The following is a 57311-nucleotide window of genomic DNA, read 5'->3' as shown; positions in this document are numbered from 1 at the left end:
GTCAGCACTCCGACCCGCATCGTTTCTTCCCTTCTCCCGTGGAATCCCGTGATTGGGCCCGGTACGGAGAGCCACGCTAACGGTGATCCAGGTCACACGGGATGGGGCGTCGGACGATTCCCGTGCGAATCAAGGGAGTTGGTTTTGAACTTCACCCGTACGAGGGGGTGACGCACTGTCACCGGCCTCGGCCGGACGGCGTCAGGCGTCGTCCAGGCCGCGCTCGATGGCGTAGCGGACCAGCTCCACGCGATTGTGCAGCTGGAGCTTGCCGAGGGTGTTCTGGACGTGGTTCTGCACCGTGCGGTGCGAGATGACCAGCCGCTCGGCGATCTGCTTGTACGAAAGCCCCTTGGCCACCAGCCGCAGCACCTCCGTCTCACGCTCGGTGAGCTGCGGGGCGGCGGGCTGGTCGGCGGCGGTGGGGGCGGGCTCGCCCGCGAGCCGCCGGTACTCGCCGAGCACCAGGCCCGCGAGGCCGGGGGTGAACACCGGGTCACCGGCCGCCGTACGGCGCACCGCGTCCAGCAGCTCCTCGGTGCTGGCCGACTTCAGCAGATAGCCGGTGGCCCCGGACTTGACCGCCTCCAGGACGTCCGCGTGCTCACCGCTCGCGGAGAGCACCAGCACCCGCAGCTCGGGGCGGTCGGCGAGGACGTCCTTGCACACCTCGACCCCCGGCAGCCCGGGCAGGTTGAGGTCGAGCACCAGGACGTCGGGCCCCACGGCCTTGGCCCGGCGGACCGCCTGCGGGCCGTCCCCGGCCGTGGCCACCACGTCGAACCCGGCCTCGGACAGGTCCCGGGCCACCGCGTCGCGCCACATCGGATGGTCGTCGACCACCATCACCGTCACCGGGCGGCCGTCGTGCTGAGCGGTCATCGTGCCGCTTCCCCCTTCTGCTTCGCCTTCTTCGCCGACGCCTTCGGAACCGTCAACTCCACCTCGGTGCCCTGCCCCGGTGCCGAGATCCACTCCGCGGTGCCGCCGAGGTCGCGCAGCCGTCCCCGGATCGACAGGGCCACCCCCAGGCGGCCCTCCGCCTCCGCGTCCGCCAGCCGCCCCTCGGGGATGCCGGGGCCGTCGTCCCGTACGGTCACCATCACCGCGTCCGGCTCGTCCTCCAGCAGGATCCAGGTGTGGGCGTCCTCCCCGGCGTGGACCCGGACGTTGTCCAGGGCGGCGCCGACGGCGGCGGCCAACTCCCCGGCGACGCCCGCCGGGAGGAGCACCGGGGCGCCCGGTTCGGAGAAGGTGACCCGGGAGCCCGCGTGCGGGGCCAGCAGGGCCCGCAGATCGCAGGGGCCGCCGTCGGAGTGCTCGGGGCCGGGCGGGGAGGGCGGGACCGGCGGGCCGTCCGGGTCCGGGAGACCGCCCACGTCGGCCGTGGCCTCCGGCCCGTCCCCCGTACCCGGCGGAGTGCGCGGCCGGGTCACCAGACCGGTGGAGACCAGGGTCCGCAGCGCGATCTCCTGTTCCCCGGCCATCCGGCCGAGTTCGGCCGCCTCGCCGCCGATCGCGGCGCCGCGCCGCTGCACCATGGCGAGCACCTGGAGCACGCTGTCGTGGATGTCGCGGGCCAGCCGCTCCCGCTCCCGGGTGGCCGCCTCGATGCGCAGCGCTCGGGCGAGGGTGCGCTCACTGGCGCGGGCCACCTCGACCACATAGCCGATGCCCACGCTCGCCACCCACACCAGCGACAGCATGTGGACGGTGTCCTGGGCGAATCCGCCGCGCTCGATCACATTGGCGGCGCAGACCACGGTGGAGGCCGAGGCGCCCCAGCGCCAGCCGCCCTTGATGGCGAAGCCGAGGACCGCGCCCATCGTCCATATGGAAGGCAGCGTGGGCGTGCCCTCGGCGATCCGGTCGTGGCTGTCCACGAGCGGGGTGAGCAGAATGCCGGTCACCGCGATGCCGAGGTCGCCGACGAGAAACCGCCGGGTGCAGCGCTCGGCCGAGGCGACCATCCGGAAGGTGAGCGCCGTCCACAGCGTCAGCACCGCCATGTAGACGACGGCGCCGATCGGATGGTCGTAGTCGTCGAAGGAGTAGACGCACAGGCCGAGCGCGTAGAGCAGGGTGAGCACCCGGTAGGCGGTCAGCGCCTGCCACAGCGGCTGCTCGACGGACATCCGCACCACGCGCTCGCCCCCGGCGCGTTCTCGTCTGGACCGCTCCGTCACGTCCCCCACCCCCGGTGCCGGCGCGGCTAGGCGCCGGACTTGTGTTTGTCCTTCTCCTTCTCGGCCTGCTTCTTCTCGGCCTGCTTCCGGGCCGCCTCCGCCTCCGCGATCTGCCGCTTGGCGGCGGTGGCGTAGATGTCCACGTACTCCTGGCCGGAGAGCTTCATGATCTCGTACATGACCTCGTCGGTCACCGAGCGCAGGATGAAGCGGTCGCCGTCCATGCCGTGGTAGCGGCTGAAGTCCAGCGGCTTGCCGATCCGGATGCCGGGCCGCATCAGCTTCGGCATGACCTTGCCGGGGGGCTGGATCTTCTCGGTGTCGATCATCGCCACGGGGATCACCGGGGCGCCGGTCGCGAGCGCGACCCTCGCCAGACCGCCCGGCTTGCCCCGGTAGAGCCGTCCGTCGGGCGAGCGGGTGCCCTCGGGGTAGATGCCGAAGAGCTCACCGCGCTTGATCACCTCGATGCCCGCCTTGATGGCGGCCTCGCCGGCGCCGCGCGAGCCCGAGCGGTCCACCGGGAGTTGCCCGACGCCCTTGAAGAAGGCCGCCGTGAGCCGCCCCTTGACCCCGGGGGTGGTGAAGTACTCCTGCTTGGCGATGAAGGTGACCTTGCGGTCGAGCACCGCGGGCAGGAAGAAGGAGTCGGAGAAGGAGAGGTGGTTGCTCGCGAGGATGGCCGGACCCTCGGCGGGGATGTGCTCCAACCCCTCCACCCAGGGCCGGAAGGTGAGCTTCAACGCACCACCCACCGACAGCTTCATAGCGCTGTAGAACAACCGGGACCTCCTGTATCCGACGAGGAGACCTTAACCTGCCTACCCGGTATGCGGCGCGCCGCGTACGCTGAGGACCTCGAGCCCGCTTCCCCAGCGATCGGAGATCCGTGGTGCCGCTCCTGCCCGGAGCCGAGCCGTTCCGCCACGACGGCGGAGAGATCGGCGTCCTCGTCTGTCACGGATTCACCGGCTCCCCGCAGTCCGTGCGGCCCTGGGCCGACCATCTCGCGGCCCGTGGTCTGACCGTTTCACTCCCGCTGCTTCCCGGCCATGGCACGCGCTGGCAGGATCTCGCCGTCACCGGCTGGCAGGACTGGTACGCGGAGGTGGACCGCGAGCTGGGCAGGCTCTCCCGGGCCTGCGAGCGGGTGTTCGTCTGCGGTCTGTCGATGGGCGGGGCGCTCGCGCTGCGGCTGGCCGCCCAGCACGGCGCGGCGATCAGCGGCGTGGCCGTCGTGAATCCGGCCAACCGCATCCACGATCCGCTGGCCGTGGCCCTTCCGGTGCTGCGCCATCTGGTGCCGTCGGTGAAGGGCATCGTGAGCGACATCGCCAAGCCGGGGGCGCGGGAGTCGGGCTACGACCGGATGCCGCTGCACGCCGTGCACTCGATGCGCCGCTTCTACCGGGTGGTGGACGCCGAACTGCCGCAGGTGACCCAGCCGCTGCTGGTACTGCACAGCCCCCAGGACCATGTGGTGCCGCCGGCCGACTCCGAGCGCATCCTGAGTCAGGTGTCCTCGCGGGACGTCACCGAGCGGCTGCTGGAGCGCAGCTACCACGTGGCGACGCTGGACCACGACGCCGAGTTCATCTTCGAGGAGACGGACACGTTCATCACCCGGCTGACGGCGGGTATGGGTGAAGACACCACCCGGACCGGCCTCGGGAAGGGCAGCGGAAAGGAGGGGGCGGCGGCCAGTGGCTGAGCACGACTCGAATGGACACGAGGCGGATGCGCGGCGGGACGACGACGCCGCCTTCGCCGCGATCGTCGCCGCGTACGGGGAGGAACCGCAGGACCCGCCCGGCGCCGAGCGATGGCCCGCCGCCGAGAACCTCGACGAGGAGCGGGACCGGGACCGCCGGTCCTCGGCGGACGGCGACACCGACGCCGACACCGACACCGACGGGTCCGGTGACGGCGAGGCGGCCACGGGCGGGCCGACCAAGCCCGACAAGACCGGGAAGCCGGGCGGCTTCATCGTCTACGCCCCGGGCGTGGGCCCCCGCGACTGGGAGCCCGACGAGCCGTCCGAGGACGACTTCGACGAGACCGACGAGGGCCATTTCGTCCCGCCCGAGCCGCCTCCGCTGCCCGAGTCCGACACCACCTCCCGCTTCGCCTGGCTCGGTGTGCTGGGCGGGCCGCTGCTCCTGCTCGGAGTGGTGCTGTTCCAGGTGGAGATGGTCTGGTGGATCGCCACGCTGGGCGTCGGCGGTTTCCTCGGCGGCTTCGTCACGCTGGTGCTGCGGATGAAGGACGACGACGAGGACGAGGACGACGACCCGGGGCGCGGCGCCGTCGTCTGACCTCGGGGCTCCGGATGACCCCCGGGCTCCGGATGACCCCCGGGCTCCGGATGACCCCGGGGCTCCGGAGCCGGGCGCGCCCCGGCTCCGGCTCATGCCCGGCCGATCAGACCGGGGACACCCGGGGCAGCCTGAGCGCGGCCAGCACCGGAAGGTGGTCCGTGGCCGCGCGGAGGTCCGCGTCGGTGACGCCCGGCAGCCCGGCCGGGACCCCACAGCCGATGATCTCGATGCCCTCGGAGGCGAAGACGGCGTCGATGCGCTGATGCGGGTCCTCGGGGGAGAAGGTGGCCTCGCTCCCCCAGGGCTCGGTGGCCCAGCCGTCCCGCAGCTTCCCCGCGATCCGGCGGAAGGCGCGGCCGTCCGGCCGGTCGTTGATGTCACCGGCCGCGATGGCGTACGGGACGTCCAGCGCGGCCAGGTGGTCGAGCAGCATCCCGGCCTGGTCGTAGCGCTCGGCCGCGGCGAGGCTCAGATGGCAGCTGACCACGCCCAGCCGGACGCCGTTGCCATTGCCGTCGCCGTTCTCCGGGCCGCCGGTGTCGCGGTGGCCGCCGCCGAAGCGCAGCACGGCGGTGGCGAAACCGCGCCGGTGCAGCCCGGGGACGCGGGGCAGCAGAGTGTCCTCGGCGCGCTCCACATGGGCGCGCAGCGAGGTGAGGATCATTGGGCCCGCGGCGGTGGCCCCGCCCGTGGTGTAGACGAGGCCGGTCTCCCGGGCCAGCCAGGCGGCGGCCTTGCGCCAGCGGAAGAAGCGCGGCGCCTCCTGGACGCAGACGACATCGGGGGCACAGGCCCGGATCACCCGGGCCAGCGCCTCACGGTCGTCCCGCATCGAGCGGATGTTGTAGCTGAGCACCCGCACCACCGCCGCGTCCGGGCCGGTGCTGGATGCGGGCAGGTCCGTGAGCGGCACGTTCCCCCTCGTGTCTCAGCCCTGGCGGGCCAGGTCCGCGGCGCCGACGAGCCCGGCCTTTCCGCCGAGCTGGGCGGCGAGCACCTGGGCGTGCGGACGCCACTGATTGCCCACCAGCCAGCGCCGGAAGGACTTGCGGATCGGCTCCAGGACGAGGTCGCCCTCGTCGGAGACCCCGCCGCCGACGATGAACGCCGAGGGGTCGAAGAGCGAGGCGAGGTCGGCGAGCCCGGCCCCGGCCCAGCGGGCCAGCTCACGGAAGGAGTCGATGGCGACGGGGTCGCCCTGGCGGGCGGCGTCGCTGATGTGCTTGCCCTCGATGCCCTCGGAGGTGCCGTCGCCGAGGCCGAGCAGGACCGTGGCGTTCTCCGGGGTGGCGGCGGCGCGCTGCCTGGCGTAGCGGACCAGGGCACGGCCGGAGGCGTACTGCTCCCAGCAGCCCTGGCTGCCGCAGCCGCACAGCAGCCCGTCCGGGACGACCCTTATGTGGCCGAACTCGGCCGCGACGCCGAACCGGCCGCGGTGCAGCTTGCCGCCGATGATGATGCCCCCGCCGAGGCCGGTGCCGAGGGTGATGCAGACGACGTCGTCATGGCCGACCCCGGCGCCGAAGCGGTACTCGCCCCAGGCCGCGGCGTTCGCGTCGTTCTCCACCACGACGGGCAGGCCGACGCGCTGCTCGACCTTGTCCTTGAGCGCCTCGTGCCGCCAGTTGATGTTGGGCGCGAAGAGCACCGTGGCGCGCTTGTCGTCCACGTAGCCGGCCGCGCCGATGCCCACGGCCTCGATGTCATGACCCTCGCTGACGATGCGCACCGCGTCCGCGATGGCGTCGACGACTCCCTCGGGAGTGTGCGGGGTCGAAACCTGGCTCGTCTCGAGAATCGAGCCCTCTTCGTCGACCACGCCGGCCGCGATCTTCGTGCCGCCGATGTCGACGCCGATGGTGAGTCCCATGAGTCCCTCAGTTATTTGGTCGAACCCCGCCGAGGCTAACGGTACCGGAGGTGGCGCTCAGTCGAGGTCGATGTGTTCACTACTCGAACTCTCGGATTGCTCCCCACTGCCCTTGGAGTCGCCCTCGGCGCCCTGGGTCCAGCGCCGCTCCTGGCCGGTCACGGCGGCGCGATAGGCGGCGAGCAGTTCGGATCCGGCGCTGGCGAGGTGTTCGAAAACCTCTGGATTGCGCTCTATGACCGGTTCTACGCTGGCCTTCGCCTGTGCGATCAATTGTTGTACGGCACCCTGAACCGCCGCTCCGGCGATCGGCGCCTGGGCGACCTTCTCGGCGAGCGCGTCGGCCAGCTTGAGGAACTCCTCGGCCACGCTCCCCGGCTCCTCGGTGGTCTGCCGGGCCCGCTGCCTGGCCCGCTCGGCGGCCAGGTCCTCCTCACAGGCCCGCTCCCAGGCGTCGGGGTCGATCTCGGTGACCGGCACATCGGTGACCGGGGGCTCCGGGGGGCGCTCGGTGGCATCGCTCATGGCGAACTCCTGCGGCGGGGATGCTGGCTGCCCGGTGACGTTCATCCGGGCTTGTGACCGACGTTACCCGAAGGAGGGGGCGGGGTCAGAGCCGGAGACCGGCCGTCGTGGACGCGGGCGTCAGAGCCGGAGACGGGCGGTCGGGGACGCGGGCGTCAGAGCCGGAGACGGGCCGTCGGGGACGCGGGCGTCAGAGTCGGAGACGGGCCGTCGGGGACGTGGGCGTCAGACCCGCTTCGGCCACAGGTCCGGGTCGGGCGTGAAGCGCACCTGGAGCCATCCGTCCCGCAGCCCGGCGCCGGAGACGGTGCAGCGGCGCAGGGCGGACGGCAGCGGCAGCACCCGGTGGAACGGCGCGACGGTGACGATCAGTTCGTCGCCCCGGCGCACCAGGGAGAGCCCGTCGCGGGCGGCGCCGGGCAGCGGCAGCCGCCACAGCAGCACCCCGTCCTCGGCCAGCCGGTCCTCGACGGTCCAGGGGTCGGGGGCGGGCCGGTCGGGCCGCGCCCCGGGCGCCCCGACGGCCCCGGCGAGATCGGCGAGCCCGGCCGGGGCGCGCCGGGCGCCGTCGCCGGGGTGCGGCTCGGCCCGTTGAGCGTCGCCGGGGTGCGGCTCGGCGGGCCGCGGGTCGCCGAGGCCGTGCGGATCGCGGCCCAGATGCGGCAGCTCACGGACCGGGACGGCGGGGGCCCACTGCTCGTACAACTCCTTGAGCGCGTCCTGCTGCTGGCCCGACAGCGCGGCGAGCCACGGGTCGGAGGTGCCGGTGGGCAGCAGCCGGTTGGCGATCACCGCCTCCACCCGGCAGCCGTGCAGCGCGAGACCGGCGCGGGCGGTGCGCAGCGCCCGGTCGGCGAGCGGTCCGGGCTCCACGACCAGCCGTACCGTGGTGGCCTCGGACTCGATCACCCCCTGGACGGCGGCCAGCTCCCGCTCCCAGCGCTCGGCCGTCTCGTACAGCTTCTGCGCGGGCATCGGCACCCCCGCCAGCTGGGCGAGCATCGGCCGCAGCGCGCGGGCCGCCTGCCGCTCGGCGGGCAGCAGCCGCCGCAGATAGCGCCGCAGCTGCTCGGGCAGCGCGAGCACCGCGACGGTGTCCGGCGCGGGCGGCATGTCGACGACGAGGACGTCCCAGCCGGTGCCGGGCGGGGCGGTCTGGGCGGCGCGCAGGGCGCGCAGCAGCGCGATGGCCTCCACCCCGGGCAGGGCGGTGAGCTCCTCGCCGTCCAGTGGGGTGGCGCCGAGCAGGTCGAGCAGGCCGTGGCCGCGATCCTGGAGGGCGGTCAGCTCACCGCGGAACCACTCGTCCGTGACGATCCGCGCGGCCCACAGCCCCGGCGCGAGCTCGGCGGGTACGGACCACGGCAGCCGGTCCGCCGAGCGACCGGGTACGGACCGCGGCGCGCCGATGCCGAGCAGCGCCTCGGGGGTGCCGTCGGAGTCGGCGGTGAGCAGCAGGGTCCGCTGTCCCTCGCGGGCGGCGGCGAGGGCGGTCGCGGCGGCCACGGTGGTGCGGCCCGCGCCGCCGGTACCGGTGACGAGGACCGTACGCATGAAGGGAGCCTCCGGCAGGGGGTTACGTCGGTGTGCGCGGCGCGGGTCCGGTGCTCCGCACCCGCCGGAGCGTACCCCGCGCCGTGGATCACCCCGGGCACCGTCGGGGCCCGGGGTGGTCCGGGATGGTCGGAGGTGGTCCGGGGTGATCGGAGGTGGTCCGGGGTGGTCGGAGGTGGTCCGGGGTGGTCCGGGTGGGTCAGGCGCCCTCGACGCGCTTCTTCAGGCCCGCGAGCGCGCGGTCGATGATGACCTTCTCGGCCTTGCGCTTGATCATGCCCAGCATGGGGATCTTGACGTCGACCGTGAGCTGGTACGTCACCTCGGTGCTCTTGCCGCCGTCGAGCGCCGAGAGCCGGTAGGAGCCGTCAAGGGTGCGCAGCATCTGGGACTTGACCAGGGACCAGTTGACCTGGTCGTCGCCGGTCCAGCTGTACTGGAGGGTGTAGTCGTCCTTGATCGCGCCGGCGTCGAGCAGCATCCGCACCTGCTCGGCGCGCCCCTGGGCGTCCTTGGTGAGGATGTCGGCCTCCTTCACCTCACCGGACCACTCCGGGTAACGGTCGAAGTCGGCGATCACCTCCATCACGTCGGCCGGGGCCGCCTCGATCGTGATGCTCGAGCTGGTGTGTTCCGCCATCGCCGTGGCTCCTCCGTACCGGTCCGCCGCATGGGATCTCTGCGGCTGAAGGCTACCGCGCGCGGGTCACCACTCCAGGGTCCAGGGGGTGCCGGAGGAGGCGAAGTGTCCGACATTGACGCACTCGGTGGCCCCGATCCGCATACGGCGGGCGAGCGGCTGATGGACGTGGCCGAAGAGGGAGTACTTGGGGCGGACGGTGTGGATCGCCTCCAGCAGGGCGGCGCTGCCCCGCTCGAAGCGGCGGGCGACGGTGTCGTAGCAGAGGTCGGGCACCTCCGGTGGAATGTGGGTGCAGAGCACGTCCACCTCGCCGAGGGCCGCGATCTTCGCAGCGTAGGTCTCGTCGTCGATCTCATAGGGGGTGCGCATCGGCGTGCGCAGCCCGCCGCCCACGAAACCGAAGACCAGCCCGCCTATCTCGACGCGCTCGCCGTCGAGGACGGTGGTGCCGGACTGGGCGTACTCCGGCCACAGCGACGGCATGTCGACATTTCCGTAGGTGGCGTACGTCGGGGTGGGGAACGCGGCGAAGAGTTCGGCGTACTGGCGGCGGACGGCGGCCTCTATGGCCGCGTTGCGGTCCAGCCCCTCCCACAGCCGGTTGCCGAGCACCCGGGCCTCCTCGAAGCGGCGGGCGGTGCGCAGTTCGACCAGCCGGTCGGCGTTCTCGACCCCGAAGAGATCGGGGAAGATGCCACGTGAGTGATCGGCGTAGTCGAGGAAGAGGACGAGGTCACCGAGACAGATCAGGGCGTCCGCCCCGTCGCCGGCCTTCTCGAGGTCCTCACTGTTGCCATGCACGTCACTCACCACGTGGACTCGCATGCGTGTCACCCTAAGACGTAAGGGCCCGCGCCCGTAAGGTGTTCCGCCCGCACCGCCCCGCGTCTACCTGCGGTTCCTTAGCGGACGCGGCGCCCGTCGACTAGTCTGCGGGCAGCAGGAAGGCGGTGTGTGACGCATCGAACATCTGGGCAGGAACCCCTATCCCGGAAGCGTACCGATGGGTAACGTCCGGGCCGTCCACCACCCCCCATGCCCTGCAGCGGCGCCGGCGCCCCACGAGGAGCAGCAGTCTTGCGCGAGTTCAGCCTTCCGGCCCTGTACGAGGTCCCGGCCGACGGCAATCTGACGGATCTCATCCGCCGCAATGCCGCACAGCATCCCGATGTCGCCGTGGTCGGCCGCAAGGTCGACGACCGATGGGAGGACGTGACCGCGACCGCGTTCCTGGCGGAGGTGCGCGCCGCCGCCAAGGGCCTGATCGCGGCCGGTGTGGAGCCGGGCGACCGGGTCGGCCTGATGTCCCGGACCCGCTACGAGTGGACGCTGCTGGACTTCGCCATCTGGAGCGCGGGCGGGGTCACCGTTCCGGTGTACGAGACGAGTTCGCCGGAGCAGGTCCAGTGGATCCTCAGCGATTCGGGCGCGGTGGCCGCGCTGGTCGAGACCGGCGTCCACGAGGCCGCCGTCGAGGCCGTCCGGGACACCCTGCCCGCCCTGAAGCACGTCTGGCGGATCGAGGGCGACGCCGTCGGGACGCTGCGGAAGCTGGGCGAGGACGTGCCCGAGGAGAAGGTGGACGAACGCTCCTCGATCGCCAACGCCGACTCCCCCGCCACCATCGTCTACACCTCGGGCACCACCGGCCGCCCCAAGGGCTGTGTCCTCTCCCACCGCAGCTTCTTCGCCGAGTGCGGCAACGCGGTGGCCCGGCTCAAGCCGATCTTCAACACCGGTGAGTCGTCGGTGCTGCTGTTCCTCCCCGAGGCCCATGTCTTCGGGCGGCTGGTGGAGATCGCGGCGGTGCTGGCGCCGATCAAGCTCGGCCATGTGCCGGACGTGAAGTCCCTGACCGATGAACTCGCCGCGTTCCGGCCCACGTTGGTGCTGGGCGTGCCGCGCGTCTTCGAGAAGGTCTACAACTCGGCGCGGGCGAAGGCCCAGTCCGAGGGCAAGGGCAAGATCTTCGACAAGGCGGCCGACACCGCCATCGAGTACAGCAAGGCGCTGGACACCCCGGGCGGGCCGTCCTTCGGGCTCCGCTTCAAGCACAAGGTCTTCGACCGGCTGGTCTACAGCAAGCTGCGGGCCGTGCTGGGCGGCCGGGCCACCCACGCCATCTCCGGCGGGGCGCCGCTGGGCGAGCGGCTGGGCCACTTCTACCGGGGCATCGGCTTCACGGTCCTGGAGGGGTACGGCCTGACGGAGTCCTGCGCGGCGACCACCTTCAACCCCTGGGACCGGCAGAAGATCGGCTCGGTCGGGCAGCCGATGCCGGGCACGGTGGTGCGCATCGCCGACGACGGCGAGGTGCTGCTGCACGGTGAGCACCTCTTCACCGAGTACTGGAACAACGAGACGGCCACGGCGGATGCGCTGTCGGACGGCTGGTTCCACACCGGGGACGTGGGCACGCTCGACGAGGACGGCTACCTCACCATCACCGGCCGGAAGAAGGAGATCATCATCACCGCGGGCGGCAAGAACGTCGCCCCGGCGGTGATAGAGGACCGGATCCGGGCCCATGCCCTGGTGGCCGAGTGCATGGTCGTCGGCGACGGCCGCCCCTTCGTGGGCGCGCTGGTCACGGTGGACGAGGAGTTCCTGCCGCGCTGGGCGGCCGAGCACGGCAAGCCCGAGGGCGTGACGGTGGCGGAGCTCCGCGAGGACCCGGACCTGCTGGCCGAGATCCAGCGGGCGGTGGACGACGGCAACGCGGCGGTGTCCAAGGCGGAGTCGATCCGGAAGTTCCGGGTCCTGGCGACGCAGTTCACCGAGGACTCCGGGCATGTGACGCCCTCGCTGAAGCTGAAGCGGAACGTGGTGGCGAAGGACTTCGCCTCGGAGATCGAGGCCATCTACCGCGGTTGACGGCGGCCGCCGGGCCGTGGAGGCCCGGGGGCGCGCCCCCGGGCCCCCACGGGGTGTCCTGCGGACTACGCGGCGGAGCCGCATATCGATGCTTCCCCTCCCCCTACGCCTGCGGCGGGCTGCTCCCCTCCCCGCCCCTTCCCACACAGCGTCGATGTGCGGCTCCGCCGCGTGGGGGCTCCGCCCCAGCCCCCGCTCCTCAAACTCCCCCAGCTACCGCTGGGAGGTGCCCCCTGGAGAGGCTGGAAAGCGGGGCTCCGGCCCAGACCCCGGGGTCCAGGGGCGAAGCCCCTGCCACGCGGCGGAGCCGCAGATCGATGCCGCGGGAAGGGGCGGGGAGGGGAGAGCATGGACTTGCGGCTCCGCCGCGCGGCTCGCCGCAGGCGTACGCGTACCGCCGGACACCGCCCAGGCCGTCACAGCAGCGACTTCAGGCGGTCGGCCAGCAGGTCCCAGCGCCAGCGCTCCTCCACCCAGGCGCGGCCCCGCTCGCCCATGCGGCGGCGCAGCTCGGCGTCCTCCAGCAGGGTCACGATCCGCTCGGCGCTCTGCTCGGCGGAGCCGCCCCGTACGACCCATCCGCTCTCCCCGTCCAGCACCGCGTCCGGCGCCCCGCCCGAGTCCCCGGCGACGACCGGCAGACCGGTCGCGGACGCCTCCAGATAGACGATGCCGAGGCCCTCGACGTCGAGCCCGCCGCGGCGGGTGCGGCAGGGCATGGCGAAGACGTCGCCCGCGCCGTAGTGGGCGGGCAGCTCCTCCCAGGGGACGGGGCCGGTGAACCGCACCGACTCGGCCACGCCCGTGGTCTCCGCGAGGCGGCGCAGATCCTTCGCGTACGGCCCGCCGCCGACGATCAGCAGCACCGCGTCCGGCACCCGCCGCAGGATCCGCGGCATGGCCCGGATCAGCGTGTCCTGCCCCTTGCGCGGCACCAACCGGGAGACGCAGACCACGACGGGCCGCTCGGCCAGGCCCAGCCGGGCCCGGATCTCGTCGCCGCCCGAGCCGGGGTGGAAGGTCTTCTCGTCGACGCCGGGCGGGAGTTGGACCATCCGGGCGGCGTCCCGGGGGTCGAGCGCGGCGGCGACGCGGGAGCGGGTGTACTCACCGAGGTAGGTGAGGGTGTCCGTGGCCCCGCCGATCCGCCGCAGCAGCCGCCGGGAGGCGGGCAGCTGCGCCCAGGCCGCCTCGTGGCCGTGCGTCGTGGCCACAAGACGCCGCGCCCCGGCCGCGCGCAGCGCGGGGGCCATCAGCCCGAGCGGTGCGGCGGCGCCGAACCACACCGCGGTGCAGCCGTGCTCGCGCAGCAGCGCGGTCGCCCGGCGGGTGACGCGCGGGGTGGGCAGCAGCATGGTCGTCCGGTCCCGGACGACCGGGTACGGCTGCTCGGCGTCAAAACGGGCGGTGGCCTCGGCGCCCTCCCGGCCGCGCTTCCAGGTGGAGGCGTAGACGACGATCCGGTCCGGGTCCAGGCGCAGCGCGATGTTGTGCAGAAACGCCTGGATGCCGCCGGGACGGGGCGGAAAGTCGTTGGTCACGAGCAGGGTCTTGTCCATCGTGGCCGACAGTACCGGGTACGGCGCCGGGCCCGCTCCGCCGCATCCTGGCCGGGGGCGGGGCCGCGCCCAGCCCGGCTCGGCCGCCAGGTACGCGAGCCGCGCTCAGCCCAGCTCGGTCGCCAGGTACACGGGCCGCGCTCAGCCCAGCCCAGCTCAGTCGCCACGCACAGGAGCAACGCCCAGCCCAGCTCCCTCGCCGGGTACGCGGGCTGTGCCCAGCCCAGCTCGGCCGCCAGGTACGCGGGCCGCGCTCAGCCCAGCCCAGCTCAGTCGCCACGCACAGGAGCAACGCCCAGCCCAGCTCCCTCGCCGGGTACGCGGGCTGTGCCCAGCCCAGCTCGGCCGCCAGGTACGCGGGCCGCGCTCAGCCCAGCTCGGTCGCCACGTACGCGGGCTGCGCCCAGCCCAGCTCGGTCGCCGCGTACGGCAGCAGCGCTCAGCCCAGCCCCACCACCACGCACCGGAACCACGCCCAACCCAGCCCCACCACCACGCACCGGAACCACGCCCAGCCCAGCCCCGCCACCACGTACGCGGGCTGCGCTCAGCCCAGCTCCATCGCCACGTACTTCCGCCACCGCGCCGTGAACTCCCCCAGACTCACCCCGAGCACCCTCCGCAGCGCCGACTCCACCGCTCCCGAGCGCTCGTCCGCCCGGCCCACCGCGCGGTAGAAGTCGACCAGCTTCCTCTCGCCCCACCGGTCGGCGATCAGGCGGCAGGCGAGCCAGCCCTGTTCATAGGCGCGGGAGAGGCGGTCGGGGTCGCTGCCGAAGCGGAAGTCGTCGTCGCGCGGGAGCGCGGTGGGCAGGTGCCCGGCGGCGACGGCGTCGGTGAGCTCGGGGGCGATCTGGCGTGGGGTGCGGCCGGGGGTGCGGTAGCCCACCCAGTCGGCGAAGCCCTCGGAGAGCCAGAGCGGGGTGGAAGCGCTGGTGGCGGTGCGGGTGGCCACATGGGCCGTCTCATGAGTGATGACGACGCGCCGGCCGAAGTCGCCGAGGACCTGGTACGCCTCGGGGTTGACGATCACGCGGTCGGCGGGCGTCTCGTCACCGGCCCCGCCGACCTCGCCGGTGGTGACGGCGGCGATCCCGCGGTAGCCGTCCGCGGAGGCGCCGAGCAGGGCGGCCATCCGGCCCAGGGAGGCGGGGACCTCGACCACGACGCGCCCGGCCCACTCCTGGGGCCAGACCTGGCCCAGGACGGGCACCGCCCGGTCCGCGGTGTCGGCGACCGCGCGCAGCACCCGACGGTCCTGGCCGACGCCGAGGACGAGGCTGTGGGCGCCGCGGACGACGTCGACCGTGCCCTGGTCCCACAGCTGCTCCATACCGCGCTTGCCGTCCACCACACCGTCGTCGGAGGCCACGTACCACTGCCCGCCGCGCCGGGCGAGGGTGAGGTACTGGGCGGAGACGACCGGCGCCGTGTCGTACCCCTTCAGCCGGTACCGGAGTTCGACCTGGGCGGCGAGGCTGCGGCCGCCCACCCGCGCGGGCTCGAAGCCGCCGGTGCGCACCAGGCGGTAGGTCCAGGAGCGCAGCGGTACGGCGGACATCTGCCGGAACACCCGCCGCTGCTCGGCCAGGTAGCCGGCCGAGCCGCGGTCGACGGTGGCGAGGAAGGCGTCCGCGTCCCGCTCCCGGACCGCGGCCGCCCGCTGGTCCAGCATGCGCTGCACGGCCCGGCCGTCGCGCCCCTCGGGGTCGTCGGGCGCGGGGACGGGCCCGCAGCCGCTCAGCGCGGTCACCGAGAACGCGCCCGCCAGGGGCAGGCACAGCAGCGCCCGCCATCCGCCCGATCTCCTCCGACCCGCCACGTCTTAGATCGTACGAGCCCGCGCGCCGGCTTCAGACGCGTGTGATGGAAGAGATCGGCAACATGCCCACGGGGTCGTAGCGGACCCGCGCCCCGGGGTAAGGGGCGTGGATCACCTGCCCGTTGCCCGCGTACATGGCCACATGGCTGGCGTCGGAGCGGTAGACCACCAGATCGCCGGGGCGGGCCTGGGACAGCGGCACCGGCTGCCCGGCGTGCGCCTGGGCCTGGGAGGTGCGCGGAATGGCCACCCCGGCGTGGGCGTAGGCCCACTGCATCAGCCCGGAGCAGTCGAAGGCGGTGGGACCGGCCTGGCCCCACGCGTACGGCAGCCCCAGGGCCGCCCGTGCCGCGCCGAACGCCGCGGCGGCCCGCCCCGAGGACGGCATGCCGTGCGGCCCGCCGGTGAGGGCCCCCGGGAACCCCTGGGAGCCGTAACCGGAATCGGAACCGGAAGGGAAGCGGCCGCCGGGAAGGGCGCCCGGCACCAGCCCGGCGAGGGCGCCCCCGGCGAGGGCGCCGTGCTCCCGTCCGCCCGCCCGCGAGGCGCGGCGTGCGTAGCTCTCCCACTCCCCCGGCGGCAGCGCGTTCACCAGCCGCCGCGCCGTGGCCAGCCGGCGCTGGACCGCCCGCTTGTGGCGGGCCACCTCCTTGCGGCTGTGCTCCAGCTTCACCAGCTTCGCCGCGGCCTCCGCGCGCTCCTGCCGCAGCGTCCGCTGGGCGCTGGTGAGCACCCGCAGCTGGGCGGCCTGGCGGCTGGTGATCCGCTCCAGCGTGGCGGCCCGGTCGAGGTAGTGGGCCGGGTCCCCGGACAGCAGCAGGGCGAGGCCCGGGTCGATCCCGCCGGTGCGGTACTGCCCGCCCGCGAGGGCGCCGAGCGCCGCCCGCATGCGGTTGACCCGCCCCTGGCCGCGGGCGACCCGGTCCTGGATCCGGCCGACCTGGCGGCGCAGGGCCCGGGCGCGCGTCTCGGCCGCGTTGTAGCGCTCGGTGGCCCGCTCGGCCTGGGCGTAGAGCATGGCGATCCGGTCGCCGGCGGACCGGGCGGACGGACGGCCCCCCGGGTCGTGCGGCTCGGCACCGGCCGGCACGGCGGACAGCGCGACGGCGGAGGCCACCGCGGCCGCCGACGCGGCGGCCTTGACGGTGGCCCCGCCGGACCGGGGTTTCGCGACGCGGCGACAGGACGCCATGGGAAGCCGCACTCCCTTCCGCAGTGTCGGGCTGAAGAACTGCGGGCAGACAGTAGCCGTGGCGCTACCCACGGTCCAACGGCCGTGCGGTGCGGGCACACTGACGCCCCGCCGACTGACGCAGGTCACCGGCGGGGCGGGGGATCAGCGGGGGCGCTGGAGATTCGCCCGAAAGGATGGCAGTTGAGGCGGTTTGAAACCTGGTTCGCAGGACTTCCGGTTCAGACCCGGACGCCGAACTGGAACGGCATGTTGTCCATCGACTCGTAGCGCACACCGGCACCGGGCTTGGGCGCGTGCAGCACCTGGCCGTTGCCCGCGTAGAGACCTATGTGGTGCAGGTCGCCGTAGAAGAGCACCAGGTCGCCCGGCTTGAGCTCACCGCGGCTGATGCGGGTGCCGGCGTTCGCCTGGTCCTGGGAGATGCGCGGGAGCTGCACCCCGGCCTGCTGGTAGGCCCAGCCGGTGAGTCCGGAGCAGTCGAAGGAGGACGGACCGGTCGCGCCCCAGACGTACGGGAGGCCGATCTTCGTCTTGGCGGCGGCCAGCGCGGCGGCGGCACGCCCCGACTCCGGCACCTCGTTGCCGAGGTCGACGCGCTCGCTGGAGCGGTTGGCGCGCTCGGCGTCCTGGGCCGCCAGCTTGGCGCGCTCCTTGGCGGTGAGGGTGTTGAGGAGGTTCCGGGCCTTGGACAGCTTGCCCTGGATCTCGTCCTTCTTCTTGCCGAGCGCCTTACGGGTGTCGGCGAGGTCCTGCAGCTTGGTGGACGCCTCCTCGCGCTGCTGCTTGAGGGTGCGCTGCTTGTCGGCGATCTTCCGCAGGGACTCGGCCTGCTTGCCGCTCAGCTGGCTGAGGGTGGACGCCTTCTCGAGGTAGGTGTCCGGGTCGGAGGAGAGGAGCAGCTGCACCGAGGGGTCGATCCCACCGGAGCGGTACTGGGCGGTGGCCATCGAACCCAGGCCGTTGCGCAGCTTGTTCAGGTCCTCCTGGCCGCGCGCCACCTTGTCCTGGAGATCGCCGACCTGCTTCTCCAGCTTCTGCTGCTTCTCCTTGACGCCGTTGTACTTCTCGGTCGCCTGCTCCGCCTCTTCGTAGAGCTTGTCGACCTGCTCCTTGACGTCCTTCTTGTCCTGCTTCGGAGCGGCCTGGGCGGCCTGGGACGTAAGGGCGACGGCGGCGGCCGCGGTCGCGGTGAGGACGGTTACCCGAGTGCGGCTCGGCTGCTTGGGTCGACGGTGGGACGCCACGAAGGCGAGCTCCTTCTTCCTCCAGCCGCCTACCGGGAGTTGGGGGGTTGTGAGGCCCCGGCTCCGCGTCAGGGCGCGGACTCGGCGGTACCTCCGCTGTCACCCCGGATGGGTGATCAACCGCGCGAAGGTTCGAGCTGACCATAGTGACCCCGCCGTGATCCGTTCAAATCCCGACGGCAAAAAAGTCGGTCCGGGAGGGCATCTTTTACAAATATCGTACGGGCAGTGATGGTCGATGACGCTCCGCTGACGTCACAAGTGACCCGGGTCAGACTTGTGACGTCATTCGAAGTGATTCGGGCACTTCGGCCGCGGAAGGGAGAAACGGGCCAACGGGGGCGCGGGAGCGGGCGATTCGGGCCGCGACGGCTCAGGTGCGGGCAAGTCGCTTCAGCAGCAACGCCGATGCCACGGGGCGCGCTCCGGCGCGTGCCACCCCGTCGGCCACCTCGCGGTCGGTGGACACCACGACCACCGGACGGCCCGGCGGCTCGGCCCGCACCAGCTGCCGGATCAACTCGTCGGCCGTCACACCCGGCTTGCTGAACAGCACCCGCACCCCGCGCGGCGGCGCGAGCAGCACCGGAGCGGCCAGCTCCGCCCCGTCGAAGACACAGGTCATCTCCGCGCCCGTCTGGGCCGCGAGCACCGCGAGACCGCCCAGCAGCCGCAGGCGCTGCTTCTCCAACGGCATCGTGGGATAGCCGGTCTTGGTGACGTTGTAGCCGTCCACCACCAGATGCGCCTGCGGCAACGCCAGCAGCTGGTCCAGCAGCGCCGGGTCCATCTCCGACAGCGCCCTGGTCGCTATGTCCTTCGGCGTCATCTTCCCCGGCTCCACGGCGTCCACCGTGTCCGCCGGGCGCATCGACGCGGGCGGCAGAGCCAGTTCGCGCCGCAGCCCCTGCGCCGCGTCCAGCACCGTGTCCAGCAGCAGCCGCAGCCGCATGTCCTCCACGCTGCGCCCCTCGCGCACCGCCCGCCGACTGGCCTCCAGCGCCGACTCCGCCTCCGCGAGCCGGGCCCGCAGCCGCCGCGCCTCGCTGTCCGCGGTGGCCTGCCGGGCCGCCGCCTCCGACCGTACGGACTCCAGCTCGGCCTCGACCTTGCGCAGTGCGGCCGCGCCCCGCTTCACATCGCTCTGCGCGCTGCGCAGCTTGCGCTGGAGCACGTCGTTCTCCTTGCGGGCCGACTCCAGCTCGGCGCGCGTCCGTTCCGTCTCGTGCCGGGTGGCCGCCTTGGCCTCGGCGAGCTCGTCGCGCAGCCGCTGGAGCTCGCGCGCCGCCTCCTCACCGGCCCGCTCGGCGGAGGCCCGCTGGGCCTCCTCGCCCGCCGCCTCGACCAGCTTGACCCAGCCCACCGGGCGCAGCACGTACGCCACCGCCGCGACATCCACCGGATCGGCCGCGGCGGGCGGTGACCCGCCCTCGATCGCCTCGGCCAGCTCCCGCTGGGTCTCCCGCAGCCGTCCCGCGATCCGCTGCCGGAAGACGGGGTCGCTCTCCACCGCGGCGGCCATCGCGTTGCCCGCGAACTTGGCGCGGCGGGTCGGGGTGAAACGGGCGTACTGCCGCAGCTGAGTGGGCAGCTCGGTGACCGTCAGACCGCCGAAGGCATCCGCGACCAGCGCCACCACGCGCCGTCGCACCCCTTCCGGCAGGGGGCGGTCCAGCGCCTCGGGGACGCCCTCGGCGTCACCGGCCGCACCGGGGTCACCGGTCCGCTCCACCACCTGTCACCGCTCCGTTCTCAGGCGCTCTGGCCGGTGCTCGGACGATCCACGAGTTCGACCTGGTCGACCGCGTTGCACCAGCGACAACGCACTGACTCAATGGTCTCACTGAGCACCTCGCGTTCCTCGACTCTGGGTTCCCCCGCCAAGTCGAGATGCACATACTCCACGGCTCTGGTCGAGCGGGTCACATCGAACCGGGTGAGATTGCCGCACAGTGTGCAACGCCAGCGGGTCTGGGCGGTCGGCAGGGGCACGGCCATGGTTGCGGGTCCTCGCTTCTCGGCTCGTCGGCGGCGTCCTGTAACCCTACGGCCTGAGCCCTGACCCGTGCCGGGCCCGTCCAGCCCCCACGACCCGGCGGAGCGCGGCGAGGCGCTCTGTGGAGGTTGCGCCCGGTACGGAATGATCTGCCCATGATCGAGACGTCGTCGGGGCGCCACCGCCCCTGGATGGCGGGGCCCGGCCGCCCCTGGATGACGTACGGCCTGATCGTCAGCTGCTGCCTGATCTTCGTCCTCGGACCGGCCTCGGGGCTCAACCCCGGCTATGGCTCGGGCGGGCGGCTGGTGGAGGCCCAGTCCGCGTACTTCGAGCGCTGGGGGGTGGTGCCCAGCGCCCTGTGGAGCGGCGACCCCGATCAGCCGCTCGCCCCGCTGACCGCGCTGTTCGTGCACGGCAACTGGCTGCATCTGCTCGGCAACATGCTGTTCCTCTACGTCTTCGGGGCGATGACCGAGGAGCGGATGGGCCGTTTCCAGTTCGCCGTCTTCTACCTCGCCACGGGCTATCTGGCGCTGCTCGGTTACGCCGCCGCGCACGCCGACTCGGCCCAGTCCCTGGTGGGCGCCTCCGGGGCCATCTCCGGGGTGCTCGGCGCCTTTCTGTGGCTGTTTCCCCGGGCCCGGGTGACCAGCCTCTTCCCGTTCCTGTTCTTCCTCCCGCTGCGCTTTCCGGCCTGGGCGGTGCTGATCTTCTGGGTGGCCCTCCAGTGGCTGGCCGCCCGGGAGGCCGACGACCGCCCCGGCGTCGCCTATCTCGCCCATCTCGTGGGCTTCACGCTCGGCTTTCTCTATGCGTGGGCCCGGTTCGGGTGGAGGGCTAGAGTGGGCGGCGCAGCCAGGCCCAGTGAGGGAGAAAGCCAGCCGTGATCACTTCGATCGTGCTCATCAAGACCAACGTGGACCAGATCCCGGAGACCGCCGAGAAGATCGCCGCGCTGGAGGGTGTGAGCGAGGTCTACTCGGTCACCGGCGCGCACGATCTGATCGCGATGGTGCGGGTGGCCCGGCACGACGACCTGGCGGACATCATCACCGGCCAGATCAGCAAGCTGCCGGGGGTGGCCTCGACCGAGACCCACATCGCCTTCCGGACGTACTCGCAGCACGACCTGGAGGCGGCGTTCGCGATCGGCCTGGACGGCTAGGGCCGAAAGCGGGGCTCCACCCCAACCCCCCGACCAGACGACCCGGACACACACCCGGCCACCCGCCGGGCCGGCGCGCCGACCGCGATCAGCTCGCCGGTGCAGGTGTTCACGGCGGCGGCGGCCGGCTCGTCGACCTTCCGGGGTCCAGGGGCGGGGCCCCTGGTTGTGGGGAGGGGCGGGGAGGGGAAAGAGCCCCCGCAGGGCCCGGCGCCCCGAACTGCTGGGCCAGGCGCCTCAGCCGCGGGCCGGGACGCAGCGGCCGTCTTCGGTGCGGTAGCTCCAGCGGGCGCCGTCGCGTACCAGCTCCTTCACGGCGCCCACGAACCGCTCCACATGCTCGTCCGGGGTGCCCGCCCCGAAGCTGACCCGGATCGCGTTCAGCGACCGCTCCCCCGGCGCGGCCTCGGGCGCGCCGCACTCGCCCGGCTCGTCGGGCTCGCTGTCCAGCAGGGTGCGGACCAGCGGATGGGCGCAGAACAGCCCGTCGCGTACGCCGATGCCGTACTCCGCGGAGAGCGCGGCCGCGAAGTGGGAGCTGTTCCAGCCCTCCACCACGAACGACAGCACGCCGACCCGGGGCGCGTCGTCGCCGAAGAGCGAGAGCACCCGCACCTCGGGCACCTCGGCCAGCCCCGCCCGCACCTTCTCGATCAGCTGCCGCTCACGGGCGACCAGACCCTCGAAACCGGCCTCGGTCAGCGCCTTGCACGCCGACGCGATCGCGTAGACACCGATGACGTTCGGCGAGCCCGCCTCGTGCCGGGCGGCGGTGGTGTGCCACTCGACGTCGACGCCGCCGTCGTCCCTGCGCGTGACCTTACGGCTGGCGCCGCCGCCCGCCAGATACGGCCGGGCCTCCCGCAGCCAGTCCGCCCGCCCGGCCAGCACCCCGGCCCCGAAGGGCGCGTACAGCTTGTGCCCGGAGAAGGCCACCCAGTCCACGTCCGCCGCCGCGATGTCCACGGGGTGGTGCGGGGCCAGTTGCGCGGCGTCCAGGACGATACGGGCGCCGTGGGCGTGCGCGGCCGCGGCCAGCTCCCGCACCGGCCACAGCTCGCCGGTCACATTGGACGCGCCGGTCACGCAGACCAGCGCCGGGCCCTCAGCGCGCCCCGCGAGCGCCTTCTCCAGCGTCTCCACCGCCTGCCGCGGGGAGCGCGGGGCGCTGAGGTAGCGGACGGTGACGTCCTCCCGCTGCTCCCACGGCAGCAGCGAGGCGTGGTGCTCGGTCTCGAAGACGAAGACCTCGGTGCCGCGGGGCGCCACGGCGGCCAGGAGGTTGAGCGAATCGGTGGTGGAGCGGGTGAAGACGACCTGGTCGTCCTCGCGGCAGCCGAGGAAGGCGGCGACATCCTTACGGCTGTTCTCGAAGAGGTCGGTGGACAGCTGCGAGAGGTAGCCCGCCCCGCGGTGCACGCTGCCGTAGTACGGCGCGTAGGCGGCGATGTCGTCCCAGACCCGCCGCAGCGCGGGGGCGCTGGCGGCGTAGTCGAGCGCCGCGTAGGTCACCTCGCCGCCGGTGACCAGGGGCACCAGGACATCGCTGCCCAGCACGGGCAGCGGTTCACAGGCGGCGACGGAGGAGGCGGTGGAGGCGGAGGCGGCGGTGGAGGCAGAGACGGAAGCGGTGGCGGCAGGGCGCGCGGACATGGCGAAGTCTCCCGAAGGGGTCGAAGGAATGCGTGACGCGCACGGAAACGGCGGCGTCGAGCCAGCCGTCAGGGCGCGGAGAATCGCTCGACGCACGGCCGCACCGCGCGGAGCACATGGAGGAGAGACGGGGCCGCTCGGCCCTAGCGCATTCGCTGCATCACGGAAGAACTCCCTCGACCACCAGGACCCCTAGTGCGAGGGGTCCGCGCTTGCCGCCGGCCTCGCTGCCTGGCGGCCTGGTCATCACCCGGGGCACCCCGCCACGGACGGAGGGTTGCCGGACAGCGGGCCGGGGCCGTAGTCGCTGTCGCTCGTGACCTGGGCAGGAGTATGCCATGTCAGGCGTCGGCGCCCACGCCCTGTCCGCATCCCGGACAGACCATGGGCGCCGTAAGGGGCCCGCGTAGGGATGTCCGGCGGACCACAGGGCGGGGCCCGCACACCAATGCTTTCCCCTCCCCGCCCCTCCCCGATACCAAGGGCTCCGCCCCTGGACCCCGTGGCGGAGCTCCGCCACGCGGCGGAGCCGCATGGCGATGCCGTGGGAAGAGAGGCAGAGCCCCGGTCCGGGGTCTGGCTAGGCGTGGGTGGCCCGGACCCATCGCTCCAGGACGTCCCGCGCCGCGCCCGAGTCGATCGACTCGGCGGCCCGCGCCACCCCCGCCCCGATCCGGTCCGTCAGGGGCTTGTCCCCCGGCTCCCGCTCGAGCGCCACAAGCGCCGCCGCCGAGTTCAGCAGCACCGCGTCCCGGACCGGGCCCCGCTCGCCCGCCAGCAGCCGCCGGGCCACATCCGCGTTGTACGAGGCGTCCGCGCCCCGCAAGGCCTCCACGGGGGCCCGCTCGACGCCCACGTCCCGGGGGTCGAAGGTCTCCTGGCGCACGGCGCCGCCCCGGACCTCCCACACCTGGGAGGTCGTGGTCACGGTGAGCTCGTCCAGCCCGTCGTCGCCCCGGACGACCAGCGCGGAGGAGCCCCGCTCGGCCAGCACCCCGGCGATGATGGGCGCCATACGGGCATCGGCGACCCCGGTCGCCTGGCAGGTGACCTTCGCCGGATTGGTCAGCGGGCCGAGCAGGTTGAACGGGGTGGCGACGCCCAGTTCGCGCCGGGCCGAGGCGACATGCCGCAGCGACGGGTGGAACTTCACCGCGAAGCAGAAGGTGATCCCCGCCTCCTCGGCGACCTCGACCACCCGCTCGGGGGTGATGTCCAGATTGACGCCGAGCTTCTCCAGCACGTCGGAGGCGCCGCTGGCGGAGGACGCGGCGCGGTTGCCGTGCTTGACCACCCGCGCGCCCGTACCGGCGACGACCAGCGCGGACATGGTGGAGATGTTGACCGTCTTGGCGCGGTCGCCGCCGGTGCCCACGATGTCCACGGTCTCCCCGGGCACCTCGATCACCCGAGCGTGCTCGTACATGGCCCGCACCAGACCGGCCACCTCGGAGACCGTCTCGCCCTTGGCGCGCAGCGCGATCGCGAAACCGGCGATCTGCGCGTCGGTGGCCTCGCCCCGCATGATCCGGTCCATGGCCCAGGCGGTGTCGTCGGCATCGAGGTCCCGGCCGGCGATCAGCGAGCTCAGTACGTCCGGCCAGGTGCGGGCCGTCGCGGTGCTGTCGCCTCCGGCGGGGGTCACAACGTCCATGGTCCGCTCCTGGATCCGTGGGGGTGGGCAGGGAAGGGTCCGCGCACTTCAGCGGCCCGTCGCAAGCCTATCGGCAGCACGGCCGGGGCCCCGGCCGGACCGTGCGGTCCGGGCCGGGGCCCTGGTGGCGTGGCGTCGCTGTATGGAGAAACCGGTCACTGAAGAGGTACCGGGAGGTACCGGGAGATCAGTGGTGGCCGTGGCCGCTGGTGATCTCGTGGTACTCCTCGCGGGTCGGCTTCGGAATGACGTTGTTCTCGCCGTAGTAGCCCTTGGAGAGCTTCGAACGGAGCTTCTGAGAACGCTTTATCTTCCGCTTGACCCCGTTCTCGTCGACCTCCGGGCCGATCTCGTAGGGCTCGGGCTGCTCGTGCTGGGTGAGCGTGTGCAGCTGCTCCTGCGCGAGCGGCTCGTGGACCTCGATGAACTCACCGTGCGGCAGCCGCTTGATGATGCCGGTCTCACGGCCGTGCAGCACCTTGTCCCTGTCACGCCGCTGGAGGCCGAGGCAGATCCGCTTGGTGGCGATGAACGCCAGGACCGGGCCGACGAAGAAGGCGATCCGCACGAACCACGTGATCGAGTTGATCGACAGGTGGAAGTGGGTGGCCCACAGGTCGTTACCGCCACCGACCAGCATCACGAAGTACGCGGTCATCCAGGCGACGCCGAAGGCCGTACGGGTCGGGGCGTTGCGCGGGCGGTCCAGGATGTGGTGCTCACGCTTGTCGCCGGTGATCCAGGACTCGATGAACGGGTAGAGCCCGATCGCGAACAGGACCAGCGGGAAGAGCACGATCGGGATGAACACGCCCAGGACGAGCGTGTGGCCCCAGGCGGTGATCTCCCAGCCGGGCATCACCCGGACCAGACCCTCGGCGAAGCCCATGTACCAGTCGGGCTGGGCGCCGGTGGACACCTGGTCGGGCCGGTAGGGGCCGATGGTCCAGATCGGGTTGATGGTCGCGATCGCGGAGAGGGCCGCGATCACACCGAAGACCAGGAAGAAGAAGCCGCCCGCCTTGGCCATGTAGACCGGCAGCAGAGGCATGCCGACGACGTTCTTCTCGGTCTTTCCGGCCCCGGGGTACTGCGTGTGCTTGTGGTAGAAGACCAGGATCAGGTGCGCCACCAGCAGGCCGAGCATGATGCCCGGCAGCAGCAGGACGTGGACCGGGTAGAGCCTCGCGATGAGGTCCGTGCCGGGGAACTCGCCGCCGAAGACGAACATCGAGATGTAGGTGCCGACCACCGGGATCGACAGGAACACACCCTCGATGAACCGCAGACCGGTGCCGGAGAGCAGGTCGTCGGGGAGCGAGTAGCCGGTGAAGCCGGTCAGCATGCCGAGGAAGAACAGCAGGAAGCCGAACAGCCAGTTGATCTCACGCGGCTTGCGGAACGCACCGGTGAAGAACACGCGCATCATGTGCGTGAACATGCCAGCGAGGAAGACCAGCGCGGCCCAGTGGTGGATCTGCCGGATCAGCAGACCGCCCCGCACCTCGAAGCTGATGTCGAGTGTCGACTGGAACGCCTCGGACATCCGCACGCCCTGCATCGGGACGTACGGGCCCTCGTAGGTGACCTCCGCCATGCTGGGGTGGAAGAACAGCGTCAGGTACACACCCGTGAGGATGATGATGATGAAGCTGTAGAGGCAGACCTCGCCCAGCATGAAGGACCAGTGGTCCGGGAAGATCTTGCGCATATTGGCCTTGGCCAGGCTGTAGATGCCCAGCCGGCCGTCGGCCCAGTCCGCGACGCGCTCACCCGCGGGCGCTTTGCCGCGGCGCTGCGCGGCGCCGTCGCTTGTAGTACTCATCCGCGCTCCCAGTAAGCAGGACCGACGGGCTCCGAGAAGTCGCCCATGGCTTCGAGGTACCCCTGGTCGTTGGCCCTGATCCGCAGCTGCGGCAGCGCGTGACCGGCCGGACCGAAGATCACTCGGCCACCGTCGGAGAGGTCGAAGGTCGACTGGTGGCAGGGGCACAGGACGTGGTGCGTCTGCTGCTCATAGAGGTTGATCGGGCAGCCGACGTGGGTGCAGATCTTGGAGAACGCGACGATGCCCTCGTGCGACCAGTCCAGTTCGCGCTTGTCCTTGATGTTCTCCGGCTGGAGCCGGACCAGCATCAGGGCGGCCTTGGCGATCTCCGTCTGGAAGTCGTGCTGCTCCTCGCTCATGCCCTCGGGCATGGCGAAGGTGAGCGAGCCGACGGCGATGTCCTCGGGGCGCAGCGGCTGCATGGTGTTGTAGTTGAGCAGCTTCTTGCCCTTGGCCCACTTGGTGTGCCGGAGCTTGGTGCCGGGCATCGGGCCGAGGTCGCGCAGCAGCACGACGCCGGAGAGCGGCACCAGCGCGAGCGCGCCGAAGAGGGTGTTGCGGGCCAGCTTGCGACGGCCGAAGCCGGACTCCTTGGCGCCGGCGGCGAAATCCTCGAGGACCTTGGACTTCACCTCGGGGCTGGCCTCGATGGGGTGGCGCTCGTCGGCGATCTCCACATCGGACATCAGGGTGCGGGCCCAGTGGACCGCGCCCGCGCCGATGGTGAACAGCGCGATGCCGAGCGTCAGCCCCAGCGCGAAGTTCAGCGCGCTGATGTGCCCGATCGGGAAGACGTAGATGTACTTGTCGACCGGGAGCGCCACATACGCGGCGATGAAGGCGATCGTGGCCAGCATCGAGACCGTGAAGAGCAGGGCGACGGTGCGCTCGGAGCGCCTCGCGGCCCGCTCGTCGATGTCCTGCTTGCGGTGCTCGTGCGGGGGCAGCCCCGGGTCGGCGAACGGGTCCTCGGCCGGCCTTACGGCGCTCTCGGCCCCCCGCCCTTCCGGCAGCTTGTCTTCTGCTTCTGAAATCTCGTGGCTACTCATGACTTCTTGGCCTTTGCGGTCCGGGCGGCGACCCAGATGGTGAGGACGATCATCGCGCCCATGCCGAAGACCCAGCCGAACAGACCCTCGCTCACCGGGCCGAGCCCGCCGAGCTCGAGGCCACCGGGGGTCTTGCTCTTGTCGCTGTTGACCGTGTCGAGGTAGGCGATGATGTCCTGCTTGTTCTTCTCCGGCATCACGGTGTCGGGGAAGGAGGGCATGTTCTGCGGGCCGGTCTGCATGGCCTCGTAGAGATGCTTGGGGCTGACCCCGTCGAGAGCCGGCGCGAACTTGCCGTTGGTGAGGGCACCACCCTTACCGGCGAAGTTGTGGCACTGCGCGCAGTTCGTACGGAAGAGCTCCCCGCCCTTCGCGACGTCCGCGCCGTCCGGGCTGTACTGGCTCTTGGTGGGCGTCACCGGACCCGCGCCGAGCGACGCGATGTAGGCGGCGAGCTGCTCGATCTCGGCGTCCGAGTAGATCTTCTTCTTCTTCGGCACCTGGGCGCCCGGCTGCTGCGCCGGCATGCGGCCGGTGCCGACCTGGAAGTCCACGGCGGCGGAGCCGACGCCGACCAGGCTCGGGCCGTCAGAGGTCCCCTGACCGCCCGTGCCATGGCAACTGGCGCAGCCGACGGCATAGAGCTTCTTGCCCTCCTCGATGGCGAGGGACTGGGCGGAGCTGTCGTCGGCCTTCGCCTCGCTCGGCGAAAACGCGGCGTACAGCCCCCCAGTGACCGCCAGCGCGAAGAGTAGGACGACGAGCGCAGCCAGCGGATGGCGCCGTCGTGCGGAGAGCTTTTTCACGGATTACCCCGGTGTCAGGATCTTCTGCGTCGATGCTGTTAAGGACGTGGTTCCGGTGCGCTGACCGGCTTACTTGATCATGTAGATCGTGGCGAAGAGGCCGATCCAGACGACATCGACGAAGTGCCAGTAGTAGGACACGACGATGGCCGCCGTCGCCTGCTGGTGGGTGAACCTCTTGGCCGCGTACGTCCTGCCCAGGACCAGCAGGAAGGCGATCAGGCCGCCCGTCACATGCAGTCCGTGGAAGCCGGTGGTCAGGTAGAACACCGAGCCGTAGGGGTCAGAGGAGAGCGAAAGCCCGTCCTTCTTGACCAGCTCGGTGTATTCGAAGATCTGACCGCCGATGAAGATCGCGCCCATGATGAAGGTGATCACGAACCAGGAGCGCAGCTTCTTCACGTCGCCGCGCTCGGCGGCGAAGACGCCGAGCTGGCAGGTGAGGGAGGAGAGCACCAGGATCGTGGTGTTCGTCGCCGAGAACGGGAAGTTCAGCGAGGACGCCATTTCCTTCCAGTGCTCGGCTCCGGTCACCGATCGCAGGGTGAAGTACATCGCGAAGAGGGCCGCGAAGAACATCAGCTCGGAACTCAGCCAGATGATGGTTCCGACGCTGGTGAGGTTCGGCCGGTTGACCGACGGGTGCGCGTGCCCGGTTTCTACTGCTGTTGCTGTCGCCACGACCGACATTATGTCGGTCGCTTATCCAGCCCTCACTCCCGGGGGTCCCGTTCGGAGTGTCAAGGGCCGCGTCAAGGACATCGACCCTGCTCGTCGGGGCTGTTCCGGACAGTCCCCCGAAGGAAGGAGAGATCCGTACGCCCCCTCCTCCGGACGGCTGTACGGGAGTAGCATCCGCCACAGGAGCCCGGCAGATCACTTACTTCGTCCGGAGGTCATGATGCGGCCCACCGCAACGGTGCTGGTCTACAGCGATGACGTGAGCACCCGCGAGCAGGTGCGCCTGGCGGCCGGGCGCCGGCCCGCCGCCGATGTGCCCCCGGTGGAGTTCCTGGAGTGCGCCACCCTCCCGGCCGTTCTCTCGGCGCTGGAGGAGGGCGGCATCGACGCCTGTGTGCTGGACGGTGAGTCGGCGCCCGCGGGCGGGATGGGCGTCTGCCGGCAGATCAAGGACGAGATCTTCCAGTGCCCGCCGGTGCTGCTGCTCATCGGCCGCCCGCAGGACGCCTGGCTGGCCACCTGGAGCCGCGCGGAGGCCGCGGTCACGCATCCGGTGGACCCGGTGGCCCTGGCGGACGCGCTGGCCGGGCTGCTCCGCAAGCGGCTCGCCGTGGGCGCCTGACCGCACCGTCCGCACCGCCGCTCAGACCTGGGGCCGGAGCCGGGCGGAGTCGGCGGGGGTGGCGTCGGACTGGCCGGAGGCGATGGCGCTGCCCTTGCGCCAGTCCGCCCAGGCCATGTTCCAGTCGCCGTAGCCGTTGTCGAACGTCGCCATGTCCTCTCCGTTGCTGTGCACGACCTGGACGATGTCGCCCAGGCGCACGGTGTTGAAGAACCACTGGGCGTTCGCCGTGCTCATGCCCGTGCAGCCGTGGCTGACGTTGGCGTAGCCCTGCGAACCGGTGGACCAGGGCGCAGCGTGGACGTATTCACCGCTCTTGGTGACCCGGGCGGCCCAGTAGACCATCAGGTCGTAGGAGCCCGCGCCCAGCCCGATGCTGGCGCCCGTCATCCGTACGGCGGATTCCTTGGCCAGGATGACCTTGATGCCGTTCCGGGTGTCGAATCCGGGCATACCGGTGGTGATCGGGATGGTCCGGATCGGCACCCCGTTGCGCTTCACCGTCATCTGGTGGGTGCCGGAGTCGGTGAGGGCCTCGATGCGGTCGCCGGTGGTCAGCCGCAGCGACTTGGCCGCGCCGCCGTAGAGGCCGCCGCCGATCCGGATGCCCTTGAGGTTGGAGTGCACCGTGATGGTGGCGTGGGCGGGCCAGTACTCCTGCGGGCGGTAGTGCAGGTTCCGGCTGTCCACCCAGTGCCAGACGCCCTCCACCGCGGGCCGTGAGTCCACCTTCAGGGCGCGCTCGACCACGGCGCGGGCCGAGGGGTCCTTGACGGGCCGGCTCAGCTTGGCCGTGATGGGCTGCCCCACCCCGTACTCCCCCGCCTTGGGGCCAAAGGTGACCTTCAGCAGCCGGTGGGCGGAGCTGGTGGAGAAGTCGACGGTGCGGCGGCCCGGAGCGCCATTGGAGTCCTCCGTGGACACCTTCAGCGTGTAGTGGGCGCCCGCGGCCAGCGGCACGGTGCTGCGCCAGCGCTTGCCGTCGTCGGTCAGCTCACCCCGGACGTAGCGGCCCGCGGCGTCGGTGGCCGTGACGTCCGTGATCCGGCTGTCGTCGTCCTTGGCCGTCACTTCGAGCGGCTTGTCCGGATCGGCCTTACGGCCGTCGCCGTCACCGCTGAACGAGATCTGATCGGCGGCGTCGTACGGCTTGGCGGACAGGGGGTCGGGGGATCCCCCGCATCCGCTCAGACCCGCTATCAGCGGCGCCACCAGCAGGGCGCAGGTCAGCGCCGCCCGGCTTCTGAGTGATCGAGGTGTGTGGCTCATGGAGCCAACGTAAGAACGCCGTCCGGGAACGGCGCGCGGAGTGAGGCACCGGAGTGAACCGGCGGCCCCGGCGGAACCGTCGCGGGCCCGCCGGGCTCACGACGCCGAGCGGGGCCGCAACGCCGAGCGGGGCCCGGACACCTGGAGAGGTGTCCGGGCCCCGCTCGTATCAGCCGGTCAGGGCTACTGGTTGGCGTTCTCGCCGCGGTAGTACTCGAAGACCCAGCCGAAGAGGCCGACCATGATGATCGGGGCCGAGAAGAAGAGCAGCCACCAGCCGAAGACCACGCCCAGGAAGGCCATGGCCCCGCCGATGCCGAGGGAGAGCGGCTGCCAGCTGTGCGGGGAGAAGAATCCCAGCTCGCCGGCGTCGTCCGCGACATCCGCGTCCTTGTTGTCCTGCGCACCGACATCCACCCGGCGGGCCGTGAAGGCCAGGTAGTAGCCGATCATGATGCTCAGCCCGAAGGCCAGGAAGAGCGCCGTGGTGCCGGCCGGCTCCTTCGACCACACGCCATAGACGATCGCCATGACGAGGATGAAGACGGCCAGCCAGATGAACATCCGGCCTTGGACCTTCACTTGCCGGCCTCCTTACCACCCGCGAGGGCCTTGTCATCGTCGGGCGCACCGTGGTTCTCGAGCTGGTCGAGCGCCGCGATCTCCGGGTGGTGCAGGTCGAACGCCGGGGATTCGGAGCGGATCCGCGGCAGGGTGAGGAAGTTGTGCCGCGGGGGCGGGCAGGAGGTCGCCCACTCCAGCGAACGGCCGTAGCCCCAGGGGTCGTCGACCTCGACCTTCTTGCCGTACTTGGCGGTCTTCCAGACGTTGTAGAGGAACGGCAGGATCGACAGGCCCAGCAGGAAGGAGCTGATGGTCGAGATGGTGTTCAGCGTGGTGATGCCGTCGGCCGCCAGGTAGTCGGCGTACCGGCGGGGCATGCCCTCGGCGCCCAGCCAGTGCTGCACCAGGAACGTGCCGTGGAAGCCCACGAACAGCGTCCAGAAGGTGATCTTGCCGAGCCGCTCGTCCAGCATCTTGCCGGTCATCTTCGGCCACCAGAAGTGGAATCCGGCGAACATCGCGAAGACCACGGTGCCGAAGACCACGTAGTGGAAGTGGGCCACCACGAAGTACGAGTCGGAGACGTGGAAGTCCATCGGCGGCGACGCCAGGATCACACCGGTCAGACCACCGAAGGTGAAGGTGATCAGGAAGCCGATCGCCCAGAGCATCGGGGTCTCGAAGCTCAGCGACCCCTTCCACATCGTGCCGATCCAGTTGAAGAACTTGATACCGGTCGGCACCGCGATGAGGAACGTCATGAACGAGAAGAACGGCAGGAGCACTCCGCCGGTGACATACATGTGGTGGGCCCACACCGTCACCGAGAGACCGGCGATCGAAATGGTCGCGGCGATCAGGGAGATGTAACCGAACATCGGCTTCCGGGAGAAGACCGGAATGACCTCGGAGATGATGCCGAAGAACGGCAGCGCGATGATGTACACCTCTGGATGGCCGAAGAACCAGAAGAGGTGTTGCCAGAGCAAGGCTCCGCCATTGGCCGCGTCGAAGACATGCGCCCCGAATTTACGGTCCGCCTCCAGGGCGAACAGCGCGGCGGCCAGCACCGGGAAGGCGAGCAGGACCAGCACCGCGGTCAGCAGCACGTTCCAGGTGAAGATCGGCATCCGGAACATCGTCATGCCAGGGGCGCGCATGCAGATGATCGTGGTGATGAAGTTGACCGCACCGAGGATCGTGCCGAAGCCGGAGAGGGCCAGACCCATGATCCACATGTCCGCGCCGATACCGGGCGAGCGGACCGCGTCCGACAGCGGGGAGTAGGCGAACCAGCCGAAGTCGGCCGCGCCCTGCGGGGTCAGGAACCCGCCCACCGCGATCAGCGAACCGAAGAGGTACAGCCAGTACGCGAACATGTTCAGCCGCGGGAACGCCACATCGGGCGCACCGATCTGCAGCGGCATGATCCAGTTCGTGAACCCCGCGAACAGCGGGGTGGCGAACATCAGCAGCATGATCGTGCCATGCATGGTGAACGCCTGGTTGAACTGCTCGTTCGACATGATCTGCGTACCCGGACGGGCCAGCTCGGCGCGCATGAAGAGCGCCATCAGGCCGCCGATGCAGAAGAACGCGAACGATGTGACGAGGTAGAGCGTGCCGATCGTCTTGTGGTCCGTGGTGGTCAGCCACTTGACGACGACATTGCCCGGCTGCTTCCGACGTACCGGTACTTCCCGCTCTTGCGAGGCGGTGGTGCCGGCACCCTGGGGTTCGTTGAGGATGCTCACGATGTCCTGGTCTCCGCGTTCTTGGCGGCGTCCGTCTGCTCAATGCCCGCCGGGATGTAGCCGGTCTGGCCCTTCTTCGCCAGCTCCTTGAGGTGCTGCTGGTAACGCTCCGGCGACACCACCTTGACGTTGAAGAGCATCCGGGAGTGGTCGACGCCACACAGCTCGGCGCACTTGCCCTTGAAGGTGCCCTCGCGGTTCGGAGTGACCTCGAAGCGGTTGGTGTGACCCGGGATGACGTCCATCTTCATCAGGAAGGGGACCACCCAGAACGAGTGGATGACATCGCGGGAGGTCAGGATGAACTGGACCGACTCGCCCTTCGGCAGCCACAGCGTCGGGCCCGGGTTGCCGTTCTGCGGGTTCCGCTCACCGGGGGTGCCCGCGTCGTAGACGCCCTCGGCGCCCTTGGGGACCGCGTTCAGCATGCGCTTGGGGATCGCGGAGATCTCCTTGGCTTCCTGCTTGGGCGTGGCGGTGGAACCGTCCACGTTCTCCATGTAGTTGAAGCCCCAGCTCCACTGGTAGCCCACCACGTTGACCACGTGGTCGGGCTTCTTGGAGGTCTTGAGGAGCGCGTTCTCATCGCGTGCGGTGAAGTAGAACAGCACCGAGACGATGATGATCGGGACCACGGTGTACAGCGCCTCGATCGGCATGTTGTACCGGGTCTGCGCGGGAACCTCGATCTTGGTCCTGCTGCGACGGTGAAAGATGACCGCCCAGATGATCAGGCCCCAGACCAGGACGCCCGTGGCGAGCGCCGCCGCCCACGAGCCCTGCCACAGGGAGAGGATCCGCGGCGCCTCCTCCGTGACGGGGGTAGGCATTCCGAGGCGGGGGAAGTCCTTGGATGTGCAACCGGTGGCGGTCGCCAGGACCAAGCCCGCGGCCAGCGCCTGCAGCAGCTTCCGCCGCACCGGGCGCCGCGACGAGCGGTCGGAGCCGTTGGGACTCACGTAGCGCCTTCCCGAGAGTCTCGCCCGCGCGGTCGGCCGCGGCCGTCTGTCTGGTCGGTCGCCGGCCCGGTGCGGGCAGGGGTTTGGATGTTTATGCGGACCAAACCCTACTGGACGCCATTTGGGGTCGCGCGGGGAGGGTGCCCAACGCGCCGGGGCGCTCCTCGAAGGGGTGGAATCCCGGGCTCCGGAGGCCTTTTCCGACCGGGCGCGGCCCGGGTTCCGGCCCCGGTCCGACCCCGGCTCCGGGCCGATGCGACCCTGGTTCCGGCCCTGGTCCGACCCCGGCTCCGGGCAGGTGCGAGCCTGGTTCCGGGCCGGTGCGAGCCTGGTTCCGGGGTGATGCGGTTCGGTCGTGCCCCGAAGGGGCGCGGGGCTGTGTCGATGCGCGGCTCCGCGGCGGCTGTGCCGATATGCGGCTCCGCCACGTGGGACCAGCCACGACGCAGCCGGAGATGACCGGCCGCACCTCGCGCCACTCCTTGCGGAGCGCTTAGCGTTTCTTATGTGTCCTACTTCGACGCGGCCTCATCCGCTCCCCTGCACCCCGTCGCCCGGCAGGCGCTCCTCGCCGCACTCGACGAGGGGTGGGCCGATCCCGCACGCCTGTACCGGGAGGGGCGGCGGGCCCGGCTGCTGCTGGACGCCGCGCGGGAGGCGGCCGCCGAGGCCGTGGGGTGCCGCCCGGACGAGCTCGTCTTCACTCCTTCGGGGACCCGCGCGGTGCACGACGGCATCGCGGGGGCGCTCGCGGGGCGGCGGCGCGCCGGTCGCCATCTGATCGTCTCCGCCGTGGAGCACTCCTCGGTGCTGCACGCGGCGGCCGCGCACGAGGCGGCCGGCGGCACGGTCGCCGAGGTCCCGGTGGACCGTACGGGACGGGTCGCGCCGGGCGCGTACGCGGCGGCCCTGCGGGAGGCTCCGGGCGGGGTGGCGCTGGCCTGTCTGCAGTCCGCCAACCATGAGGTCGGCACCCTCCAGCCGGTGGCCGAGGCCGCCGAGGAGTGCGCGGCGGCGGACGTACCGCTGCTGGTGGACGCGGCGCAGTCGCTGGGCTGGGGCCCCACGGAGGGCAATTGGTCGCTCCTGACCGCAAGTGCACATAAATGGGGCGGTCCTGCGGGGGTGGGACTGCTCGCGGTGCGCAAAGGGGTGCGCTTCCGTACGGTCCAGCCCGCCGACGAGCGGGAGTCGGGCCGCTCCCCGGGGTTCGAGAACCTCCCCGCCACCGTCGCCGCGGCGGCCTCGCTGCGGGCCGTCCGGGCGGAGGCCGCCGCCGAGGCGGAGCGGCTGCGGGGGCTGGTGGAGCGGATCCGGGCGCGGGTGCCGGAGCTGGTGCCGGACGTCGAGGTGGTCGGCGATCCGGAGCGGCGGCTGCCGCATCTGGTGACCTTCTCCTGTCTCTATGTCGACGGAGAGGCGCTCCTCCATGAGCTGGACCGCGCGGAGTTCTCGGTCTCGTCCGGCTCCTCCTGCACCTCCTCCACGCTGACCCCGAGCCATGTGCTGCGGGCCATGGGGGTGCTGTCCGAGGGCAATGTCCGGGTCTCGCTGCCGCGCGGTACGGCCGAGGCGGACGTGGACCGGTTCCTGGAGGCGCTGCCGGGGGTGGTGGCGGGGGTCAGGGAGCGCCTGGGCGCGCCGAAAGCGGCCGAAGCCGAAGCCGCCGCCGACCCGCAGCCCGAACCCGAGCCCGAGCCCGAGCCCGAGCCCGGGCTGGTGGTCGACTCGCTCGGCAAGCGGTGCCCGATCCCGGTGATCGAGCTGGCCAAGGTGATCGGCGAGGTGCCGGTGGGCGGGGTGGTGACGGTCCTGGCCGACGACGAGGCGGCCCGGCTGGACATCCCGGCCTGGTGCGAGATGCGCGGCCAGGCCTACGAGGGCGAGCGCCCGGCCGAGCGGGGCGTGGCGTACCGGGTGCGCCGCCGCGCCTAGGGGTGTCCGGCGGGGCGTGACGCCTGCGGCGGGCTGCCCCCTCCCCGCCCCTTCCCGCAACTGGGGCTCCGCCCCAGACCCCGGGGCCTGGGGCGAAGGCCCCTGCCACGCGGCGGAGCCGCATAACTCCGCTGGACGTGCCCTGAGCTGCCGTGGATCGTCTGCGGCGCCGTCGTAGCTGGTCGCGCACGCGGCGGAGCCGCATATCGACACGGCCCCGCGCCCCTTCGGGGCGCAACCGAACTGCAGTGGACTCCGCCGCTCCGCCAGGAGACCGGCGGGGCCCAGGGGGCGGCGAAACCCAGGGGGCGACGGCCCCCTGGGCGCCCCGACGGGGTCAGGGGAGGTGGGCCGCGATCTCGCCCGCCGCGTCATGGCCGTACGCCTTGGCGAAGCGCTCCATGAAGTGGCCGCGGCGCAGCTCGTACTCCTGCGTGCCGACCGTCTCGATGACCAGCGTCGCCAGCATGCAGCCCACCTGGGCGGCCCGCTCCAGCGAGAGGTTCCAGGACAGACCGGAGAGGAAGCCCGCGCGGAAGGCGTCGCCGACGCCGGTCGGGTCGGCCTTCTGCTCCTCCTCCGGGCACCCGACGACGACGGGCTCCTCGCCCTCGCGGTCGATCCGCACGCCCTGCGCGCCCAGCGTGGTGACGCGGGTGCCGACCTTGGCGAGGATCTGGTCCGCGGTCCAGCCGGTCTTGGTCTCGATCAGCGCGGCCTCGTACTCATTGGTGAAGAGGTACTCCGCGCCGCCGATCAGCAGCCGGATGTCCTCGCCGTCCATGCGGGCGAGCTGCTGGGAGGGGTCGGCGGCGAAGGCGATGCCGCGCGAGCGGCACTCCTCGGTGTGGCGGACCATGGCCTCCGGGTCGTCCGCGCTGATCAGCACCAGGTCGAGGCCGCCGACGCGCTCCGCGACCGGCTGGAGCTCTATCTGGCGGGCCTCGCTCATGGCACCGGTGTAGAAGGACGCGATCTGGTTGTGGTCGGCGTCGGTGGTGCACACGAAGCGCGCGGTGTGCTGGACCTCGGAGATCCGCACGGACGCGGTGTCCACGCCGTGCCGGTCCAGCCAGGCGCGGTAGTCGGCGAAGTCCTCGCCGGCCGCGCCGACCAGGATCGGGCGCAGACCCAGCACGCCCATGCCGAAACAGATGTTGGGGCCGACTCCGCCGCGGCGGACGTCGAGGGTGTCGACCAGGAAGGAGAGGGAGACCGTATGCAGCTGATCGGCGACCAGCTGATCGGCGAAACGGCCGGGAAAGGACATCAGATGGTCGGTGGCGATGGAGCCGGTTACGGCGATACGCACTGAGTCGCTCCTGCGGGGCGGAGAGATCGGACGCTTCACGCTATCTGCTCGGCCCGGTCCATACGAACGGAAGAAACTACCCGATAGTAGGCCTTTTTTCACCGACCTCCGCTGAATACGGTGCGTGGGCACGGGGGACGCGTCGGCAGCCCCTATGAACCGGGAGGCATCATGCCCCAGCACCTCACCCCCGCTTTTCCCGCCACCGGGGCCATCGAGCCCGAATATCTGGAGGAGCTGCGCGGTGACGGCGCGCGGATGGCGCCGCACTGGACGGTCACCGTATCGGCCGCGCCCACCAGGCCCGTTTCCCCGGTCACCGCCTCCCGCATTCGGGGGATCACGGTGCCCGCCACATCGGCCGATCTGCTGGCCGGCATGTCCGATTACGGCGATTGAAGGAACCGGCCGCGCCGCGGCTCCGTCTCATCGGCATCTCCTCGCGAGGGATGGGACCGTAGAACGTGAGCGGAGCCGAAGGAGCGAAACGGTGAGCACCGAGGACACCGACACCCCGCAGACCCCCGATGACGACACTTCCCGGCCGCGAAGGCGCTCGCCGCTGGCCGTCGTCTCGGTGGCGGCAGCGGTGCTGGTCGCCGGTGGTGGTGGCGCCTACTGGGCCTCCACCGCGGCGGACGGCGGCACCCGGGGTCCGGGCGCGTCGGGCGAGGACGGATCGCCGAAACCCCTCGCACTGGACGCCTACGCCTCCCCTGGCGGGGAGCGGGGCGGGAACGAGGGCATCGCGCCCGGTGAGCCCGACCCGCACGGCGGCCGCTATGTGGTGACGGGCAAGCTGCCGGACGGGCCCGATGAGGCCCCGGTGTACCTGACCGACCCGAAGGTCACCAAGGCCGATGTGGCGCGGCTGGCGAAGGCCCTGGACGTCTCGGGCAGCCCCCGCGCCGACCACGGGTACTGGAAGGTGGGCGGCGCCCCGGACGCGAGCGGCCCGACGCTGCGGGTGAGCCAGATCGGGCCGGGCAGCTGGTCGTACTCGCGCTATGGGACGCCGGGCGACACGTCCTGCGTCCGCCCGGACGGGAAGAAGGCGCCGCGGACCGACAAGGGCGACGGGGCGGACAAGCCCGACAAGAGCTGCCCCACCTACCGCGACGGCGACAAGCGCGCTGACAACGGCGCCGCCGAGGGCCGCGACAAGGCCGTCTCCGAGGAGAAGGCCCAGAGCGCCGCCGAGCCGGTGCTCAAGGCGCTCGGGCTGTCGGACGCCAAGCTGGACGCGAGCGGCCTCTACGGCGCCGTGCGGATGGTGAACGCGGATCCGAAGGTGGGCGAGCTGCCCACCTACGGCTGGGGCACCAATCTGCAGGTCGGCGCCGACGGCCAGCTGGTCGGCGGCAGCGGAACGCTGTCGAAGCCCAAGGAGGACGACACCTACCCGGTGCTCGGCGCGGAGCAGGCGCTCCAGCGGCTGAACTCGACGTCGGGCAGGAGCGACGGCCCCTCGGGCAAGGTGAGCGTGCGCAAGGTGACGTTCGGCCTCGCCTCGCACATGGTGGACGGCCGGCGGGCGCTGGTCCCGTCGTGGATCTTCGAGACCAAGCCGACCGGGACCAACCGGGTGGCGGTCACCCTCCCCTACCCCGCGGTGAAGCCCGAGTTCATCAAGAAGGCGAAGGAGCCGGGCCACTCCCCCTCGCCCGGCAAGGGGGACGGCACCTCCAAGCCGGATCACCTCACCTCGTACAGCGTGGACGACAAGACCCTGACGCTGCGCTTCTGGGGCGGGGTCTGCAACACCTACTCGGTCTCCGCGAAGGAGACCTCCGACAAGGTGACGCTGGACCTCAAGAGCAAGCCGAAGCATCCGGGGCGGGCCTGCATCCTCATCGCCAAGCAGCTGGAGGAGAAGGTGACGCTGAAGGAGCCGCTGGACGGCCGGAAGGTCGTGGACGGGTCCACCGGTAAGACGGTGCCGCTGCGGAAGTGAGCGAGCCGCGGAAGTGAGCGGAACGCCCGGGACATGGCGGAAGGGGGCGGGCCCGATGGGCCCGCCCCCTTCCGTCGCGTTGTGTCGCGTTGTGTCGCGTTGTTTCTCCGCCGCGCCCGGGGGCTCAGCTGAAGGAGTCGCCGCAGGCGCAGGAGCCCGTGGCGTTCGGGTTGTCGATGGTGAAGCCCTGCTTCTCGATGGTGTCGACGAAGTCGATCGAGGCACCGCCCAGGTACGGGGCGCTCATGCGGTCGGTCACGACCTTCACGCCGCCGAAGTCCTTGACGACGTCGCCGTCGAGCGAACGCTCGTCGAAGAAGAGCTGGTAGCGCAGGCCGGAGCAGCCGCCGGGCTGGACGGCGACGCGCAGCGCGAGGTCGTCGCGGCCCTCCTGCTCCAGCAGGCTCTTGACCTTCGACGCGGCGGCGTCGGACAGGATGATGCCCTCGCTCGCGGTGGTCTCGTCCTGAACGGTCATCTGCTTCTCTCCCGGGTCGTACGGACTGCTTGCCGATGGCACAAACCAACGGCGTCCCGGATTCATTCCGGGCCCAAGCGCCTATCTCCTGTTGCCCTTCATGCTCGCATACGGGCGGACACACCGGAATGCGTCACATCGACACAATGCCTCTCGTCAACGTGACGTGAAGAAGCTATGATAGATAGCGTCATTTTGACGATTAGGGTCCCCAGTGAAGTCCCATCGAAGAAAGAAGGGTGCGTGACGTGACCACCGCCCAACCCCTCGACGTGCAGCCGACCCCGCTCGCTCTGCTGCTTCTCGGCCGGGAGGCCGACCCCCGGAGCGAGCGCGGCGTGGAGTGCCCGGGAGACCTCCCGGCGCCCTCCGACCCGGATCTGGTGGCCCGCGCCCGCGCGGCCAAGGAGAAGCTCGGGGACAAGGTCTTCGTGCTCGGCCACCACTACCAGCGCGACGAGGTCATCGAGTTCGCCGATGTCACCGGCGACTCCTTCAAGCTCGCCCGGGACGCGGCCGCGCGGCCGGACGCCGAGTACATCGTCTTCTGCGGTGTGCACTTCATGGCCGAGTCCGCCGACATCCTCACCGGCGACGCCCAGCAGGTCGTGCTCCCCGATCTGGCGGCCGGCTGCTCGATGGCCGACATGGCCACGGCCGAGCAGGTCGCCGAGTGCTGGGAGGTGCTCACCGAGGCCGGTGTGGCGGATGTGACGGTGCCCGTCTCGTACATGAACTCCTCCGCCGACATCAAGGCGTTCACCGGTCGCCACGGCGGCACGATCTGCACCTCCTCCAATGCCCAGCGGGCGCTGGAGTGGGCGTTCCAGCAGGGCCGGAAGGTGCTGTTCCTGCCCGATCAGCACCTGGGGCGCAATACGGCGGTTCGCGACATGGGCATGTCGCTGGAGGACTGCGTCGTCTACAACCCGCACAAGCCGAACGGCGGGCTCACCCCCGAGCGGTTGCGCGCCGCCAGGATGATCCTGTGGCGCGGCCACTGCTCGGTGCACGGCCGCTTCTCGCTGGACTCGGTCAACGATGTGCGCGAGCGCATACCGGGTGTGAACGTGCTGGTGCACCCCGAGTGCAAGCACGAGGTCGTGGCGGCCGCGGACTACGTGGGCTCGACCGAGTACATCATCAAGGCCCTGGAGGCCGCCCCGGCCGGTTCGAAGTGGGCGATCGGCACCGAGCTGAACCTCGTACGGCGCCTGGCCAATCGTTTCGCCGACCAGGGCAAGGAGATCGTCTTCCTCGACAAGACGGTCTGCTTCTGCTCGACCATGAACCGGATCGATCTGCCGCATCTGGTGTGGGCGCTGGAGTCGCTGGTGGCCGGCAAGGTGGTCAACCGCATCCAGGTCGACAAGGAGACCGAGCACTTCGCCAAGCTGGCGCTGGAGCGGATGTTGGCGCTGCCGTAGGCGGGCAGCGTCGTCCGGCGATGGGGGCGGGGCGCGCGGTCGTGACGCCTGCGGCGGGCTGCTTTCCCCTCCCCGCCCCTTCCCACAACTGGGGCCCCGCCCCAGCCCCCGGTGTTCGGGGCAGACCCCCGACCCGGCGTCAGGGGCGGAGCCCCAATCCGGGGCCTGAGGCGGAGCCCCGGTTTCAGGGTCAGGGACGGAGCCCCGATCCGGGGCCTGGGGCAGAACCCCGACCCGGCGTCAGGGGCGGAGCCTCGATCCAGGGGGCCTGGGTCGGAGCCCCAATCCGGCGTCAGGGGCAGAGCCCCAATCCGGCGTCAGGGGCAGAGCCCCGGCCCGGCGTCAGGGGCAGAGCCCCGGCCCGGCGTCAGGGGCAGAGCCCCAATCCGGGGGCTGGGGCAGAGCCCCGGCCCGGCGTCAGGGGCAGAGCCCCAATCCGGGGGCTGGGGCAGAGCCCCGGCCCAGGGCCTGGGGCAAAACCCCAATCCAGGGTCAGGGGCAGAACCCCGACCCGGAGCCTGGGGCAAAACCCCAATCCAGGGTCAGGGGCAGAACCCCGACCCGGAGCCTGGGGCAAAACCCCAATCCAGGGTCAGGGGCAGAACCCCGACCCGGAGCCTGGGGCAAAACCCCAATCCAGGGTCAGGGGCAGAACCCCGACCCGGAGCCTGGGGCAAAACCCCAATCCAGGGTCAGGGGCAGAACCCCGACCCGGAGCCTGGGGCAAAACCCCAATCCAGGGTCAGGGGCAGAACCCCGACCCGGAGCCTGGGGCAAAACCCCAATCCAGGGTCAGGGGCAGAACCCCGACCCGGAGCCTGGGGCAAAACCCCAATCCAGGGTCAGGGGCAGAACCCCGACCCGGAGCCTGGGGCAAAACCCCAATCCAGGGTCAGGGGCAGAACCCCGACCCGGAGCCTGGGGCAAAACCCCAATCCAGGGTCAGGGGCAGAACCCCGACCCGGAGCCTGGGGCAGAACCCCGACCCGGAGCCTGGGGCAGAACCCCGACCCGGGGGCTGGGGCAGAACCCCGACCCGGGGGCTGGAGCGGAGCCCCGAGCCGGGGGCTGGGGCGAAGCCCCGGTCCGGGGGCTGGGGCGGAGCCCCGGGTTCGGGGGCTGGGGCGGAGCCCCGGGTTCGGGAAGGGGTGGGGAGGGGAAACCACAGCGCTACGACCCTGCGCGGACCAGGCCCGTCTCGTAGGCGATCACCACCAGCTGGGCGCGGTCGCGGGCGCTCAGCTTGGCCATCGCGCGGTTGACATGCGTCTTGACCGTGAGCGGGCTGACCTCCAGCCGGGCGGCGATCTCGTCGTTGGACAGCCCACCCCCCACCTGGACCAGGACCTCGCGTTCGCGCACGGTCAGGGCGTCCAGCCGTGAGGAGTCGTACGCACCCTCGTCGCCGCTCCCGTCGCCCTGGGCCAGGAAGCGGGCGATCAGCCCCTTGGTCGCGGCCGGGGACAGCAGCGCCTCGCCCGCCGCCGCGATGCGGATCGCCGCGAGCAGCTCATCGGGTTCGGCCCCCTTGCCGAGGAAGCCGCTGGCCCCCGCCCGCAGCGAGTCCACCACGTACTCGTCCACCTCGAAGGTCGTCAGCATGACCACCCGTACGTCCTTGAGCTGCGAGTCTTCGGTGATCATGCGGGTGGCGGCCAGCCCGTCCGTACCGGGCATCCGGATGTCCATCAGGACGACGTCGGCGCCCCGGGCGCGGGCGATCTCCACCGCCTCCGCGCCGTCGGACGCCTCGCCCACCACCTCCATGTCCGGCTCGGAGTCCACCAGGACGCGGAACGCGCTGCGCAGCAGCGCCTGATCGTCCGCCAGCAGCACCTTGATCGTCATGAGTCCCCTCCCCTACGCGGCTGCAGGGGAAGTCTCACCCGCACCCGGAAACCGCCCTCGGGCAGGGGCCCCGCCTCGTAGCCGCCGCGCAGCGCGGTCACCCGCTCGCGCATCCCCAGCAGGCCGTGTCCGCCGCCACCGATCGCCGTACCGTCCGCCCGGGGTTCCACGGACCCGTCCGCGCCCTCCGGCGCCTCCTCGGGGCCCTCGGTCCGCGTCCCCGCCCCGTCGTCCTCGACCGTGACCTCCAGGGCGTCCGCGACCCGGGCGATGCGGATCTGGGCCGTGGCCCCGGGCCCGGCGTGCTTGTGCACATTGGTCAGCGCCTCCTGGACCACGCGGTAGGCCGTGAGGTCCACCGAGCCCGGCAGCGGGCCCAGCTTCTCCGGCGGCTCCGCCCGGACCCGGACCCGCATCCCGGCCCGTACGAAGCCGTCCACGAGCTGGTCCAGCACGGCGAGGCCGGGGGCCGGTTCGGTGGGGGCGGCGGGGTCGCCGTACTGCCGCAGCAGGCCGACCGTGGCCCGCAGCTCCTCCAGCGCCGAACGGCTCGCCTGCCGTACGTGCGCGAGCGCCTCCTTGGCCTGGTCCGGGCGGTTGTCCATGACGTGGGAGGCGACCCCGGCCTGGACGTTGACCAGCGCGATGTGATGCGCCACGACATCGTGCAGCTCACGGGCGATCCGCAGCCGCTCCTCGGCGACCCGGCGGCGCGCCTCCTCCTCGCGGGTGCGCTCGGCGCGGACCGCCCGCTCCTCGATGGCGGCGACATAGGCCCGCCGGCTGCGCACCGCGTCACCGGCGGCCGCGGCCAGCCCGGTCCACGCGAACAGGCCCCAGTTCTCCTGTGAGTACCAGGGGTTGAGCGCGAAGAGCATCCCCACCCCGGTGAGCAGCACGGCCGTGGCGGCGCCGAGCCGCCAGGTGGTGGGGCGGTCGGTGCTGGCCGCCACGGTGTAGAGCGCCACCACGACCCCGAACACGATCGAGGTGCGCGGCGGGCCCACGTCATTGGTGACGAGCTCGGTGAGGGTGAGCGCCACGTTGAAGGCGAGCACCCCGCGGGGCAGCTCGCGGCGGAGCACCAGCGAGGCGGCGGCGAGCACGGCCAGCAGCACGAAGAGGGGGCCCAGCGGCTGGTGGCGCATGCGCGGGCCGGCCACCGCGCCGATCAGGATCAACGCGAGCACCCCCAGCGCCACCAGGGTGTCCAGGGCTCGGGGGTGGGCGCACAGCCAGCGGTGCGGACGGGCCAGGCCCGGCCCGACGGCGAGGGGAGTCACGGAATCCAACGGTAAGGGCCGCGGGGGCCGCCCGGCTTCCCGGGCGGCCCGTACCCGGCCGGTGCGGAGAGGTAACGACCTGTGCTGGAGTGTGGATCCGGGAGCGCGCCGCACTAGCCCGGAATGAGGCCGTCGTCCTTGAGCATCGCCTTGACTTCCTCGAGGGTCGCGTCGGCGGCGGGGAGGATCAGCTCGGACGGCTGGAGCGCGTCGTCGGGCAGGGGCTCACCGGCCGAGCGCACCGCGCCCAGCAGCGCGCCCAGGGTCCTCCGGAAGCCCTCGTGATCGCCGCCCTCGATCTCCGCGAGCAGTTCGTCGTCCAGCCTGTTCAGTCCGGGCAGATGGCTCTCCGCCACCCGCACCTGGCCCTCCCCCATGATCCGTACGATCATGACGACCTCCTTGGAGACCTCGCCCAGGCGGGGGCGCGGGCTACTGCTTGTCGAACTTGTGCTGGGTCCGGGACTGCTGGGACTCGTCCGCCTTGCCGCCCTCGATCGCCTGCTGCGGGCTGCCGCCGGCCAGTTCGGCCTTCATCCGCTGAAGCTCCAGCTCCACGTCCGTACCGCCGGAGATCCGGTCCAGCTCGGCCGCGATGTCGTCCTTGGCCATACCGGACTGGTCGTCCAGGGCGCCGGAGGCCAGCAGCTCGTCGATCGCGCCCGCGCGCGCCTGGAGCTGCGCCGTCTTGTCCTCGGCGCGCTGGATCGCCATGCCGACGTCGCCCATCTCCTCGGAGATGCCGGAGAACGCCTCGCCGATGCGGGTCTGGGCCTGGGCCGCGGTGTAGGTGGCCTTGATGGTCTCCTTGCGCGTACGGAAGGCGTCGACCTTGGCCTGGAGCCGCTGGGCGGCCAGGGTCAGCTTCTCCTCCTCGCCCTGCAGCGTCTGGTGCTGGGTCTCCAGGTCGGTGACCTGCTGCTGCAGCGCGGCACGGCGCGACAGCGCCTCGCGGGCCAGGTCCTCCCGGCCGAGCGCGAGCGCCTTGCGGCCCTGGTCCTCCAGCTTGGTGGACTGGCCCTGCAACTGGTTGAGCTGCAGCTCCAGGCGCTTGCGCGAGGTCGCCACGTCGGCGACACCGCGGCGCACCTTCTGGAGCAGCTCCAGCTGCTTCTGGTACGAGTAGTCAAGGGTTTCGCGCGGGTCCTCGGCCCGGTCCAGGGCCTTGTTGGCCTTCGCGCGGAAGATCATCCCCATACGCTTCATGACACCGCTCATGGGCCTCGCGCGCCCCCTTCTGACGGACGTGTGACTCCGGCACTCCAACAGACCCAGCCTACGGGCCCTGCTTCCATTACCGCACTGTTCGAGCCCGCTCGCGCTCCTCCGCAGGGACGATCAGACGTCCGGAGCCTCCGGCGCAAGGAGGAGTGCGCCCCCTGTGTCCCGGTTAGGGCGGGACTCCGTTGCCTGATCGTTCCCCCTGAGGATGGGCCGCACACCCCGCAGCCCGTACCCTTGGGCCTTGTGTTCCGAAGCCGTTCCAAGGATGAGCAGGCCGCTACCACCAAGGTGACCGCGGACCAGCCGCAGCAGACCCGTGACCCGCAGGCGCCCAAGGGCCGCCCCACTCCCAAGCGGAGCGAGGCCCAGTCGCAGCGCCGCAGCCTGGCGAAGACGCCGGCCAACCGTAAGGACGCCACGAAGCGTGCGCGCGAGGCCCGCCGCGCCGATCTGGCCCGGCAGCGTGAGGCGCTGGCCGGGGGTGACGAGCGGTATCTGCCGGCCCGCGACAAGGGTCCGGTGCGGCGCTTCGCCCGCGACTTCGTGGACTCGCGGTTCTCCGTCGCCGAGTACTTCCTGCCGCTCGCGGTGGTCATCCTGGTCCTGAGCATGATCCGGGCCGGGGCCATGCAGAGCTATGTGCTGCTGGTGTGGATGGTGGTCATCGTCCTCATCGTGATCAACTCGCTCGTCCTCGGCGTCCAGCTCAAGCGGCAGCTGCGCAAGCGCTTCCCCGACGAGAACCTGCGCGGCGCGGTGGCGTACGCCCTGATGCGCACCCTCCAGATGCGTCGGCTGCGGCTGCCCAAACCGCAGGTCAAGCGCGGAGAGCGGCCCTGAGCGGCCAACCCTCCGGCTTCACCGGCGGGGCGGCGGGCTGGCTGAGCCACCTCGGGGGCCTGCGGAACACCGTCCGGCAGGCGCTGGTCGCCCATCAGCTCGATGAGCAGATCACCGCACGCTTCCCGGTGGGGCAGCGGCTGCGGGTGCTCGACGTGGGCGTCGGCCAGGGCACCCAGGCCCTGCGGCTGGCCCGCGCGGGCCATGAGGTGACCGGTCTCGAGTCCGACGCCACCATGCTGGAGGCGGCCCGCACCGCGCTCGCCGACGAGCCCGAGGGCATCCGAAGACGCGTGCGGCTGATCGAGGGCGACGGCCGGGAGACCGGGGCACACTTCCTGCCGGGCACCTTCGATGTGGTGCTGTGCCACGGCGTGCTGATGTACGTGCCCGAACCGGATCCGCTGCTCGCCGGGCTGGCCCGGGTGCTGGCCCCCGGCGGTCTGCTCTCGCTGCTGGTGCGCAACGGTGACGCGCTGGCGATGCGGCCGGGTCTTGCCGGGGACTTCGACACCGCGCTGGCCGCCTTCGACTCCCCCTCGTACACCAACCGGATCGGGCTGCCGGTGCGCGCCGACCGGCGCGAGGAGCTGACCGAGACCCTCACCGCGATCGGGGCGCCGCTGCGCGCCTGGTACGGCGTGCGGGTCTTCACCGACCTCGCCCCGGACGACGCGGAGCCGCCGGGCTCCCCGGAGTGGGAGCGGCTGCTGACGGCCGAGGAGCGGGCCGGCCGCACGGACCCCTACCGGGCGGTGGCGGCGCTGCTGCATCTGTGCGGGGTGCGCGGCTGAGCCGGGCCGGATGGGGCGGGGTGGGGTGGCGGTGCGGACCGCCACCCCGTGTTCTCGCCTATTCGGCGCGCAGGCTCATCGGGCCGTAGATCTTCTTACCGTCCTCGAAGAGGGTCACCTGCTCCGCGCCTCCCTCGAGGAGTTCCCGCCACTCCTCACCGATCCACGACTCCGCGTCCCCCTGGGTCGGGAACTCCTCCGGCTGCACCGCGGGCTTCGTCTCCGTCCCGTCGGACTTCTCGAACCGCCATGTCCACGCCATTCCAGCCTCCTCCATCCCGCCGGCCCACAGGTGATACCCGCCGGTCCACAGCTGATGCCTGCCCGCAGCCTAGGTGACTGATCACTCCGTACGGGGTGGCCCCGCGCGACCCGTGGGAACGGACGCGAGACGATCGGGGCGTGGAACTCACTCTTCTGGGCACCGGGGCCCCCGACGGGCTGCCGCGCCACGGCTGCCCCTGCGCCGCCTGTGCCGCCGCCGTCGGCGATGAGGCACGGGCCGCCACCTCGCTGCTGATCGACGGCGCGCTGCTGATCGACCTCACCCCGGGGGCCGCCCTCGCCGCCGCGCGGGCCGGGTACTCGCTGGTGGGCGTACGGCAGGTGCTGCTCTCCCATCCGCACGCGGGCCCGGCCGTCGAGTTCCCGGCCGGGCTGCCGGCGCCGGGCCGGGTGCCGGACGGCCGCACCCTGTCCCTGATCAGCGGCCACCGGGTGCGGGCGGTCGCGCTGGACTCCCCCGGCACCGGCTACGAGGTCACCGGGCCCGACGGCACCCGGCTGCTGTACCTCCCGCCGGGCGCGGCCGCCGCCGGGCTCCCGGACCGGGCCGAGCCGTACGACATGGTGCTGCTCGACGTGCTGGGCCGCCCCGACGCGCTGGCCGCCCTGCGCGCCTCGGGCACCGTGGGCGCCACCACCGACGTGCTGGCCGTCCACCTCGACCACACCGCCCCGCCCGGCCGGGAGCTGCACCGCCGCCTCGCCACGGCGGGCGCCCGGGCGGTGCCGGACGGGCGGACGCTGACCGTCGGCGAGTACCACGCGGTGCCGGACCTGCCGCGCCGCACGCTGGTGCTGGGCGGCGCCCGGTCCGGCAAGTCCCTGGAGGCGGAACGGCGGCTGGCCGCGTTCCCCGACGTCCTGTACGTCGCCACGGGCGGCACCCGCGCGGGCGACCCCGAGTGGGCCGCCCGCGTCGCCGCCCACCGCGACCGCCGCCCCGGCTCCTGGCGCACCGCCGAGACCTGCGACCTGCCCCCGCTGCTGGCCGAGGACGGCCCACCGCTGCTCATCGACTGCCTGGCGCTGTGGCTCACCGACGCGATGGACTCCGTGAGCGCCTGGGACGACGAGAAGTGGGCACACGGCGGCGAACGCGCCCTCCGCGAACGCGTCTCCGCCCTCGTCGCGGCGGTCCGCGCCACGCCCCGTACGGTCGTCGCGGTCAGCAACGAGGTCGGCGCGGGCATCGTCCCCGCGACCGCCTCCGGCCGCCGCTTCCGCGATGAACTGGGCCGCCTGAACGCGGCGTTCGCCGAGGAGTGCGAGCAGGTGCTGCTGGTCGTGGCGGGCCAGCCGTTGCCGCTGCGCGGCTGATCGCGCTCCCGGGACCGGGGGCTGGGTCCTGGCCCTGGCCGGGGGCTGGGGGCTGGGTCGGGGGCTGGGGGCTGGGTCGGGGGCTGATCGGTTCGGTTGAGTGCGGCTTTCGTCTCGCGCCTTCGGCGCAGTTGAGCAGCGGGGCGGGGGGCGGGGGGCGGGGGGCGGGGGGCGGGGGGCGGGGGGCGGGGGGCGGGGGCGCGGCGCCGCCGCCGGGCGACGGGTTCGCGGAGGCAGGCGCCGGTGGCGGCTTCCCACCTCGGCGGCCGAAGCCCCTCCGGACTGCGGGCCGGTCGCCCCCAGGGCGGCCCCTCCGGGCACCCCCCTCGCGAAAACACTTGATCTGACGCAACTAAAGCAGCGCAGCGGGGGCGCGGCACCGCCGCCGGACGACGGGTTCACGGAGGCAGGCGCCGGTGACGGCTTCCCACCTCGGCGGCCGAAGCCCCTCCGGACTGCGGGCCGGTCGCCCCCAGGGCGGCCCCTCCGGGCACCCCCCTCGCGAAAACACTTGATCTGACGCAACTAAAGCAGCGCAGCGGGGGCGCGGCACCGCCGCCGGACGACGGGTTCACGGAGGCAGGCGCCGGTGACGGCTTCCCACCTCGGCGGCCGAAGCCCCTCCGGACTGCGGGCCGGTCGCCCCCAGGGCGGCCCCTCCGGGCACCCCCCTCGCGAAAACACTTGATCTGGCGCAATCAGCGCAGCGAGGGCGCGGCACCGCCGCCGGGCGACGGGACGGCGGGGGTGGGCGCCGGTAGCGGCTTCCCGCTTCGGCGGCCGAGGCCCCTCCGGACTGCGGGCCGGTCGCCCCCAGGGCGGCCCCTCCGGGCACCCCCCTCGCGAAAACACTTGATCTGGCGCAAGCAGCGCAGCGAGGGCGCGGCACCGCCGCCGGGCGACGGGACGGCGGGGGTGGGCGCCGGTAGCGGCTTCCCGCTTCGGCGGCCGAGGTCCCTCCGGACTGCGGGCCGGTCGTCCCCAGGGCGGGCCCTCCGGGTACCCCTCGCGAAAACACTTGATCTGGCGCAACTAATTTGTCAAACGTTTTCGGAGGGGGTACCCCGGACCCCGGCAGTTCGGCAACGGGCCCAGCCCACGAGCACCGGAGCCGCCACCGGGCCTCACCCCCACCGGCCCGGCGCCCGGCGACGCGGCCCGCGCGCCCGCCCCCTCCCCCGTTGCTCAATTGCGCCGAAGGCGCGAGACGGCGGCGCGGGCAGCCGATCCGAGTAGTCCGACGCGAGCCCCAGCCCGTACCCGGCACGGGGGTCGCCCGGGGCCGCGCCGGGCTCAACGGGCGGACGCCGCACCGGTTCCCGGGGCGCCCGGTAGGGTTCGCCAGGTGAGTGCTCTCAATCTCGATGACTTCGTCGACCTGATCGAGCGCCCCGACGGGGGCATCCGGCGTGACGCCGAGGAGCGCCGCGAGCGGCTCGCGTTGCCGCCGGGTGCGCTCGGGCGGCTGGACGAACTGGGCGAGTGGCTGGCCGCCGCGCAGCAGCGGGTGCCGGTCAAGCCCGTCGAGCAGCCCCGCGTCGTCCTCTTCGCGGGCGACCACGGCGTCTCCGACCTCGGCGTCTCCGCCCGCCCCGCCAGGAGCACCCACCGTCTGGTCCGCGCCGTGCTCGACGGCGAGAGCCCGGCCGCCATCCTCGCCGCCCGTCTCGGCACGCCCGTCCGCGTCGTCGACATGGCGCTGGACTGCGACCCCGAAGACCTCCCCGAAGAGGTCACCCGCCACCGGGTACGCCGCGCGTCCGGCCGGATCGACGTCGAGGACGCGCTCACCCTGGACGAGGCCGAGCGGGCCTTCCGCGCCGGGATGGCCATCGCCGACGAAGAGGCGGACTCCGGTACGGACCTCCTCGTCCTCGGCGACCTCAGCGTCGGCGGCACCACCGCCGCGGCCACGCTGATCGCCGCGCTGTGCGGTACGGACGCGTCCGTGGTCACCGGCCGCGGCGGGGCCGCCATCGACGACCTCGCCTGGATGCGCAAGTGCGCCGCCATCCGCGATGGGCTGCGCCGCGCCCGCCCGGTGCTCGGCGATCAGCTCCAGCTGCTGGCCACCGTCGGCGGTGCCGACCTCGCCGCGATCACCGGCTTCCTGCTGCAGAGCGCCGTACGCCGCACCCCCGTGATCCTCGACGGCGTCGTCTCGGCGGCCTGCGCGCTGGTCGCCCAGCGGGTGGCGTTCCGCGCCCCGGACTGGTGGCTGGCCGGTCAGGCCAGCGGCGAACCGGGCCAGGAGAAGGCCCTCGACCGCATCGCCCTCACCCCGCTGCTCGACCACGGCGTCACGGTCGGCGAGGGCACGGGCGCGCTGCTCGCCCTACCGCTCGTGCAGGCGGCCGCGGCCCTGCACGCGGAGCTCCCGGAGCGCGACGGCTAGGGCGTGTCCGGCGGTACGCGTACGCCTGCGGCGGGCTGCTCCCCTCCCCGCCCCTTCCCTCAACTGGGGCTCCGCCCCAGCCCCCGGGGACCAAGGGCGCAGCCCCCGCTGCTCCCCTCCCCGCACCTCCCTGCAGCATCACCACGTGACGGACTCCACCCCAGACCCCGGGGACCAGGGGCAGAGCCCCCACCCCAGACCCCGGGGACCAAGGGCGCAACCCCCGCTGCTCCCCTCCCCGCCCCTCCCCGCCCCTCCCCGCCCCTCCCCGCCCCTCCCCGCCCCTCCCCGCCCCTCCCCGCCCCTCCCCGCCCCTCCCCGCCCCTCCCCGCCCCTCCCCGCCCCTCCCCGCCCCTCCCCGCCCCTCCCCGCCCCTCCCCGCCCCTCCCCGCCCCTCCCCGCCCCTCCCCGCCCCTCCCCGCCCCTTCCCTCAACTGGGGCTCCGCCCCAGCCCCCGGGGACCAGGGGCAGAGCCCCCACCCCAGGCCCCGGGGACCAAGGGCGCAGCCCCCGCTGCTCCCCTCCCGCACCTTCCTGCAGCATCGACATACAGCTCCGCCACGTGGCGCGCTCCGCCCCAGACCCCGGGAGTCCAAGCCCCCGCTGCTCCCCTCCCCGCACCTCCCTGCGACATCGCCACGTGACGGGCTCCCGCCCAGGTCCCGGGGTCCAGGGGCGGAGCCCCTTGTATCGGGAAGGGGCGGGGAGGGGACAAATCCGCCGGACACGCCAAAGGGGCCGGGCCGCAGCCGAAGGGGGCACCAGCCGAAGGGGCAGGCACCCGCGAGGCAGCGGTGGGCCCCAAGTCGAAGCGGGGGCCCGAGCCGAAACCGGAGGCCCGAGCCGAAAGGGCAGGCCTCAGCCGAAGGGTGGGGCTCAGCCGAAGCGTGGGGCTCAGCCGAAAGGGCAGGGCTCAGCCGAAGGTCAGGACCACCAGGGCCGTCGTGGCGGCCGCTTCCGCCAGCGCGCCGAAGACGTCGCCGGTCACCCCGCCAAGACGGCGGTGGCAGTGGTGCAGGAGGAGTTCGGCGGCCGCCAGGGCGGCCAGCGCGGCGAAGGCGTTGAGGACGACGGCGTACGGGCCGAACGGGACCGCCACCACCGCGCACCCCACCACGGTCACCGCCGCCACGACACCGGCGGAACGCCACGGCACGGCGCCCGCGACCGCCGCGCCCAGCCCCTCCGGGCGCGCCGCCGGAACGCCCACGCGGGCCGCGAGCGTCAGGGCGCAGCGCGCGGCGACACCGGCCACGGCCGCCCCGACCGCGCCGTGCGCCCAGTCCTCCCCGTACAGCTCGGCCAGGGCCGCCACCTGCCCGAGCAGGACGAACAGCAGCGTGATCACGCCGAACGGCCCGATGTCCGACCGCTTCATGATGCGCAGCGCGTCCTCGGCGGGCTTGCCGCTGCCGAGCCCGTCCGCGGTGTCGGCGAGCCCGTCGAGGTGGAGGCCGCGGGTCAGTACGGCGGGTATCGCGGCGGTGGCCACGGCGGCGAGCAGCGGCCCACCGCCCAGGAAGAGCAAAACCCCGCCCACCGCGGCCGCGCACAGCCCCACGGCCAGCCCGGCCAGCGGAGCGCACAACATCCCCGCGTGCGCCGCCTCCCGGTCCCAGCGCGTGCCCCGTACGGGCAGCACCGTGAGCGTGCCGAACGCGAAGCGGACCCCGTCGCCCCAGGGGGCACGCGGAGCGTGCGCGGGCGGCGGGTCGTAGTCGGGCCGCGGCGGATGCTCCGGCCGGTCGGGCGGCTGCTGCTCCGCGCCCTCGGAGGACTCGGAGGACTCGGAGGACTCGGAGGGCGCGGAGGACTCGGAGGTCGCGGACGGCTCCGAGGGCGCGGAGGGCGCGGAGTTCTCCGGCCGCCCGGGCTCGGGCCCGGCCTCCGGCGGGCGTGCGGACGGCTGCGGTTGCGGCTGCGGCGGCTCCGGCGTGGTGTCCATCGCGCGGAAGGCTATCCCGGCCACCCGTAGCGGGTAAGCCCCAGGGCACGCCGACTGTGGAGCCCTGAGTGCCAAGGCACGCCGGGTGCTTGGCTCTTCCGGCGGGGGCCACCTCCCAGCGGTGGCTGGGGGAGAATCGAGCCCCAAATGGGGCCTAGGCATACGATGCGGAAGGGCGCGGCCTACCCATCCATGACGGCCGACGAACTACCGGAAGAGGGACCCGACCACTGTGACTGCTCTGACTCTCAGCACCTCGTCCGCCGCGGCACTGCGCGCGGACGCCGTCGTCGTCGGTGTGGCGAAGGGGGCCAAGGGCCCTGTCGTCGCTGCCGGTGCCGAGGCCGTGGACAAGGCGTTCGGCGGGAAGCTGGCCGCCGTTCTGGAGACGCTCGGCGCGACCGGCGCCGAGGGCGAGGTGACCAAGCTGCCCGCCGCGTCCGGCCTCAAGGCCCCGGTCGTGCTGGCGGTCGGGCTGGGCGAGGTCCCGGCCAAGGGCGACGGGTATGACGCCGAGACGCTGCGCCGGGCCGCGGGCGCGGCCGCCCGCGCGCTGTCCGGTTCGAAGAAGGGCGCGTTCGCGCTGCCGATCGAGGACCCGGCGGGCGTCAGCGCCGTGGCCGAGGGCGCGCTGCTCGGGGCGTACACGTACGACAAGGGCAACGGCAACGGCAACGGCAACGGCAACGGCGACAACGCCAAGGGCAAGGACAAGGACAAGAAGAACAACGGACCGCTCGCCGAGGTCGCCCTCGTCGGCGGCAAGCCGCGCGACAAGGCGTACAAGGCGGCCGCCGAGCGCGCCACCGCCCTCGTCGCGGAGGTCAACCGCGCCCGCGACCTGATCAACACCCCGTCCAACCTCCTCAACCCGGCCGCCTTCGCGGCCGAGGCGGTCGCGGCCGCCAAGGAGCACGGCCTCAAGACCGAGGTGCTGGACGAGAAGGCGCTCAAGAAGGGCGGGTACGGCGGCATCCTCGGCGTCGGCCAGGGCTCGGACGCCCCGCCGCGGCTGGTCCGGATCGCGTACACCCACCCCAAGGCCGAGAAGACGCTCGCCCTGGTGGGCAAGGGCATCACCTATGACTCGGGCGGCATCTCCCTCAAGCCGGCCGGTCACAACGAGACGATGAAGTGCGACATGAGCGGTGCCGCCGCCGTGTTCGCCGCGGTCGTCACCGCCGCGAAGCTGGGTCTGCGGGTCAATCTGACGGGCTGGCTGGCGCTCGCCGAGAACATGCCGTCGGGTTCGGCCACCCGCCCCGGCGATGTGCTGTCGATGTACGGCGGCAAGACCGTCGAGGTGCTGAACACCGACGCCGAGGGCCGGCTGGTGCTCGCCGACGCGATCACCCGCGCCGGTGAGGAGAAGCCGGACGCGATCGTGGACGTGGCGACGCTGACCGGTGCGATGGTCCTCGCGCTGGGCAACCGCACGTTCGGGATCATGACGAACGACGAGGCGTTCCGCACCACGCTCCACGAGATCGCCGGGGAGGTCGGTGAGCAGTCCTGGCCGATGCCGCTGCCCGACCACCTCCGCAAGGGCATCGACTCGCCGGTCGCCGATCTGGCGAACATGGGCGAGCGCATGGGTGGCGGTCTGGTGGCCGGCATCTTCCTGAAGGAGTTCGTGGCGGACGGGATCACCTGGGGCCACCTGGACATCGCGGGTCCGGCCTTCAACGAGTCCGGTCCGTTCGGCTACACCCCCAAGGGCGGCACGGGCGCCGCGGTCCGCACCCTGGTCCGGCTGGCCGAGCGCACCGCCGACGGCGACCTCGGCTGAGGCGACGCCTGCGGCCGGCTGGCTGTTTCCTTCCCTCCCCGCCCCTTCCCACGCAGCGTCGATGTGCGGCTCCGCCGCGTGGGGCTCCGCCCCAGACCTCGGGCCGGACGACCCGGATGCGCGCGGCCGTCCGCCCCTGCCACGCGGCGGAGCCGCATATGGGTCCTGCGGGAAGGGGCGGGGAGGGGAAAGCGTCGATATGCGGCTTCGGCGTGATCCGCCGGACACCCCCGTAAGCTCGCGACACAGCGGCATGTCACGGCGACGCATCGCGACCGTACGAGACGGCCGCCGCCATAGGCCGAAAGTCCCGTCGATTTCGCCCTCAACGAAATCGACGGGGCTTCGCGTTCCGGATACGCAGCAGTAACCCCTGAACTGGGGTCTGGAGATTTCTCACACAGCGGCCCCGCGTCCCGCCTCCTTCCAACAAGTGCGAAGATGTTGTCCCGGCAGGACAGGGCCCCCGACACCAGGGCCGACGCAAGAAGCGGCCGAACACACGCCGCCGCCCGGCCGACCGACGGCCGGCCCCGGCGCACCATGCATGGAGGACGTGACGTGGCGAACGACGCCAGCACCGTTTTCGACCTAGTGATCCTCGGAGGCGGTAGCGGCGGTTACGCCGCTGCCCTGCGCGCGGCGCAGCTGGGTCTGGACGTCGCCCTGATCGAGAAGGACAAGCTGGGCGGCACCTGTCTGCACCGTGGCTGCATCCCCACCAAGGCGCTGCTGCACGCCGGTGAGCTCGCCGACCAGGCCCGCGAGGGCTCGGAATTCGGTGTGAAGACCACCTTCGAGGGCATCGACATCGAGGGTGTGCACAAGTACAAGGACGGCGTGGTCTCGGGCCTGTACAAGGGTCTGCAGGGCCTCATCGCCTCCCGCAAGGTCACCTATGTGACGGGTGAGGGCCGGCTGTCCTCCCCGACCTCGGTCGATGTGAACGGCCAGCGCTACACCGGCCGCCACATCCTGCTGGCCACCGGTTCGGTGCCGAAGTCCCTGCCCGGCCTGGAGATCGACGGCAACCGCGTCATCTCCTCCGACCACGCGCTGGTGCTCGACCGCGTGCCGAAGTCGGCGATCGTGCTGGGCGGCGGTGTCATCGGCGTCGAGTTCGCCTCCGCGTGGAAGTCCTTCGGGGCCGACATCACCATCGTCGAGGCGCTTCCCCACCTCGTCCCGGTCGAGGACGAGAACAGCTCCAAGCTGCTGGAGCGCGCCTTCCGCAAGCGCGGCATCAACTTCTCCCTCGGCTCCCGCTTCTCGGGCGTGGAGTACACCGCCGACGGCGTCAAGGTCTCGCTGGAGAACGGCAAGACCTTCGAGGCCGAGCTGCTGCTGGTGGCCGTCGGCCGCGGCCCGGTCTCGCAGGGGCTCGGCTACGAGGAGGCCGGGGTCGCCATGGACCGCGGCTATGTCCTCGTCGACGAGTACATGCGGACCAACGTGCCGACCATCTCCGCCGTCGGCGACCTGGTCCCCACCCTCCAGCTGGCCCACGTCGGCTTCGCCGAGGGCATGCTGGTGGCGGAGCGGCTGGCCGGTCTGAACCCGGTGCCGGTCGACTACGACGGCGTGCCGCGGGTGACCTACTGCCACCCCGAGGTCGCCTCCGTCGGCATCACCGAGGCCAAGGCCAAGGAGCTGTACGGTGCGGACAAGGTCGTCGCCCTGAAGTACAACCTCGCGGGCAACGGCAAGAGCAAGATCCTCAAGACCGCGGGCGAGATCAAGCTCGTGCAGGTACGGGACGGTGCCGTCGTCGGCGTCCACATGGTCGGTGACCGGATGGGCGAGCAGGTCGGCGAGGCTCAGCTGATCTACAACTGGGAGGCGCTGCCGGCCGAGGTCGCGCAGCTCGTCCACGCCCACCCGACCCAGAACGAGGCGCTCGGCGAGGCCCACCTGGCCCTGGCCGGCAAGCCGCTGCACTCCCACGACTGACGCATCCCGAGCGCGAACCATCCAAAGATCGTTAAGGAGCAACCGAACACCATGGCGGTTTCCGTAACCCTGCCGGCGCTCGGCGAGAGCGTGACCGAGGGCACCGTCACCCGCTGGCTCAAGGCCGAAGGTGAGCGCGTCGAGGCCGACGAGCCCCTGCTCGAGGTGTCGACCGACAAGGTCGACACCGAGATCCCGGCCCCCTCGGCCGGTGTGCTGACGTCCATCAAGGTGGCCGAGGACGAGACGGTCGAGGTCGGCGCCGAGCTGGCCGTCATCGACGACGGCGGCGCGGCCCCGGCCGAGGCCCCCGCCCCCGCGGCCGAGCCCGCTCCGGCGGCTCAGCCCGAGCCCGCCCCGGCGCCCGCCGCCGAGGCCCCCGCCCCTGCCCCCGCTGCCGCCGCCGCTCCGGCCGGTGGCGCCGAGGGCACCGATGTGGTCCTCCCCGCGCTCGGCGAGAGCGTGACCGAGGGCACCGTGACCCGCTGGCTCAAGGAGGTCGGCGAGTCCGTCGAGGCCGACGAGCCGCTGCTCGAGGTCTCCACCGACAAGGTCGACACCGAGATCCCGGCCCCGACCGCGGGCACCCTGCTGGAGATCCTGGTCGGCGAGGACGAGACCGCCGAGGTCGGCGCCAAGCTGGCCGTGATCGGCGCCGCCGGTGCCGCTCCGGCCGCCGCGCCCGCCGAGGCCCCGGCCGCCCCGGCCCCGGCTCCCGAGCCGGTCCAGGAGGCCCCGGCTC

The 57311-nt window shown here is 72.2% G+C and carries 51 protein-coding genes and 1 riboswitch (1 of these 52 running past the window's edge); of the genes, 17 read left to right on the top strand and 34 right to left on the bottom strand.

Annotated elements, in window-relative coordinates:
• The 4 genes from IEJ02_RS27530 to IEJ02_RS27515 form a co-directional block, all read right to left on the bottom strand.
• Positions 1-20: the start of a 6-phosphofructokinase gene (locus tag IEJ02_RS27530; RefSeq protein ID WP_191067309.1), read on the bottom strand. The gene continues 1009 nt to the left of window position 1, outside the view; the window shows 20 of its 1029 coding nt (coding positions 1-20); it begins with the start codon at positions 18-20; its stop codon lies beyond the left edge, outside the window.
• A gap of 181 nt (positions 21-201) precedes the next feature.
• Entirely contained in the window at positions 202-882 is a 681-nt protein-coding gene (locus tag IEJ02_RS27525) for a response regulator (RefSeq protein WP_191067308.1), read from the bottom strand.
• Positions 879-2135: a MacS family sensor histidine kinase gene (gene macS, locus IEJ02_RS27520; RefSeq protein ID WP_191067354.1), complete on the bottom strand. Its 1257-nt coding sequence runs from the start codon at positions 2133-2135 to the stop codon at positions 879-881. Before macS ends, IEJ02_RS27525 begins: the two co-directional genes overlap by 4 nt.
• 77 nt (positions 2136-2212) lie before the next feature.
• Positions 2213-2953: a lysophospholipid acyltransferase family protein gene (locus IEJ02_RS27515; RefSeq protein WP_137980682.1), complete on the bottom strand. Its 741-nt coding sequence runs from the start codon at positions 2951-2953 to the stop codon at positions 2213-2215.
• A gap of 125 nt (positions 2954-3078) precedes the next feature.
• Between IEJ02_RS27515 and IEJ02_RS27510 the strand changes: the two genes are divergently transcribed.
• Both IEJ02_RS27510 and IEJ02_RS27505 read left to right on the top strand, forming a co-directional pair.
• The gene (locus tag IEJ02_RS27510) at positions 3079-3897 is read left to right on the top strand and encodes an alpha/beta hydrolase (protein WP_137980683.1); all 819 of its coding nucleotides are present in this window, start codon (positions 3079-3081) and stop codon (positions 3895-3897) included.
• The gene (locus IEJ02_RS27505; RefSeq protein WP_191067307.1) at positions 3890-4501 is read left to right on the top strand and encodes a hypothetical protein; all 612 of its coding nucleotides are present in this window, start codon (positions 3890-3892) and stop codon (positions 4499-4501) included. Before IEJ02_RS27510 ends, IEJ02_RS27505 begins: the two co-directional genes overlap by 8 nt.
• 106 nt (positions 4502-4607) lie before the next feature.
• On the opposite strand, the gene IEJ02_RS27500 is transcribed toward IEJ02_RS27505, so the two are convergent.
• The 6 genes from IEJ02_RS27500 to IEJ02_RS27475 all read right to left on the bottom strand — a co-directional run bounded on the left by IEJ02_RS27500 (position 4608) and on the right by IEJ02_RS27475 (position 9921).
• Entirely contained in the window at positions 4608-5417 is an 810-nt protein-coding gene (locus tag IEJ02_RS27500; RefSeq protein WP_191067306.1) for an endonuclease/exonuclease/phosphatase family protein, read from the bottom strand.
• A gap of 15 nt (positions 5418-5432) precedes the next feature.
• Complete coding sequence (locus IEJ02_RS27495) at positions 5433-6374, bottom strand: ROK family glucokinase (protein ID WP_191067305.1); 942 nt, start codon at positions 6372-6374, stop codon at positions 5433-5435.
• Positions 6375-6431: 57 nt separating this feature from the next.
• Positions 6432-6899 (bottom strand): DUF5304 family protein, encoded by a 468-nt coding sequence (locus tag IEJ02_RS27490; RefSeq protein ID WP_191067304.1) that lies wholly within the window; start codon positions 6897-6899, stop codon positions 6432-6434.
• A 225-nt stretch (positions 6900-7124) separates the two neighbouring features.
• Positions 7125-8453 carry an ArsA family ATPase gene (locus tag IEJ02_RS27485; RefSeq protein WP_191067303.1) on the bottom strand — a complete coding sequence of 443 codons (1329 nt, stop codon included), beginning with the start codon at positions 8451-8453 and terminating at the stop codon, positions 7125-7127.
• A 199-nt stretch (positions 8454-8652) separates the two neighbouring features.
• Positions 8653-9093, bottom strand: a complete 441-nt coding sequence (locus IEJ02_RS27480) for an SRPBCC family protein (RefSeq protein WP_137977593.1) — start codon at positions 9091-9093, stop codon at positions 8653-8655.
• Between the two features lie 66 nt (positions 9094-9159).
• Positions 9160-9921 carry a metallophosphoesterase family protein gene (locus IEJ02_RS27475; RefSeq protein WP_137977594.1) on the bottom strand — a complete coding sequence of 254 codons (762 nt, stop codon included), beginning with the start codon at positions 9919-9921 and terminating at the stop codon, positions 9160-9162.
• A gap of 252 nt (positions 9922-10173) precedes the next feature.
• On the opposite strand from IEJ02_RS27475, the gene IEJ02_RS27470 reads away from it, so the two are divergent.
• On the top strand, positions 10174-11970 hold the full coding sequence (locus IEJ02_RS27470; RefSeq protein WP_191067302.1) for an AMP-dependent synthetase/ligase: 1797 nt from the start codon (positions 10174-10176) through the stop codon (positions 11968-11970).
• A gap of 416 nt (positions 11971-12386) precedes the next feature.
• Here the strand turns inward: IEJ02_RS27470 and IEJ02_RS27465 are convergent, their stop codons facing one another.
• From IEJ02_RS27465 to IEJ02_RS27440, 6 genes are all read right to left on the bottom strand, one after another.
• A complete protein-coding gene (locus IEJ02_RS27465; RefSeq protein ID WP_191067301.1) occupies positions 12387-13529 on the bottom strand; it encodes a glycosyltransferase family 4 protein in 1143 nt (380 codons plus the stop codon).
• A gap of 547 nt (positions 13530-14076) precedes the next feature.
• Positions 14077-15351, bottom strand: a complete 1275-nt coding sequence (locus IEJ02_RS27460) for a gluzincin family metallopeptidase (protein ID WP_370467146.1) — start codon at positions 15349-15351, stop codon at positions 14077-14079.
• A 31-nt stretch (positions 15352-15382) separates the two neighbouring features.
• Entirely contained in the window at positions 15383-16543 is a 1161-nt protein-coding gene (locus tag IEJ02_RS27455; protein ID WP_191067300.1) for a C40 family peptidase, read from the bottom strand.
• A 221-nt stretch (positions 16544-16764) separates the two neighbouring features.
• Positions 16765-17790, bottom strand: a complete 1026-nt coding sequence (locus IEJ02_RS27450) for a C40 family peptidase (RefSeq protein WP_137977597.1) — start codon at positions 17788-17790, stop codon at positions 16765-16767.
• Between the two features lie 373 nt (positions 17791-18163).
• The gene (locus IEJ02_RS27445; RefSeq protein WP_137977598.1) at positions 18164-19525 is read right to left on the bottom strand and encodes an NYN domain-containing protein; all 1362 of its coding nucleotides are present in this window, start codon (positions 19523-19525) and stop codon (positions 18164-18166) included.
• Between the two features lie 17 nt (positions 19526-19542).
• Positions 19543-19788: a hypothetical protein gene (locus tag IEJ02_RS27440; protein WP_137977599.1), complete on the bottom strand. Its 246-nt coding sequence runs from the start codon at positions 19786-19788 to the stop codon at positions 19543-19545.
• A 153-nt stretch (positions 19789-19941) separates the two neighbouring features.
• On the opposite strand from IEJ02_RS27440, the gene IEJ02_RS27435 reads away from it, so the two are divergent.
• Positions 19942-20676, top strand: a complete 735-nt coding sequence (locus IEJ02_RS27435) for a rhomboid family intramembrane serine protease (protein WP_191067299.1) — start codon at positions 19942-19944, stop codon at positions 20674-20676.
• Positions 20673-20954 carry an Lrp/AsnC ligand binding domain-containing protein gene (locus tag IEJ02_RS27430; RefSeq protein ID WP_020872014.1) on the top strand — a complete coding sequence of 94 codons (282 nt, stop codon included), beginning with the start codon at positions 20673-20675 and terminating at the stop codon, positions 20952-20954. Before IEJ02_RS27435 ends, IEJ02_RS27430 begins: the two co-directional genes overlap by 4 nt.
• A 237-nt stretch (positions 20955-21191) precedes the next feature.
• Here the strand turns inward: IEJ02_RS27430 and IEJ02_RS27425 are convergent, their stop codons facing one another.
• The 6 genes from IEJ02_RS27425 to ctaE form a co-directional block, all read right to left on the bottom strand.
• Entirely contained in the window at positions 21192-22607 is a 1416-nt protein-coding gene (locus IEJ02_RS27425; RefSeq protein ID WP_191067298.1) for an aminotransferase class V-fold PLP-dependent enzyme, read from the bottom strand.
• Positions 22608-22810: 203 nt separating this feature from the next.
• A riboswitch (SAM riboswitch) is annotated at positions 22811-22929 on the bottom strand.
• A gap of 258 nt (positions 22930-23187) precedes the next feature.
• Positions 23188-24261: an anthranilate phosphoribosyltransferase gene (gene trpD, locus IEJ02_RS27420; RefSeq protein ID WP_191067297.1), complete on the bottom strand. Its 1074-nt coding sequence runs from the start codon at positions 24259-24261 to the stop codon at positions 23188-23190.
• Between the two features lie 187 nt (positions 24262-24448).
• Positions 24449-26086 (bottom strand): cytochrome bc1 complex cytochrome b subunit, encoded by a 1638-nt coding sequence (qcrB, locus tag IEJ02_RS27415; protein ID WP_191067296.1) that lies wholly within the window; start codon positions 26084-26086, stop codon positions 24449-24451.
• Positions 26083-27138 carry a cytochrome bc1 complex Rieske iron-sulfur subunit gene (gene qcrA, locus IEJ02_RS27410; protein WP_191067295.1) on the bottom strand — a complete coding sequence of 352 codons (1056 nt, stop codon included), beginning with the start codon at positions 27136-27138 and terminating at the stop codon, positions 26083-26085. The genes qcrB and qcrA overlap by 4 nt, the downstream gene beginning before the upstream one ends.
• Positions 27135-27944: a cytochrome bc1 complex diheme cytochrome c subunit gene (gene qcrC, locus IEJ02_RS27405; RefSeq protein WP_191067294.1), complete on the bottom strand. Its 810-nt coding sequence runs from the start codon at positions 27942-27944 to the stop codon at positions 27135-27137. Before qcrC ends, qcrA begins: the two co-directional genes overlap by 4 nt.
• A gap of 69 nt (positions 27945-28013) precedes the next feature.
• Positions 28014-28634: an aa3-type cytochrome oxidase subunit III gene (gene ctaE / locus IEJ02_RS27400; protein WP_069869327.1), complete on the bottom strand. Its 621-nt coding sequence runs from the start codon at positions 28632-28634 to the stop codon at positions 28014-28016.
• A 211-nt stretch (positions 28635-28845) separates the two neighbouring features.
• Here ctaE and IEJ02_RS27395 point away from each other — a divergent pair, with 211 nt between their 5' ends.
• Entirely contained in the window at positions 28846-29247 is a 402-nt protein-coding gene (locus IEJ02_RS27395; RefSeq protein ID WP_037949235.1) for a hypothetical protein, read from the top strand.
• Between the two features lie 21 nt (positions 29248-29268).
• On the opposite strand, the gene IEJ02_RS27390 is transcribed toward IEJ02_RS27395, so the two are convergent.
• The 4 genes from IEJ02_RS27390 to ctaC all read right to left on the bottom strand — a co-directional run bounded on the left by IEJ02_RS27390 (position 29269) and on the right by ctaC (position 33793).
• Positions 29269-30516, bottom strand: coding sequence for a L,D-transpeptidase (locus IEJ02_RS27390; protein ID WP_191067293.1), 1248 nt, complete (start codon positions 30514-30516; stop codon positions 29269-29271).
• Positions 30517-30699: 183 nt separating this feature from the next.
• Positions 30700-31098: a cytochrome c oxidase subunit 4 gene (locus IEJ02_RS27385; protein ID WP_137977602.1), complete on the bottom strand. Its 399-nt coding sequence runs from the start codon at positions 31096-31098 to the stop codon at positions 30700-30702.
• On the bottom strand, positions 31095-32834 hold the full coding sequence (ctaD, locus tag IEJ02_RS27380) for an aa3-type cytochrome oxidase subunit I (protein WP_137977603.1): 1740 nt from the start codon (positions 32832-32834) through the stop codon (positions 31095-31097). The genes IEJ02_RS27385 and ctaD overlap by 4 nt, the downstream gene beginning before the upstream one ends.
• Positions 32831-33793, bottom strand: coding sequence for an aa3-type cytochrome oxidase subunit II (gene ctaC, locus IEJ02_RS27375; protein ID WP_137977604.1), 963 nt, complete (start codon positions 33791-33793; stop codon positions 32831-32833). Before ctaC ends, ctaD begins: the two co-directional genes overlap by 4 nt.
• 507 nt (positions 33794-34300) lie before the next feature.
• On the opposite strand from ctaC, the gene IEJ02_RS27370 reads away from it, so the two are divergent.
• The gene (locus IEJ02_RS27370; protein ID WP_191067292.1) at positions 34301-35728 is read left to right on the top strand and encodes a cysteine desulfurase/sulfurtransferase TusA family protein; all 1428 of its coding nucleotides are present in this window, start codon (positions 34301-34303) and stop codon (positions 35726-35728) included.
• A gap of 337 nt (positions 35729-36065) precedes the next feature.
• Here the strand turns inward: IEJ02_RS27370 and IEJ02_RS27365 are convergent, their stop codons facing one another.
• Positions 36066-37040 carry a carbohydrate kinase family protein gene (locus tag IEJ02_RS27365; protein ID WP_137977605.1) on the bottom strand — a complete coding sequence of 325 codons (975 nt, stop codon included), beginning with the start codon at positions 37038-37040 and terminating at the stop codon, positions 36066-36068.
• 171 nt (positions 37041-37211) lie between these two features.
• On the opposite strand from IEJ02_RS27365, the gene IEJ02_RS27360 reads away from it, so the two are divergent.
• Both IEJ02_RS27360 and IEJ02_RS27355 read left to right on the top strand, forming a co-directional pair.
• Positions 37212-37439: a hypothetical protein gene (locus IEJ02_RS27360; protein WP_191067291.1), complete on the top strand. Its 228-nt coding sequence runs from the start codon at positions 37212-37214 to the stop codon at positions 37437-37439.
• A 91-nt stretch (positions 37440-37530) separates the two neighbouring features.
• Entirely contained in the window at positions 37531-38994 is a 1464-nt protein-coding gene (locus tag IEJ02_RS27355) for a hypothetical protein (protein ID WP_191067290.1), read from the top strand.
• Between the two features lie 124 nt (positions 38995-39118).
• Here the strand turns inward: IEJ02_RS27355 and IEJ02_RS27350 are convergent, their stop codons facing one another.
• Positions 39119-39472, bottom strand: a complete 354-nt coding sequence (locus tag IEJ02_RS27350; protein ID WP_020871998.1) for a HesB/IscA family protein — start codon at positions 39470-39472, stop codon at positions 39119-39121.
• A gap of 239 nt (positions 39473-39711) precedes the next feature.
• Between IEJ02_RS27350 and nadA the strand changes: the two genes are divergently transcribed.
• On the top strand, positions 39712-40899 hold the full coding sequence (nadA, locus tag IEJ02_RS27345) for a quinolinate synthase NadA (protein WP_191067289.1): 1188 nt from the start codon (positions 39712-39714) through the stop codon (positions 40897-40899).
• Positions 40900-42069: 1170 nt separating this feature from the next.
• Here the strand turns inward: nadA and IEJ02_RS27340 are convergent.
• From IEJ02_RS27340 to IEJ02_RS27325, 4 genes are all read right to left on the bottom strand, one after another.
• On the bottom strand, positions 42070-42747 hold the full coding sequence (locus tag IEJ02_RS27340; RefSeq protein WP_191067288.1) for a response regulator transcription factor: 678 nt from the start codon (positions 42745-42747) through the stop codon (positions 42070-42072).
• A complete protein-coding gene (locus IEJ02_RS27335; RefSeq protein WP_191067287.1) occupies positions 42744-44039 on the bottom strand; it encodes a sensor histidine kinase in 1296 nt (431 codons plus the stop codon). Before IEJ02_RS27335 ends, IEJ02_RS27340 begins: the two co-directional genes overlap by 4 nt.
• A 104-nt stretch (positions 44040-44143) precedes the next feature.
• Positions 44144-44422, bottom strand: coding sequence for a PspA-associated protein PspAA (gene pspAA, locus IEJ02_RS27330; RefSeq protein ID WP_191067286.1), 279 nt, complete (start codon positions 44420-44422; stop codon positions 44144-44146).
• Positions 44423-44462: 40 nt separating this feature from the next.
• The gene (locus tag IEJ02_RS27325) at positions 44463-45248 is read right to left on the bottom strand and encodes a PspA/IM30 family protein (protein ID WP_174890129.1); all 786 of its coding nucleotides are present in this window, start codon (positions 45246-45248) and stop codon (positions 44463-44465) included.
• Between the two features lie 249 nt (positions 45249-45497).
• Between IEJ02_RS27325 and IEJ02_RS27320 the strand changes: the two genes are divergently transcribed.
• The gene (locus IEJ02_RS27320) at positions 45498-46094 is read left to right on the top strand and encodes a DUF3043 domain-containing protein (protein ID WP_137977611.1); all 597 of its coding nucleotides are present in this window, start codon (positions 45498-45500) and stop codon (positions 46092-46094) included.
• 59 nt (positions 46095-46153) lie between these two features.
• Positions 46154-46888, top strand: a complete 735-nt coding sequence (locus IEJ02_RS27315; protein WP_191067352.1) for a class I SAM-dependent methyltransferase — start codon at positions 46154-46156, stop codon at positions 46886-46888.
• Between the two features lie 58 nt (positions 46889-46946).
• Here the strand turns inward: IEJ02_RS27315 and IEJ02_RS27310 are convergent, their stop codons facing one another.
• Positions 46947-47150 (bottom strand): hypothetical protein, encoded by a 204-nt coding sequence (locus tag IEJ02_RS27310; protein WP_046084445.1) that lies wholly within the window; start codon positions 47148-47150, stop codon positions 46947-46949.
• Between the two features lie 140 nt (positions 47151-47290).
• Here IEJ02_RS27310 and IEJ02_RS27305 point away from each other — a divergent pair, with 140 nt between their 5' ends.
• Both IEJ02_RS27305 and cobT read left to right on the top strand, forming a co-directional pair.
• On the top strand, positions 47291-48490 hold the full coding sequence (locus tag IEJ02_RS27305; protein ID WP_191067285.1) for a bifunctional adenosylcobinamide kinase/adenosylcobinamide-phosphate guanylyltransferase: 1200 nt from the start codon (positions 47291-47293) through the stop codon (positions 48488-48490).
• 1345 nt (positions 48491-49835) lie between these two features.
• Positions 49836-50885 carry a nicotinate-nucleotide--dimethylbenzimidazole phosphoribosyltransferase gene (gene cobT / locus IEJ02_RS27300; protein WP_191067284.1) on the top strand — a complete coding sequence of 350 codons (1050 nt, stop codon included), beginning with the start codon at positions 49836-49838 and terminating at the stop codon, positions 50883-50885.
• A gap of 913 nt (positions 50886-51798) precedes the next feature.
• Here cobT and IEJ02_RS27295 read toward each other — a convergent pair.
• A complete protein-coding gene (locus IEJ02_RS27295; protein ID WP_191067283.1) occupies positions 51799-52830 on the bottom strand; it encodes an adenosylcobinamide-GDP ribazoletransferase in 1032 nt (343 codons plus the stop codon).
• Between the two features lie 232 nt (positions 52831-53062).
• Between IEJ02_RS27295 and IEJ02_RS27290 the strand changes: the two genes are divergently transcribed.
• From IEJ02_RS27290 to IEJ02_RS27280, 3 genes are all read left to right on the top strand, one after another.
• Positions 53063-54619 (top strand): leucyl aminopeptidase, encoded by a 1557-nt coding sequence (locus IEJ02_RS27290; RefSeq protein ID WP_191067282.1) that lies wholly within the window; start codon positions 53063-53065, stop codon positions 54617-54619.
• Between the two features lie 561 nt (positions 54620-55180).
• Positions 55181-56569 (top strand): dihydrolipoyl dehydrogenase, encoded by a 1389-nt coding sequence (gene lpdA / locus IEJ02_RS27285; protein ID WP_137977615.1) that lies wholly within the window; start codon positions 55181-55183, stop codon positions 56567-56569.
• 51 nt (positions 56570-56620) lie between these two features.
• On the top strand, positions 56621-57311 hold a 691-nt coding region (locus IEJ02_RS27280; protein WP_317985933.1), incomplete at its 3' end, for a biotin/lipoyl-containing protein.

The organism is Streptomyces sp. 5-10, assembly GCF_014712245.1.
Lineage (GTDB): Bacteria > Actinomycetota > Actinomycetes > Streptomycetales > Streptomycetaceae > Streptomyces > Streptomyces violaceusniger.
This window is presented reverse-complemented; position numbering and strand designations above follow the sequence as displayed.

Coding starts and splice junctions, on each gene's coding strand:
- IEJ02_RS27525 (WP_191067308.1), bottom strand. CDS start 882: ATGACCGCTCAGCACGACGGCCGCCCGGTGACGGTGATGGTGGTCGAC.
- macS (WP_191067354.1), bottom strand. CDS start 2,135: ATGTCCGTCGAGCAGCCGCTGTGGCAGGCGCTGACCGCCTACCGGGTG.
- IEJ02_RS27515 (WP_137980682.1), bottom strand. CDS start 2,953: ATGAAGCTGTCGGTGGGTGGTGCGTTGAAGCTCACCTTCCGGCCCTGG.
- IEJ02_RS27495 (WP_191067305.1), bottom strand. CDS start 6,374: ATGGGACTCACCATCGGCGTCGACATCGGCGGCACGAAGATCGCGGCC.
- IEJ02_RS27490 (WP_191067304.1), bottom strand. CDS start 6,899: ATGAGCGATGCCACCGAGCGCCCCCCGGAGCCCCCGGTCACCGATGTG.
- IEJ02_RS27485 (WP_191067303.1), bottom strand. CDS start 8,453: ATGCGTACGGTCCTCGTCACCGGTACCGGCGGCGCGGGCCGCACCACC.
- IEJ02_RS27480 (WP_137977593.1), bottom strand. CDS start 9,093: ATGGCGGAACACACCAGCTCGAGCATCACGATCGAGGCGGCCCCGGCC.
- IEJ02_RS27475 (WP_137977594.1), bottom strand. CDS start 9,921: ATGCGAGTCCACGTGGTGAGTGACGTGCATGGCAACAGTGAGGACCTC.
- IEJ02_RS27465 (WP_191067301.1), bottom strand. CDS start 13,529: ATGGACAAGACCCTGCTCGTGACCAACGACTTTCCGCCCCGTCCCGGC.
- IEJ02_RS27455 (WP_191067300.1), bottom strand. CDS start 16,543: ATGGCGTCCTGTCGCCGCGTCGCGAAACCCCGGTCCGGCGGGGCCACC.
- IEJ02_RS27440 (WP_137977599.1), bottom strand. CDS start 19,788: ATGGCCGTGCCCCTGCCGACCGCCCAGACCCGCTGGCGTTGCACACTG.
- IEJ02_RS27435 (WP_191067299.1), top strand. CDS start 19,942: ATGATCGAGACGTCGTCGGGGCGCCACCGCCCCTGGATGGCGGGGCCC.
- IEJ02_RS27425 (WP_191067298.1), bottom strand. CDS start 22,607: ATGTCCGCGCGCCCTGCCGCCACCGCTTCCGTCTCTGCCTCCACCGCC.
- trpD (WP_191067297.1), bottom strand. CDS start 24,261: ATGGACGTTGTGACCCCCGCCGGAGGCGACAGCACCGCGACGGCCCGC.
- qcrB (WP_191067296.1), bottom strand. CDS start 26,086: ATGAGTACTACAAGCGACGGCGCCGCGCAGCGCCGCGGCAAAGCGCCC.
- qcrA (WP_191067295.1), bottom strand. CDS start 27,138: ATGAGTAGCCACGAGATTTCAGAAGCAGAAGACAAGCTGCCGGAAGGG.
- ctaE (WP_069869327.1), bottom strand. CDS start 28,634: ATGTCGGTCGTGGCGACAGCAACAGCAGTAGAAACCGGGCACGCGCAC.
- IEJ02_RS27395 (WP_037949235.1), top strand. CDS start 28,846: ATGCGGCCCACCGCAACGGTGCTGGTCTACAGCGATGACGTGAGCACC.
- IEJ02_RS27390 (WP_191067293.1), bottom strand. CDS start 30,516: ATGAGCCACACACCTCGATCACTCAGAAGCCGGGCGGCGCTGACCTGC.
- IEJ02_RS27360 (WP_191067291.1), top strand. CDS start 37,212: ATGCCCCAGCACCTCACCCCCGCTTTTCCCGCCACCGGGGCCATCGAG.
- IEJ02_RS27350 (WP_020871998.1), bottom strand. CDS start 39,472: ATGACCGTTCAGGACGAGACCACCGCGAGCGAGGGCATCATCCTGTCC.
- IEJ02_RS27340 (WP_191067288.1), bottom strand. CDS start 42,747: ATGACGATCAAGGTGCTGCTGGCGGACGATCAGGCGCTGCTGCGCAGC.
- pspAA (WP_191067286.1), bottom strand. CDS start 44,422: ATGATCGTACGGATCATGGGGGAGGGCCAGGTGCGGGTGGCGGAGAGC.
- IEJ02_RS27325 (WP_174890129.1), bottom strand. CDS start 45,248: ATGAGCGGTGTCATGAAGCGTATGGGGATGATCTTCCGCGCGAAGGCC.
- IEJ02_RS27310 (WP_046084445.1), bottom strand. CDS start 47,150: ATGGCGTGGACATGGCGGTTCGAGAAGTCCGACGGGACGGAGACGAAG.
- IEJ02_RS27295 (WP_191067283.1), bottom strand. CDS start 52,830: ATGGACACCACGCCGGAGCCGCCGCAGCCGCAACCGCAGCCGTCCGCA.